Source organism: Paenibacillus sp. J22R3, assembly GCF_056269305.1.
The window spans coordinates 288,358-346,028 of the sequence record NZ_JBWDNS010000001.1 but is presented as its reverse complement, the minus strand read 5'-3'; the positions used below and the strand labels follow the sequence as shown (position 1 = coordinate 346,028).

The 57,671-nt window shown below is 50.2% G+C and carries 54 protein-coding genes and 3 riboswitches (2 of these 57 only partly in view); of the genes, 12 read left to right on the top strand and 42 right to left on the bottom strand.

Annotation, left to right across the window (positions count from 1 at the left end; genetic code table 11):
- From ggt to AC0YN4_RS01570, 5 genes are all read right to left on the bottom strand, one after another.
- Positions 1–576, bottom strand: the start of a protein-coding gene (gene ggt, locus AC0YN4_RS01590) for a gamma-glutamyltransferase (protein ID WP_475835559.1). It extends 1,020 nt beyond the left edge of the window; 576 of the gene's 1,596 nt are visible here — the first part of the coding sequence; its start codon is at positions 574–576; its stop codon lies beyond the left edge, outside the window.
- A gap of 76 nt (positions 577–652) precedes the next feature.
- Positions 653–1,636 (bottom strand): ABC transporter substrate-binding protein, encoded by a 984-nt coding sequence (locus tag AC0YN4_RS01585; RefSeq protein WP_475834938.1) that lies wholly within the window; start codon positions 1,634–1,636, stop codon positions 653–655.
- Between the two features lie 58 nt (positions 1,637–1,694).
- Positions 1,695–2,564 (bottom strand): ABC transporter permease, encoded by an 870-nt coding sequence (locus tag AC0YN4_RS01580; protein ID WP_475834937.1) that lies wholly within the window; start codon positions 2,562–2,564, stop codon positions 1,695–1,697.
- A 2-nt stretch (positions 2,565–2,566) separates the two neighbouring features.
- A complete protein-coding gene (locus AC0YN4_RS01575) occupies positions 2,567–3,331 on the bottom strand; it encodes an ABC transporter ATP-binding protein (RefSeq protein ID WP_475834936.1) in 765 nt (254 codons plus the stop codon).
- A gap of 36 nt (positions 3,332–3,367) precedes the next feature.
- Entirely contained in the window at positions 3,368–4,534 is a 1,167-nt protein-coding gene (locus tag AC0YN4_RS01570) for an amidohydrolase family protein (RefSeq protein WP_475834935.1), read from the bottom strand.
- A gap of 74 nt (positions 4,535–4,608) precedes the next feature.
- A riboswitch (guanidine-I (ykkC/yxkD leader) is annotated at positions 4,609–4,719 on the bottom strand.
- A 220-nt stretch (positions 4,720–4,939) separates the two neighbouring features.
- Between AC0YN4_RS01570 and AC0YN4_RS01565 the strand changes: the two genes are divergently transcribed.
- Positions 4,940–5,422 carry an Lrp/AsnC family transcriptional regulator gene (locus AC0YN4_RS01565; protein WP_475834934.1) on the top strand — a complete coding sequence of 161 codons (483 nt, stop codon included), beginning with the start codon at positions 4,940–4,942 and terminating at the stop codon, positions 5,420–5,422.
- 351 nt (positions 5,423–5,773) lie between these two features.
- Here the strand turns inward: AC0YN4_RS01565 and AC0YN4_RS01560 are convergent, their stop codons facing one another.
- From AC0YN4_RS01560 to AC0YN4_RS01540, 5 genes are all read right to left on the bottom strand, one after another.
- Positions 5,774–6,265 (bottom strand): hypothetical protein, encoded by a 492-nt coding sequence (locus AC0YN4_RS01560; RefSeq protein WP_475834933.1) that lies wholly within the window; start codon positions 6,263–6,265, stop codon positions 5,774–5,776.
- Positions 6,231–7,637, bottom strand: coding sequence for an NAD-dependent malic enzyme (locus tag AC0YN4_RS01555; RefSeq protein WP_475780710.1), 1,407 nt, complete (start codon positions 7,635–7,637; stop codon positions 6,231–6,233). Before AC0YN4_RS01555 ends, AC0YN4_RS01560 begins: the two co-directional genes overlap by 35 nt.
- Before the next feature lies 1 nt (position 7,638).
- Positions 7,639–8,892, bottom strand: a complete 1,254-nt coding sequence (locus AC0YN4_RS01550) for a Glu/Leu/Phe/Val family dehydrogenase (RefSeq protein ID WP_475780709.1) — start codon at positions 8,890–8,892, stop codon at positions 7,639–7,641.
- 116 nt (positions 8,893–9,008) lie between these two features.
- Complete coding sequence (pruA, locus tag AC0YN4_RS01545) at positions 9,009–10,577, bottom strand: L-glutamate gamma-semialdehyde dehydrogenase (protein WP_475835558.1); 1,569 nt, start codon at positions 10,575–10,577, stop codon at positions 9,009–9,011.
- Positions 10,578–10,631: 54 nt separating this feature from the next.
- Positions 10,632–11,546, bottom strand: a complete 915-nt coding sequence (locus AC0YN4_RS01540; RefSeq protein ID WP_475780708.1) for a proline dehydrogenase family protein — start codon at positions 11,544–11,546, stop codon at positions 10,632–10,634.
- Positions 11,547–11,760: 214 nt separating this feature from the next.
- Here AC0YN4_RS01540 and AC0YN4_RS01535 point away from each other — a divergent pair, with 214 nt between their 5' ends.
- Positions 11,761–13,515 (top strand): sigma-54 interaction domain-containing protein, encoded by a 1,755-nt coding sequence (locus AC0YN4_RS01535; protein WP_475834932.1) that lies wholly within the window; start codon positions 11,761–11,763, stop codon positions 13,513–13,515.
- A 61-nt stretch (positions 13,516–13,576) separates the two neighbouring features.
- Here the strand turns inward: AC0YN4_RS01535 and rocF (AC0YN4_RS01530) are convergent, their stop codons facing one another.
- The 6 genes from rocF (AC0YN4_RS01530) to AC0YN4_RS01505 form a co-directional block, all read right to left on the bottom strand.
- Positions 13,577–14,509, bottom strand: a complete 933-nt coding sequence (gene rocF, locus AC0YN4_RS01530; RefSeq protein ID WP_475780706.1) for an arginase — start codon at positions 14,507–14,509, stop codon at positions 13,577–13,579.
- Positions 14,510–14,562: 53 nt separating this feature from the next.
- Entirely contained in the window at positions 14,563–15,753 is a 1,191-nt protein-coding gene (locus AC0YN4_RS01525) for an ornithine--oxo-acid transaminase (RefSeq protein WP_475780705.1), read from the bottom strand.
- A gap of 41 nt (positions 15,754–15,794) precedes the next feature.
- Positions 15,795–16,706: an arginase gene (gene rocF, locus AC0YN4_RS01520; protein WP_475834931.1), complete on the bottom strand. Its 912-nt coding sequence runs from the start codon at positions 16,704–16,706 to the stop codon at positions 15,795–15,797.
- A gap of 358 nt (positions 16,707–17,064) precedes the next feature.
- Complete coding sequence (locus AC0YN4_RS01515) at positions 17,065–17,940, bottom strand: LysR family transcriptional regulator (RefSeq protein ID WP_090983712.1); 876 nt, start codon at positions 17,938–17,940, stop codon at positions 17,065–17,067.
- Positions 17,941–18,045: 105 nt separating this feature from the next.
- Positions 18,046–18,333: a HesB/YadR/YfhF family protein gene (locus tag AC0YN4_RS01510; RefSeq protein WP_090983714.1), complete on the bottom strand. Its 288-nt coding sequence runs from the start codon at positions 18,331–18,333 to the stop codon at positions 18,046–18,048.
- Between the two features lie 104 nt (positions 18,334–18,437).
- Entirely contained in the window at positions 18,438–19,673 is a 1,236-nt protein-coding gene (locus AC0YN4_RS01505) for a D-alanyl-D-alanine carboxypeptidase family protein (RefSeq protein WP_475834930.1), read from the bottom strand.
- A gap of 192 nt (positions 19,674–19,865) precedes the next feature.
- On the opposite strand from AC0YN4_RS01505, the gene AC0YN4_RS01500 reads away from it, so the two are divergent.
- Complete coding sequence (locus AC0YN4_RS01500; RefSeq protein ID WP_475834929.1) at positions 19,866–22,199, top strand: heavy metal translocating P-type ATPase; 2,334 nt, start codon at positions 19,866–19,868, stop codon at positions 22,197–22,199.
- Positions 22,200–22,230: 31 nt separating this feature from the next.
- Here AC0YN4_RS01500 and AC0YN4_RS01495 read toward each other — a convergent pair whose 3' ends face one another.
- The 7 genes from AC0YN4_RS01495 to AC0YN4_RS01465 form a co-directional block, all read right to left on the bottom strand.
- A complete protein-coding gene (locus AC0YN4_RS01495; protein ID WP_475780701.1) occupies positions 22,231–22,737 on the bottom strand; it encodes an NUDIX hydrolase in 507 nt (168 codons plus the stop codon).
- Between the two features lie 699 nt (positions 22,738–23,436).
- The gene (locus AC0YN4_RS01490; RefSeq protein WP_475781011.1) at positions 23,437–24,357 is read right to left on the bottom strand and encodes an aldo/keto reductase; all 921 of its coding nucleotides are present in this window, start codon (positions 24,355–24,357) and stop codon (positions 23,437–23,439) included.
- A gap of 99 nt (positions 24,358–24,456) precedes the next feature.
- Positions 24,457–25,608 carry an MGDG synthase family glycosyltransferase gene (locus AC0YN4_RS01485; RefSeq protein ID WP_475780700.1) on the bottom strand — a complete coding sequence of 384 codons (1,152 nt, stop codon included), beginning with the start codon at positions 25,606–25,608 and terminating at the stop codon, positions 24,457–24,459.
- A gap of 237 nt (positions 25,609–25,845) precedes the next feature.
- The gene (locus tag AC0YN4_RS01480; protein WP_475834928.1) at positions 25,846–26,676 is read right to left on the bottom strand and encodes an MBL fold metallo-hydrolase; all 831 of its coding nucleotides are present in this window, start codon (positions 26,674–26,676) and stop codon (positions 25,846–25,848) included.
- A 132-nt stretch (positions 26,677–26,808) separates the two neighbouring features.
- Positions 26,809–27,129, bottom strand: a complete 321-nt coding sequence (locus AC0YN4_RS01475; protein WP_475834927.1) for an ArsR/SmtB family transcription factor — start codon at positions 27,127–27,129, stop codon at positions 26,809–26,811.
- A 1-nt stretch (position 27,130) separates the two neighbouring features.
- Entirely contained in the window at positions 27,131–27,553 is a 423-nt protein-coding gene (locus AC0YN4_RS01470) for an SRPBCC family protein (RefSeq protein ID WP_475780697.1), read from the bottom strand.
- A gap of 153 nt (positions 27,554–27,706) precedes the next feature.
- Positions 27,707–27,859 carry a hypothetical protein gene (locus tag AC0YN4_RS01465; RefSeq protein ID WP_475834926.1) on the bottom strand — a complete coding sequence of 51 codons (153 nt, stop codon included), beginning with the start codon at positions 27,857–27,859 and terminating at the stop codon, positions 27,707–27,709.
- A gap of 285 nt (positions 27,860–28,144) precedes the next feature.
- Between AC0YN4_RS01465 and AC0YN4_RS01460 the strand changes: the two genes are divergently transcribed.
- Positions 28,145–29,047 (top strand): DMT family transporter, encoded by a 903-nt coding sequence (locus tag AC0YN4_RS01460; RefSeq protein ID WP_475835557.1) that lies wholly within the window; start codon positions 28,145–28,147, stop codon positions 29,045–29,047.
- A gap of 156 nt (positions 29,048–29,203) precedes the next feature.
- On the opposite strand, the gene AC0YN4_RS01455 is transcribed toward AC0YN4_RS01460, so the two are convergent.
- The 4 genes from AC0YN4_RS01455 to AC0YN4_RS01440 form a co-directional block, all read right to left on the bottom strand.
- Complete coding sequence (locus AC0YN4_RS01455) at positions 29,204–29,839, bottom strand: hypothetical protein (RefSeq protein ID WP_475780694.1); 636 nt, start codon at positions 29,837–29,839, stop codon at positions 29,204–29,206.
- Positions 29,840–29,918: 79 nt separating this feature from the next.
- On the bottom strand, positions 29,919–30,983 hold the full coding sequence (locus tag AC0YN4_RS01450) for a M42 family metallopeptidase (RefSeq protein WP_475834925.1): 1,065 nt from the start codon (positions 30,981–30,983) through the stop codon (positions 29,919–29,921).
- A 66-nt stretch (positions 30,984–31,049) separates the two neighbouring features.
- A complete protein-coding gene (locus AC0YN4_RS01445; RefSeq protein ID WP_475780692.1) occupies positions 31,050–32,729 on the bottom strand; it encodes an ATP-binding cassette domain-containing protein in 1,680 nt (559 codons plus the stop codon).
- Positions 32,726–33,586 (bottom strand): energy-coupling factor ABC transporter ATP-binding protein, encoded by an 861-nt coding sequence (locus tag AC0YN4_RS01440; protein WP_475780691.1) that lies wholly within the window; start codon positions 33,584–33,586, stop codon positions 32,726–32,728. Before AC0YN4_RS01440 ends, AC0YN4_RS01445 begins: the two co-directional genes overlap by 4 nt.
- Positions 33,587–33,682: 96 nt before the next feature.
- Between AC0YN4_RS01440 and AC0YN4_RS01435 the strand changes: the two genes are divergently transcribed.
- Positions 33,683–34,330 carry a biotin transporter BioY gene (locus AC0YN4_RS01435; protein WP_475780690.1) on the top strand — a complete coding sequence of 216 codons (648 nt, stop codon included), beginning with the start codon at positions 33,683–33,685 and terminating at the stop codon, positions 34,328–34,330.
- Between the two features lie 23 nt (positions 34,331–34,353).
- On the opposite strand, the gene AC0YN4_RS01430 is transcribed toward AC0YN4_RS01435, so the two are convergent.
- From AC0YN4_RS01430 to AC0YN4_RS01400, 7 genes are all read right to left on the bottom strand, one after another.
- The gene (locus AC0YN4_RS01430; RefSeq protein ID WP_475834924.1) at positions 34,354–34,944 is read right to left on the bottom strand and encodes a hypothetical protein; all 591 of its coding nucleotides are present in this window, start codon (positions 34,942–34,944) and stop codon (positions 34,354–34,356) included.
- Between the two features lie 160 nt (positions 34,945–35,104).
- A complete protein-coding gene (gene atzF / locus AC0YN4_RS01425; protein WP_475834923.1) occupies positions 35,105–36,904 on the bottom strand; it encodes an allophanate hydrolase in 1,800 nt (599 codons plus the stop codon).
- Positions 36,901–40,560, bottom strand: coding sequence for an urea carboxylase (uca, locus tag AC0YN4_RS01420; RefSeq protein WP_475835556.1), 3,660 nt, complete (start codon positions 40,558–40,560; stop codon positions 36,901–36,903). Before uca ends, atzF begins: the two co-directional genes overlap by 4 nt.
- A gap of 39 nt (positions 40,561–40,599) precedes the next feature.
- Positions 40,600–41,256: an urea amidolyase associated protein UAAP2 gene (locus tag AC0YN4_RS01415; protein WP_475834922.1), complete on the bottom strand. Its 657-nt coding sequence runs from the start codon at positions 41,254–41,256 to the stop codon at positions 40,600–40,602.
- 55 nt (positions 41,257–41,311) lie between these two features.
- Positions 41,312–42,037, bottom strand: a complete 726-nt coding sequence (locus tag AC0YN4_RS01410; protein ID WP_475780686.1) for an urea amidolyase associated protein UAAP1 — start codon at positions 42,035–42,037, stop codon at positions 41,312–41,314.
- A gap of 52 nt (positions 42,038–42,089) precedes the next feature.
- A riboswitch (guanidine-I (ykkC/yxkD leader) is annotated at positions 42,090–42,200 on the bottom strand.
- A 199-nt stretch (positions 42,201–42,399) separates the two neighbouring features.
- Positions 42,400–44,352 (bottom strand): LTA synthase family protein, encoded by a 1,953-nt coding sequence (locus AC0YN4_RS01405; RefSeq protein WP_475780685.1) that lies wholly within the window; start codon positions 44,350–44,352, stop codon positions 42,400–42,402.
- Between the two features lie 26 nt (positions 44,353–44,378).
- Positions 44,379–45,254, bottom strand: coding sequence for a radical SAM/SPASM domain-containing protein (locus tag AC0YN4_RS01400; protein WP_475780684.1), 876 nt, complete (start codon positions 45,252–45,254; stop codon positions 44,379–44,381).
- Positions 45,255–45,447: 193 nt separating this feature from the next.
- Here AC0YN4_RS01400 and AC0YN4_RS01395 point away from each other — a divergent pair, with 193 nt between their 5' ends.
- Positions 45,448–46,257 (top strand): hypothetical protein, encoded by an 810-nt coding sequence (locus tag AC0YN4_RS01395; RefSeq protein ID WP_475834921.1) that lies wholly within the window; start codon positions 45,448–45,450, stop codon positions 46,255–46,257.
- A 140-nt stretch (positions 46,258–46,397) separates the two neighbouring features.
- Here AC0YN4_RS01395 and AC0YN4_RS01390 read toward each other — a convergent pair whose 3' ends face one another.
- The 4 genes from AC0YN4_RS01390 to AC0YN4_RS01375 form a co-directional block, all read right to left on the bottom strand.
- The gene (locus AC0YN4_RS01390; RefSeq protein ID WP_475780682.1) at positions 46,398–46,724 is read right to left on the bottom strand and encodes a hypothetical protein; all 327 of its coding nucleotides are present in this window, start codon (positions 46,722–46,724) and stop codon (positions 46,398–46,400) included.
- Between the two features lie 95 nt (positions 46,725–46,819).
- Positions 46,820–47,116 (bottom strand): DUF6509 family protein, encoded by a 297-nt coding sequence (locus tag AC0YN4_RS01385; RefSeq protein WP_475834920.1) that lies wholly within the window; start codon positions 47,114–47,116, stop codon positions 46,820–46,822.
- 26 nt (positions 47,117–47,142) lie between these two features.
- Positions 47,143–47,661 (bottom strand): methylated-DNA--[protein]-cysteine S-methyltransferase, encoded by a 519-nt coding sequence (locus AC0YN4_RS01380; protein ID WP_475780680.1) that lies wholly within the window; start codon positions 47,659–47,661, stop codon positions 47,143–47,145.
- A 15-nt stretch (positions 47,662–47,676) separates the two neighbouring features.
- The gene (locus tag AC0YN4_RS01375; RefSeq protein WP_475834919.1) at positions 47,677–48,252 is read right to left on the bottom strand and encodes a bifunctional transcriptional activator/DNA repair enzyme AdaA; all 576 of its coding nucleotides are present in this window, start codon (positions 48,250–48,252) and stop codon (positions 47,677–47,679) included.
- Positions 48,253–48,404: 152 nt separating this feature from the next.
- Here AC0YN4_RS01375 and AC0YN4_RS01370 point away from each other — a divergent pair, with 152 nt between their 5' ends.
- On the top strand, positions 48,405–49,301 hold the full coding sequence (locus AC0YN4_RS01370) for a DNA-3-methyladenine glycosylase family protein (protein WP_475834918.1): 897 nt from the start codon (positions 48,405–48,407) through the stop codon (positions 49,299–49,301).
- 49 nt (positions 49,302–49,350) lie between these two features.
- Here AC0YN4_RS01370 and AC0YN4_RS01365 read toward each other — a convergent pair whose 3' ends face one another.
- Positions 49,351–49,569 (bottom strand): cold-inducible protein YdjO-related protein, encoded by a 219-nt coding sequence (locus AC0YN4_RS01365; protein ID WP_475781009.1) that lies wholly within the window; start codon positions 49,567–49,569, stop codon positions 49,351–49,353.
- A 125-nt stretch (positions 49,570–49,694) separates the two neighbouring features.
- Positions 49,695–49,802, top strand: a riboswitch (guanidine-I (ykkC/yxkD leader).
- A 96-nt stretch (positions 49,803–49,898) separates the two neighbouring features.
- Between AC0YN4_RS01365 and AC0YN4_RS01360 the strand changes: the two genes are divergently transcribed.
- Complete coding sequence (locus AC0YN4_RS01360; RefSeq protein ID WP_475834917.1) at positions 49,899–51,245, top strand: APC family permease; 1,347 nt, start codon at positions 49,899–49,901, stop codon at positions 51,243–51,245.
- Positions 51,246–51,300: 55 nt separating this feature from the next.
- Here AC0YN4_RS01360 and AC0YN4_RS01355 read toward each other — a convergent pair whose 3' ends face one another.
- The 3 genes from AC0YN4_RS01355 to AC0YN4_RS01345 form a co-directional block, all read right to left on the bottom strand.
- Positions 51,301–51,819, bottom strand: a complete 519-nt coding sequence (locus AC0YN4_RS01355) for a glutathione peroxidase (RefSeq protein WP_475780676.1) — start codon at positions 51,817–51,819, stop codon at positions 51,301–51,303.
- A 106-nt stretch (positions 51,820–51,925) separates the two neighbouring features.
- Positions 51,926–52,834, bottom strand: a complete 909-nt coding sequence (locus AC0YN4_RS01350) for a hypothetical protein (protein ID WP_475834916.1) — start codon at positions 52,832–52,834, stop codon at positions 51,926–51,928.
- Between the two features lie 63 nt (positions 52,835–52,897).
- Entirely contained in the window at positions 52,898–53,131 is a 234-nt protein-coding gene (locus AC0YN4_RS01345) for a hypothetical protein (protein ID WP_475834915.1), read from the bottom strand.
- 190 nt (positions 53,132–53,321) lie between these two features.
- Here AC0YN4_RS01345 and AC0YN4_RS01340 point away from each other — a divergent pair, with 190 nt between their 5' ends.
- The 4 genes from AC0YN4_RS01340 to AC0YN4_RS01325 all read left to right on the top strand — a co-directional run.
- On the top strand, positions 53,322–54,404 hold the full coding sequence (locus AC0YN4_RS01340) for a GerAB/ArcD/ProY family transporter (protein WP_475780673.1): 1,083 nt from the start codon (positions 53,322–53,324) through the stop codon (positions 54,402–54,404).
- Complete coding sequence (locus AC0YN4_RS01335) at positions 54,397–55,782, top strand: spore germination protein (RefSeq protein ID WP_475780672.1); 1,386 nt, start codon at positions 54,397–54,399, stop codon at positions 55,780–55,782. Before AC0YN4_RS01340 ends, AC0YN4_RS01335 begins: the two co-directional genes overlap by 8 nt.
- Positions 55,779–56,891, top strand: coding sequence for a Ger(x)C family spore germination protein (locus AC0YN4_RS01330; RefSeq protein ID WP_475834914.1), 1,113 nt, complete (start codon positions 55,779–55,781; stop codon positions 56,889–56,891). Before AC0YN4_RS01335 ends, AC0YN4_RS01330 begins: the two co-directional genes overlap by 4 nt.
- 186 nt (positions 56,892–57,077) lie before the next feature.
- Positions 57,078–57,671, top strand: the 5' portion of a protein-coding gene (locus AC0YN4_RS01325) for a C40 family peptidase (RefSeq protein ID WP_475834913.1). The gene runs 60 nt beyond the window's last position; only the first 594 of its 654 coding nucleotides appear in the window; the start codon lies at positions 57,078–57,080; its stop codon lies beyond the right edge, outside the window.

Here is a 57,671-nt window from a genome sequence, read left to right as displayed (position 1 = left end):
TCCTTCCAACTGAAGTGCTTTTAAACTAGCCGCTAAAGCTGGCTGAACAAGACGATCTCCAAGTCCCAGCAGCTTCCCATCCTTCAGGAACACCTCTGACATGGGTTCACTTGCTCGAATGAGCTGTTCATCTGTTACCATCCAATGATGCAAATCCCTTGATATAGGGAAGCCATCTTCCGCATACTCAATAGCAGGCTGGATTAATTCCGCCCACGGCAGCCGTCCGTAACGCGACCATACTTCCCACCATGTATCGACCATACCCGGAACCGTAATTGCACTCTCGACTCCCCGACTGGGAATCGTATTCAAGCCCTTATTCAAGTAATATTCTCTGGTGGCCAGTCCACCTGATCTGCCGCTGCCGTTAAATCCCATGACGGTCCCATTGTGATGAATCATGAAGAAAGCATCGCCGCCAATTCCCGTCATATGGGGATAAACGACGCCAAGAGCGGCGCTGACCGCAACCGATGCATCCATGGCAGTGCCGCCGCGACATAAGATCTGATTTCCCACCTGCGAGGCCAAGTAATGCGGTGTTGCAATCATATTCTTGTAGGACATCGGCATGATGTTTGTCACCGCGTTACCTCCTTTGTTTGATATAAAGGGACCCCCTAGGGGATCCCTGACCTACACAATCCTTCTATTTCTCCGGAAGAAAATCATTCGTATACAGCTCGCTCGTTGGGATATCTTTCTTGATCATGCCGGCTTCCTTCATCTCATCCACAAGCGTCTTCCAACGCTCCTCCGACATGTAGCCAAGTCCGTGCGAAGCCGCGTCTCCGCCGAAAACAAAGTCCTTCGTAATTTCTTGTGAGCTCTTAAGATGATCGAGGGAATAATCCTTGTTGGTTTCGTTAATCAGTTTATTAACTTCATCGCCATGCGCGTAATAATAATCCCAACCTTCTATGGTTGCTTTTAAGTATTTTTTGACGGTATCGGGATGATTTTTAATCATGTCTTCCGTTGTGATTACGACATTTCCGTACGGGTTGTAGCCCAGATCCGCATTCAAGAACCAATCCACATCTATGCCTTCTCCTTTGAGCACGTATGGTTCGTTGGTTGCAAAACCTTGCGTGACCGAATCCTTATCCGCGGAGAAGCCCGCCAATGAACCCGTGTAATTCTGAACCTGCACGTTATCCAATTTATATTTGTAGCTAAGGTACTGCCAGAAAGGGAATCCGGTCGCTGTGTACACCTTACGTCCGTTCAAATCTTCAATCTTCGTAATCCCGGAGTCTTTGTGAAAAATCAGGTTTTGCGGATTGGTTTGGAGGTTAGCGAAAATGGTCACGATTGGGATACCTTCATTGCGAGCAAGCACGACCTCATCCGCATTAGCCATGGCGAATTGCACTTTGCCGGAAGCAAGCAGCTGCACGTTGGACACTTGCGGTCCGCCTTGCTGTAACGTAACGTCCAGTCCGGCATCCTCGTAAATCTTGCCAGCTACCGCGCCATAGTGTCCACCCATTTCGGGTTGAGCGAACCAGCTCATCGTTTGCGTGATTTTCACAGGCTCGTCAGATGATCCCGAATTGGATCCGCAACCTGCCAATACCGCAGCCAAAATCGTTGTACATGCAGCCAATTTCGTTTTCTCCATCATCTTCATCCTCAATCTCCCCATCCATCATCTATATTTGGTGAAGCGTTGAAACCACCAGTATCGGTCAGTTCTCCGTTTGAGAAGCTGATTCATGCCAATTTCTGAGGACGTAATAGGATAAAATAGAGATTCCCGCGAAGAAGATCATGCCGAGCAAGGAGGCGGTTATCGCGCAAGCAAACAAGTAAGGGGTCTGCATTTGCACGGCTGCCGAAGTAATTGCAATTCCAAGCCCTCCTTTTGCTCCACCAATACCGGCTACAAATTCACCAATAATGGCACCGATGACGGCGAGGCCGCATGAGATCTTCATCCCGCCTAATATGTAGGGCATCGCATAAGGAATACGCAGTTTCCACATCATTTTCCAGCCGGTTCCGTTATACATGCGCATGAGGTTCACTAGGTTGTGGTCCGTCGCATTTAAGCCGAGATTGCTGTTAGAGATAATCGGAAATACCGCTACGATAAAGGAAATGATGATGATCGAATTCATGCCGGTCCCAAACCAGATGACGATTAGAGGCGCAACAGCTACTACGGGAATCGTCTGAAGGACGATGGCGTAAGGGGACAAGCTTCGCTGTACCCATTTGGATGCCGTCATTAGCAGCGCTGTTAGATTCCCAATCACGATACTGAGCAGGAAACCGAAGAATGCGGATAACGAAGTATTAAATGCGGAGCGAAGCAGGTCACCGCCCCTCTCCGATGCTGCTTTCGCAATTGCCGTCGGCGAAGGAAGAATGTATCTTGGAAGATCAAATATTACGGTAATGAGCTGCCATATCGCCAGAACGGCCAGCATGAGAATGATCGGCGGTGCAGCGATTGGAATAATACGCTTCGCGTTACTAGGCTTGTGAGTGGCAGATTGATCCTTCACAGGTTTCGCCGGCGCTGCGCTTACTTCGATGTTCAAAATATCATTCATCTCTAGCCCCCCTTTAAAGCTTTCGATACTTGATCCACCAACTGTCCGAAGGTTGCTGAAGCTTGAAACTCATCGTCCCTCGGGTAAGGGGCAGAGATATCAATCGTGCTGCTAATTTGACCCGGATAAGACTTCATAATGACGACCTTGCTGGAAAGGTAGACTGCCTCAAATACGTTATGAGTTACGAATACAACTGTAAGCTTCGATTGGCGCCAAATTTCAAGCAGTTCCTGGTGTAGATGATGCCGAGTCATCTCGTCCAGTGCGCCGAAAGGTTCATCCATGAATAGGATTTTGGGATTCGAGACGAGTGAGCGAGCAATTGACACCCGCATCTTCATGCCGCCTGACAGTGCCTTGGGATATGAATCTCTGAAGCTCTCTAATCTCACGAGTCGCAATACGCGATCTACCTCTTCGCGCCGCTCCTTCTTCCCTACTCCACGAAGCTCTAACGGTAATTCAACATTTTCGACTACCGTGCGCCAAGGCATTAGGTTGGCTTCTTGAAAAACAAAGCCCAGCTGACCGCTCGTTTTCATCAATTGCTGTGAAGGCTGACCGAGGACGGACACATCGCCTTCGGTTGCTTCGCCCAGTCCGGCCATGATCCGCAGCAGTGTTGATTTGCCGCAACCCGACGGACCCACCAGAGAAACAAACTCACCTTCTCCGATATCCAAGTCGACTTCCCGCAGCGCCAGCGTACCTGTTCCATATCGCTTCGAGACATTGCTAATGTGTATAGCCTTCTCTGCAATCATCGCCATTCCCCTCTCGTTTCTCGTCATCTCAGCTTTTTATTGCCATGCACGGTCGATTTGCCTACCGGCGACAGCCTTACCCTGGACAGCAACGATTTCCCTTTGAGGCGCTGCAGCGATCGCATGCTCAGCATTTAGCGCTTGAACTAAAATGAAATCTGCTTGATCTCCGATATGAACTTCCAGCGGATCCGAAGTCAGATAAGGATATACAGCACGAAGCCGCTCATCATCATTCCACATGTATTTCTCAGCAAGCCTTCTGCCTCGTGCTAACAAATCCGGGCTTCCGAAAGGGGTCCATGCATCCAGTCCTGTATGGTCTGTGCCTAGCTTGACGTTAACGCCGAGCGCTGTAAGCTGATCCACTCTTGGCATCGCGGAATCGATAGGCGCACTCGTGATGATCATGACATTCTGCTCCGCAAGGCGATACGCGATTTCTTCAGAAGCTCGCTCATCGATTTCTCCTAAGCAATAGGCGTGGCTGACGGCTACTTTTCCTTGCTTACTTGTTTGTTGTGTGTAGTCTGTAATGCGTTCAATGGTATAAAGGCCGAGATGACCCGGATCATGCAAATGAATGTCAACGCCTGCGCCATATTCCACACTCATCTCAAACACGGCATCCAAGCAAGCTTCGATCTGACGATCAACGCCGGCTGGATCGACACAACCGACTATGGTCGCTCCTTCACGGAGGGCTTGCTTCAGAAGCGGTACTGACGAGGAGCGAAGCAGACCTTGCTGCGGGAAAGCAGCGATTTCAATATCTACCAAACCTCTGTACAGCTCTTGTACTTGAACAATCGTTTCCAACTGACGTAATCCGATTTCGGGATCGATATCGACATGAACTCTGGCGCGAGTCGTACCGCACGCCAGCATGTGATCCAGCGTTTGCTTAGCACGATCTATTAAGCCTGCTCTGTGCGGTGCAAGCAGCTCCTTCTCCAGTTGAAACTGATCGAGTATGGTGGCAGCTCTTCTTCGAGATAACCATCGGTCTGCAGGAAACTGCTTATCCAGATGTACGTGATAATCTTCCAGCGTCGGAAGCAAGAGCAAGTTCTCGGCATTCCAACTCTTCGCGTAATGTGGAATCAAGTCTTGCTTCGATAAGATGTCAGCTATTCTTCCTTGATCGATGTAAATGTGGTGTATCCCCTCATTCACGATTACATTGCGTAGCCATTGCCCCACTGTTATCCCCTCCAGCCAATATTGATCTCTTGTTATAGGACAACATAAAAAGCCCGAAAAATATCTGCTAAGATATCTCCCGGGCTTTTATCCCTCCGTGTGCACGGCAACTTTGCCATGTGACAACTCTCGGACCGAACCAATGAAGTAATTATCGACATTGTGGAACCCTAGATGTCATTCTTATTCAATTGTTTGGTGGTGATTTCTCGTTTATGTTATGTTTATTAACATGCATATAACATAACAAACAAATTTCGTTTGTGCAACAACAATATTTTCATTACGATATGAAAATATCAATTGAAAATTCTATTGGTTAGTATATGATGAATTTATACTTACGTTTCGTAAAATAAATTGGGTTTTTATCGCTGTTTGTATATTTAATTCAGGAGGACGAGCATGGAAAATTACGAAAAGAATGAATGTGCAGAATACCCTTTAGATGAGATTGATCGTAAAATCATTCAGTTTCTTCATGACAATGCGAGGATATCTTACACGGATATCGGCAAGGAGATTGGTTTATCGCGTGTAGCCGTGCAATCGAGGATAAGCGCTTTGCTGGAGAACGGAGTCATTGAACGTTTCACTGCCGTTATAAATCCCGCTAAGATCGGCATCCACGTGTCCGCTTTCTTTAATGTGGATGTTGAGCCTTCACACCTGCAGGAAATATCAGAAAAACTCGCAACCGTTGACGAGGTCACGAGCTTATATCACATGACAGGACCGAGCAAGCTGCATATGCATGCGATCTTCCCGAACATTCAATTCATGGAATCATTTCTGGTGGAGAAGCTGTACGCCATGAAAGGTGTCGTAAGCGTAGATTGCCAATTGCTCATGAAGCGGTATAAGAGTCGATTTGGGATGAAATTATAGCAAGGGGGTTGGAGCGTGGAGAGGCAGTCTCTCACTGTTAGCAAGTTTCTCGCGGGAAACGCTAACGAATCCTAGAGGTCTTATTTCGCCAAAATAACGAGTTTTGAAATTCTAACGAATCGTAGAAGCCTTATTCCGCCGAAACAGGCAGTTTGACACGGAATTTGGTCTAGATAAGACCGTTAGAATTTCAAATTCCCCCATTCCGGGCAAATAAGACTTCCTTGATTCGTTAGAAAAATAACCGCAAGATCGTCGTTTGCTACTTTATGATTCGTCACCTTCAACTAAAGCTACGACGGACCTTCAACTAAAGCTTCGATTATTTTAATGCCCTTGTGCAACCAAGCACTAAATCGTGACAAGATCAGCAGCTACCCAGCTCTTGCTTTCCGTATCTGTAATCCGTTCCACATAATCATTCGCTTGCGCTAACGCCTCATCCTTTTGCGACGAATCGCCGAGTACCGAGTAAGCCCGCGCAGCCGCTTCATAACCATAGGCCATATAGAAAGCGTTCAGCTCAGCATCGGCGCTGACTTTCAGGCATTTGTTAGCGTAATCCAGCGCCTGACTACCCTGTCCGATAACCGCGTAAACGCGAGCCAGCTGCCAGTAGCCGACAGATAGATTCGTTGGTGTATGCTCCTCAACCTGCGTCCAATGCCAGAATGAGCTGTGGCACAGATGCACCATCTCTTCGCTCTCCCGCTCCGTTCGTTCTTCCTTACTAAGCAGATCCCAAACTTTGTTGAAGCATGATGAAGCTAACTGTTTATGAGTCAGAACGTCCCTCTCCCTCTCCCGTTTACCGATATTCCGGCGGCGTTCGTCTTGCGACATTCGTCAGAATGGCCGCTTCGATGACCGCTTTGCGAACCTGGATCACGACCTGCTCGTTGAAAATACTCGGAATTATGTAGTGCTCATTGAGCTCGCTGCTCGAAACGACCGATGCGATCGCTCTTGCCGCCGCCAGCTTCATCGGTTCATTGATTCTTCTTGCCCTGCAATCGAGCGCTCCGCGGAACAATCCGGGGAATACGAGCACATTGTTGATTTGATTCGGATAATCACTTCGGCCCGTTGCAAATACCGCCACATGCGGAAGCGCCTCTTCCGGCGTGATCTCCGGCTCCGGATTAGCCATCGCGAACACGATGCTCCCCGGCGCCATTCGTTTCACATCTTCCTCACCAAGCACGCGCGCACGTGATACCCCGATGAATACGTCGGCACCAGCGATGACTTCCTTCAACGGGCCGCTATTGGTTTCCACCTGCGGCTGCTCCGAGAGCCATTGCCACATCGGGTGATGCTCGTATGATCCGCCGCGAATAATGGCACCGTCACGGTCAACCGGGACGAGCCGCTTCACACCGGCTTGCAGCAGCATTTTGCAGATCGAAACGCCTGCCGCGCCAATGCCGTTCACGACAACGCGAATATTCTCGATCCGTTTGCCTACTACCTTAAGCGCGTTCAGCAATCCTGCAATGACGACAACGGCTGTACCGTGCTGATCGTCATGGAAGACCGGAATATCCAGCTCATCGGCGAGCCTGTTTTCGATTTCGAAGCAGCGCGGAGAACTGATATCCTCCAGATTGATGCCCCCGAAGATGGGACTCATCACTTTAATTGTCCGAATGAGCTCCTCCGTATCCTTCGTATCCAGACAGATCGGGAACGCATCAACGCCTGCGAGCTGCTTGAACAGCATCGCTTTCCCTTCCATTACAGGTGCCGCGGCATAGGGGCCGATATCACCAAGACCTAGTACGGCAGTTCCGTCCGTGACGACAGCTACCGTATTTCGTTTGATCGTAAGCGAATAGGCTTTCTGCGGATTCTCGGCAATTGCCGTACAAACACGCGCCACTCCCGGCGTATATACCTTCGATAGATCATCGCGATTCTTGATGGGCAGCGTCGGTTGAATGGTGATTTTCCCGCCCAAGTGAACTAAGAACGTACGGTCCGACACGTTGATAACGGTGATGCCGTCCAGTCCACGCAGCGCATCCACCATAACCGATTCATTTTTATCCGAGAGATCGACCGTAATATCGCGCGTTGACGTGTCATGACCCGGGCGGATAACGTCAATCGACGTAATATCCCCGCCCGCCTTGCTGATGGTTGCGGCTACATCGCCGAAGGTAACTTTCTTATGATCGAGCTCCAACCTGAAAATAATGCTAGTTTGTGCCATCTTAGACCCAACCTCTCCATCTTACGGCTTCAGCTACTCGCTTTAATCCTACCATATAGGCGGACAGCCTCATATCTGTCTTCTTCTCTTGGGAAGTGCGGTACACATTGTTGAACGCATCCACAAGAATCTTCTTCAGACGATCGTTAACTTCTTCCTCTGTCCAATAGTATCCCTGATTATTTTGTACCCATTCGAAATACGATACAACCACGCCGCCTGCGCTTGCCAATACGTCAGGAACAATCATGATGCCGCGTTCGGTTAAAATCTGAGTAGCCATATGGGTCGTTGGCCCATTTGCCGCTTCTACAAGCAGTTTCGCTTTAATGAGATGTGCATTGTCTTCCGTAATTTGATTCTCGATTGCCGCCGGAATTAGGATATCGCAATCTTGAATCAATAATTCCTGATTCGTAATGCGATTCGGGAATAGATTGGTGACACAGCCGAATGAATCGCGGCGGTCCATCAGATGGTCGATATCAAGGCCCTCCGGATTGTAGAGCGCACCGGCCGCATCCGAGATACCGACGATCGTTGCCCCGGCATCATGCAGAAATTTCGCCAAATAGCTTCCGGCATTTCCGAAGCCTTGGATGATGACGCGAGCCTTCCGGATCTCGATTCCAAGCACTTTAGCCGCTTCATACATGACGATGCTCACGCCAAGCGCTGTGGACGACTCACGGCCGATCGAGCCGCCAAGGACAAGCGGTTTCCCGGTAATGAATCCCGGGGAATCAAACTCACGGATGCGGCTGTACTCGTCCATCATCCACGCCATAATCTGCGAATTCGTAAATACATCCGGCGCAGGGATATCCTTCGTCGGTCCAACAACCTGACTGATCGCTCTAACATAACCCCGACTAAGTCGTTCCAATTCACCGAAGGACATCGTACGCGGATCACATTGAATGCCGCCTTTGCCGCCGCCATACGGCAAATTCGTAATGCCGCACTTGATGCTCATCCACATCGACAGCGCTTTCACTTCCTCCTGCGTAACATCCGGGTGGAAACGAACACCGCCCTTAGTCGGACCAACCGCATCATTATGCTGCGCCCGGTAGCCAGTAAACACTTTCACCTTGCCATCATCCATCTTCACCGGGATGCGAACGGTTAGCTGACGCAGCGGCTCCTTAAGCAGTTCGTAGAAAGCGCTCTCATATCCAAGCTTAGTTAAAGCCGTTTCAATGACTTGCTGCGTTCTTGCAAGTACGTCTACATTTTCTTTGACCTTATTCATTTGTATAGGGCCCCCTCAGGTGGATGTGAAGATAGATGGAATGATGGCTTGGCGTTGGCGCGAATAAATAGAGAACGGCCCTCCAAGCCATTCGCAATAGAGGGCCGCAAAGTTCATTAGATTTTGCGGGAAGTCAGTTTAGCTTGTGTGAAGAGCAGCAGATAATCATAGCCGCCTGCTTTGGAATCCGTACCGGACATATTGAAACCGCCGAATGGATGAACACCTACAAGCGCGCCCGTGCACTTGCGGTTAATATAGAGGTTACCGCAATGTACCGTTTCCAGAGCTTCAGCAATTCGATCTTCGTCTGTCGAGAAGTAAGAACCTGTCAAACCAAACTCCGTATCGTTGTACATCGCGATCGCTTGCTGCCAGTCTTTCGCTTTAGCAAGCGCAAGTACCGGTCCGAAGATCTCTTCTTGCATGATCCGCGCTTTGCCGCCTACATCGCCGAACACAGTTGGTTGGATGTAGTAGCCGTTGCCTTCTGCTTTATCGCCGCCAACAAGCAGCGTGCCTTCTTGTTTACCCACTTCGATATAATCAAGAATGCGGTCGTAGGACGTTTGATCAATGACCGGACCTGCTGCAAAATCATGCTCTTGCAGACCCCACTTCAGCTTCTTCGTCAATTCAACAACTCGTTCAGCGACTTGATCGTAAACCGATTCCACGATAACCGCACGCGAGCCGGCCGAACACTTCTGTCCTTGGAAACCAAATGCAGACGCAACGATTGCTGCTGCCGCTGCTTCCAGATCTGCAGTTTCGTCGACCACGATACCGTCTTTGCCGCCCATTTCAGCGATGACGCGTTTGATCCAGATTTGACCCGGAACGGTATCAGCTGCCAGCTTATTGATCCGAAGACCGACTTCTTTGGAGCCTGTGAAGCTGATGAAACGCGTTTTCGGATGCGTCGTCAAGTAGTCGCCCACTTCAGCGCCGCTGCCCGGAATGAAGTTGATTACGCCTGCCGGCAATCCTACTTCTTCCATAAGAGCAAAGAATTTATGCGCGATAACCGGAGTTGTGGATGCCGGTTTAAGCAGCACTGTGTTACCAGAAACAACAGCTGCTGTCGTCATACCCGCGCAAATCGCAAGCGGGAAGTTCCATGGTGGAATAACAACACCAACGCCAAGCGGAATGTATGTGATTTGGTTATCTTCGCCCGGAATCTTCGTAAGCGGCTGCGTTTCGTTCGTGTTGCTCAAGCGAATCATCTCGCGTCCGTAGAACTCCAGGAAGTCGATTGCTTCTGCTGTATCCACATCAGCTTCTACATAGTTTTTGCCGGACTCAAGAATCATCGTTGCAGAGAATTCATGCTTGCGCTCACGCATCAGATGCGCTGCTTTGAATAAGTACTCGGCGCGTTCGCGGGCAGGTACTTTCTTCCATGTTTCGAATGTAGTCAATGCGGCTTGCATCGCTTGTTCAGCAAGCTTCTGATTCGCTTTGCTCACATAACCGATTACTTCGTCTATATTACCGGGGTTGATCGACGTGATTTTAGCTTCCGTCTCGATCTTCTCGCCGCCGATCGTAAGCGGATAATGACGACCCAATTCAGATTTCACCTTGGCAATTGCCGTTTGCATGGCTTGCTTATTCTCTTCAAGTGCAAAGTTCGTAAACGGCTCGTTCGCATATGGTTTCACTTCTGTAAATGTCTTCATCATGGTCAGGCTCCTCTCCCGGATACGGGTCTAATGTAGTCGTAAGGCTATTATTTACTTAAACATGTTCTTGAGAACGAACCAAACATTGGCCGGACGCTCAGCCAGGCGGCGCATGAAATAACCGAACCAATCGACGCCATAAGGCACATACACACGAACACGGTAGCCTTCTTGCACGAGCTGCTTCTGAAGATCCTCGCAGATCCCATACAGCATCTGGAACTCGAAGCGCTCCTTCGAGATGCCTTCCACTTGAACGAATGCTTTCGTAAAATCAATAATGGCCGGATCATGGCTGGCAACTGCGGTGTAATTGCCGTTCTTCATATGCTGCTGGATAATCCGTTTCAGGTTATCATCCACATCTTTCTTCTCTGGGAACGCCACATCAGGCGATTCCTTGTATGCACCCTTCACGAGACGCAAATTCGCGCCAAGCGCATTCAGATTCTGAATATCTTGCTCGGTCCGGTACAAATACGCTTGAATAACAATGCCGACATTGTCGAATTCCTTGCGAAGCTCCTCATAAATATCGAGCGAAACTTGGCAATGCGCGTAATCTTCCATGTCAATGCGGACAAAATTATTATGCATCCGAGCACGAGTCAAAATCCGTCTCATGTTGCTCGTGCAAAGCTCGCGGCTGATATCCAGACCTAGCGAGGTCATCTTCAGCGACAGATTGGAAGTAACACCGGAGCTTGCGATCGCATCAAGTGTCTGAATACACATATCAGCGGACTCACGTGCCTCTTCTTCGCTAAACACAAATTCACCCAAATGATCCAGCGTCGCAATACGACCATCATCATTGAGTTTACGTACGGCATCGATCGACTGTTTAATCGTCTCGCCTGCAACGAAACGGGCTGCGCCAAAGCGAAGACCATATTTCTTAGCTAAACGGTTGGCAGATCGGCTCTTGCCCAATGCTTGAAACATATTTCGAAGCATCATTTCCATGCGATCAAGTCCCCCCTGTTGAGTTGCACAAAGTTGTTCATTTCACTACAGAGAATTATACACTCGAATTTATGTTTTGAACAGTATTTGTTCAATAAAAGTGTTCATCCAATGTTTTGAACAACTGTACAACCTTCTCTGAGGGCAAATCGGTTGAATAAGTTCGACAAAGTATGGTAAATTTGAGTCATCTTACGCCATAGCGAGGGCTGTTATGTTCAAAATTGAACAACTACCATTGAACAATCAAGTGATGTTTCTGTCTGGCGCAGCGACAGTGGAACAACTGCTGCAACCCCTAAGAGAAAACAAAGCCGTCATTCTTGCTATTAAGGAAGACATTAAACAAGCTGTCCTGGTCATTCCCGAAGACCTGGCTCTCTTGGAGAGTGGACTTCTCAGCAATCACGCTTCAGCACCGGAGCTGTTCGGCGAAAACCCGTGGTTCCGTTCTGCCCTCTGCGACGTAGCGAATGACAACTTTAACTTATTCCCCTTGTCGACGAATCGTCCGGTTCTTCTACGTGAAACAAACGGTACAATTCTGGGCTATATTCATTTGCCTGATTTAATCCGTCATCTCCACTCCGAGCAGCAGCGCTGGGAAGCTTATTTCAATACGCTCTCAGAGACGGTTACGGAAGCCGTTACGGTCGTCGATCGAAGCGGCGAGGTCATCTGCTGGAACCCGGTCGCCGAAGAAATCTATAACTTACCCAAAGCCGACATTCTCGGAAGGCGCATCGGCGAACATTTCGAAACCGAAACCCTTATGGTATTGAAAATACTCGACGAAGGCAGAATGATTCGCAACACCTATCATCGGCCGCGCGAAGATACACATGTTCTAATTAATGCCGCTCCCATTCGCGATTCTCAAGGCGTGATTATTGGCGGCATCGCAGCCGAGCAGGAAATTACGCAGCTCGTTAGACTTAATGAACAATTGAGCTCCGCGCATACCTTCTCGCATCTGCAGAAATCAGCGGATACGGAACTGTACTCCCTCATGAAAGGCAAAGGGCCTGCCATCGGCAAAGTCATGCAGTGGGCGAATAAGGTCGCAGCTACTGACACCCCTGTTCTGTTGATCGGTGAAAGCGGCGTAGGTAAGGAACAGCTTGCTCAAATTATTCATAATTCCGGGCCGCGTGCCGATCACGCGTTTCTGTCCGTGAATTGCGGCATCGTCCCGATGGGCCTGCTCGAAACCGAGCTCTTCGGTTTCCAAGGCGGGGCTTTCAGCGGTGCGGAAGCCGGGGAAGCCGGCAAACTGGAGCAAGCTAAGGACGGAACCTTATTCATTAATGAAATCGACCGTCTATCCCTAGAGCTGCAAGCAAAGCTGTACCATTACATTTCGCAGCAAACGATTACCCGCACCGGAGGCAGCAAACCGATTGCCCTGCGAACGCGAATTATTGCGGCATCGACGACTGATTTGGCGGCTAAAGTAGCGGAGCAGCTTTTCCGGTCCGATTTGTATTATGCGCTGAATGTCGTCTCTCTCTCCATCCCGCCGCTGCGGGAGCGGCCGGAAGATATTCCGGCGATGCTGCAGATGTACTTGAAGCAGTTCTCCCTGCATTATCAGAAGCCGCTGCCTACGCTGTCACCGGAAGTGATGCTCGCTTTTGCTAACTATGACTGGCCGGGCAACATCCTTGAGCTGCGCAATGTCATTGAACGCTGCATCATACTAAGCGATGAAGACACCCTTACATTAGAGCACTTGCCCGCAGCACTCCAAGCAAGACAGCCAAGTTTGGCTCATACCCGCAAGGAAACCGACTCCGTTACTACCGATGGCGAGAAACGATTAAAGGCGGGCAGCACCAACGAAGAAGAACAGCTGCTCATTCACGATGCGCTGGCCAAGACCGCCGGCAATAAGAGCGCCGCGGCTAAGCTGCTCGGCGTATCCCGCGGGACGCTGTACAACAAGATGAAGGAATTCGGTCTGGAATAATGAGAAAAGCCGTTGCGAGCGATCCGGGGATCGTTGTCGTAACGGCTTTTCTTCGCTTGCATCAAATAATTCGTTTACCGAGTAAGGAAGCGATAAGTCCAATAGCAAGGCGAGCTGTGCGGCGGCTTTCATCCATCATGCCGTTCACTTCAACGACGTCAATGGAGATAATGCGATTCGATTCTGCAAGCAGCTCACAGGCAAAATGAGCTTCACGATAAGTCAATCCACCCGGAACTTGCATGCCGACTCCAGGTGCTTCCATCGGATCGAGGCAGTCTGCGGAGAAGCTTACATGGATGCCGTCCGTGCCTTGTCCCGCAATTTCAACTGCCTTAGCAATCACCTTCTCAATGCCCATCCGATCAATCTCATGCATCGTGAACACTGTGATCCCTTCGGACAGAATGAGTGCGCGCTCTTCCGGTTCTACTTCACGGACTCCGATGAGGACTACATTTTGTTTCTTAATCGCAGTCGCGGATACGCCGCTCGTAATGTCGGCAAGTGTAAGCTTAGCTTTGCCAAGCGCGACGGCAAGTGACATCCCGCCCATCTTGCCTGTCGGCGTGTTCTCTTCCGTGTTGAGTCCTGCATGCGCATCGAAGTAGATGACACCAACGCTTGCGATTTCCTTCGCAAGACCTGCCAATGCTCCAATCGTTACGCTGTGGTCTCCGCCAAGCACGAGCGGAATGCTGCCTTTGCTCACTTCCTGAGCGACGATATCTGCTACTTGCCTGCTCATTTCCTTCACTTCATGCAGATGCTTGAGGCTTGAGTCCTTGGCTGACGCCGCTGTCGGCTTCTGTGGACACTTCACTTTGTAATCGCCCGTGATTTCGTAGGCTGTTTTGCGAAGCTGACGCAATAATCCGACCTGCATCATGCTTTCCGGTCCTTCTTCAGTACCCGGACGTCCCGCTCCGAGTCCGAAAGGCACCGCAATCAGACTCAGTTTCTTCTTGTTCCCTGCTTGGTTCAGTTCTGCCATCGTGGCCACCATCCTACTCGTCGTTTACGTGCTAATTGCCGGCATCCGCCGGTTTAGAAAAGCTGTTTGATGCGCGTGATCGCCCAATCCAGCTGATCTTTCGTAATCGTAAGCGGAGGCGCGAAGCGAATGGTCGTTTCATGCGTTTCTTTGCACAATAGACCCAGCTCCTTCAGCTTCTCGCAATAAGGCCGAGCTTCACCGTGCAGCTCCAGACCGATAAACAGACCGCGTCCGCGTACTTCTTTAATAACCGGATTCGCAATCTGACGAAGCTGCTCCAGGAAATAAGCACCCAGCTCATTCGAGCGTTTCACCAGCTCTTCATCCTGGAGCACGTCCAGCGCAGCGATCGCTACCGCGCAGCCGAGCGGGTTTCCGCCGAAGGTCGAGCCGTGAGAACCTGGGCTGAATACTCCGAGAATTTCTTCGTTTGCTGCAACCGCCGAGATCGGGAACACTCCACCGCCAAGCGCTTTACCCATAATGTACATATCAGGGATAACGGATTCCCAGTCGCATGCAAACAACTCGCCGGTACGGCCAAATCCCGTCTGGATTTCGTCCGCCACGAGGAGCACATTGTTCTCCTTGCAAAGATCTGCAGCAGCCTTTAGGAAACCTTCCGAAGGTATTATAATACCGGCCTCACCTTGAATCGGCTCAACCAGAAACGCTGCCGTATTCGGTGTAATTGCTGCTCGCAGTGCATCGAGATCGCCGTAAGGAATGATTGTAAAGCCCGGTGTAAAAGGTCCGAACCCTTCCTTATATTCCTCCGAGGAAGAGAATGACGTGACCGTAATGGTCCGTCCGTGGAAATTGCCTTCACACACGATAATTTCCGCTTGATCTGCAGGTACCTTTTTCACGCTGTACGCCCAGCGCCGAACCGCTTTAAGCGCTGTCTCAACTGCTTCCGCGCCTGTATTCATCGGCAGAATCATGCTCTTGCCGGTTAGCGCAGTCAGCTTCTCGTAGAACTCGCCAAGCTGGTCATTATGGAACGCGCGCGAAGTAAGCGTCACTTTGTCTGCTTGTTCCTTGAGCGCCGCAATGATGCGGGGATGACGGTGTCCATGATTCAGTGCCGAATACGCGCTCAGCATATCCATAAACTTATTGCCTTCCGGATCTTCCACCCATACGCCCTCTGCCTTCGAAATCACAATCGGCAGCGGATGATAGTTCGGGGCGCCGAAGCGCTCCGTTTGTTCGATAATGCGATTAGTCACGGTACCCATACTGGCACTCTCCCTTACGATGTCTCTTACAGCATATGCGGTTATAGAATACGTTCGCCAAACACCGATCCGATCAATTCCACTGCAGCCATTGCCGTCTTATTATGCTGATCCAGCATCGGATTCACTTCAACGAATTCCGCAGACACCAGAATATTCCGTTCGAAGAGCAGCTCCATCGCAAAATGGCTCTCTCTATACGACATCCCGCCTGACACCGGCGTACCAACGCCAGGAGCTTCAAACGGATCCATGCCGTCAAGGTCCAAACTTAGGTGGACGCCGTCTGTGCCGTTCGTCACGATCTCCATAGCCTCTTCCATGACCTGCTTCATCCCATTGCGGTCAATGTCGTGCATCGTGAAGACGCGAATTCCTTTCTCCTTCAGAAAAGCACGCTCACCCGGATCGATCGACCGCGCACCGATAATGACAACGTTCTCCGGACGGAGCTTCGTCTCGATACCGCCAATGCTTACAAGATCAGGATGCCCGTAACCGAGTACGGCTGCCAAGGACATGCCATGGATATTACCGGAACTCGTCGTTTCTTGTGTATTCACGTCCGTATGGGCATCAAACCAAATGACGCCTAGCCGTTTCACATGCTGCAGGACGCCTTTAATGGTTCCAATTGCGATGCTATGATCACCGCCAAGAACGAGCGGGAATTGGCCTTTCCCCATTTCAGCGGTAACTTGCTCGCACAGCTCCGTGTTGACGCGTACGATTTCGCTCAAGTGCTTCAATTTCTCCCCTTGTTTAGGTGCTTCAAGCTTGCGTTGTACGCTAAGATCGCCGAGATCCTCAATGTTAAAGCCCAGCGCTTTCAACCGTTCATGAAGATTCGCGCCTCGAATCGCATCCGGGCCCAAGTCGACGCCTTTGCGATCTGCACCATATTGCAGCGGCACACCGATAATGGAAATGTTGTTGTTTTTCACCGCGTTCATCTGCTGCACTCCTTCCATATCTTCAAGTATGTCCATTGTAGCATAGCGATTTTTATTGAAAAAATTGAAATCCTTAATGATTACAATTGAGAAAACCTATGTATTATTATGCACGGGGTTGCTTCGGCGCGTTGGAGGGGACTTGGCGTGGGGGGTTCCGACCGTTTCTTGTACTCGAATTAATTTGAACCATACCCTGCGGATATTATTCGAGTACAAATACGGACGCTGGCGCTTCTCCACTCCCCCACACCCATCCCCTCTTCTGTGCGACTTCGTCTCGTCCGTGCAACTTTTTGAAGCGAAAAACCTTCAATCCATTTATGACTTTGGATTGAAGGTTTTGGGGTAAGATCTATTAGTCCCACTCTTTCCAGATTCGCTGAACGATTTCGGAGAAGGATTGGATGTTTTGTTCGGTGATCCGTTTCTTGAGGATGACCATGGAGGTTTCGATTTTGCCGGGAAAGCGGTGGATTTCGGCTAGCGTGCCTTTGCGCAGTTCGTCTTCGACGAGTGCAGAGCCGAGTAATGCGGTACCGGTATGATAAAGCACGGTGCGTTTGATCGTTTCGTCGGTGACGCATTCGATATATTTATCAGGGGTGAAGCCGTACTCCTGCAAGCATTCGTTCACGAGCCGCTGAATATTAGATCCGGATTTGTATGTAATAAACGGATACGTTTCGAGCAGTGTGCGCGTATCGTGTTTCTCGAACAGTTCTTTGGTCGTGACGAGTACGAGATCTTCTTTACCCAGCGGCATAAGCTCCATCTGCTGGGAATCGCAGGGACCGGCGATAATGGCAAGATCCGCTTCGTTCGTGGCAACCTTCTTCATGGCATCATTGCTGTCGCACGAGAACAGCTGCAGCTTCACCTTCGGATTTTGCGAAATATAGGAATGGATGATAAGCGATAGATACTGCGTACAATAAAATTCAGGCGCTGCTACGGTTAGTAAGCCGTGCGGGTTATCCAGTTTGCGAAGCTCCGCTTCCATCTCGTCCATCAGCGCGAACGTCTGATCGACGTAATGCTTAACAAGCTTACCTGAAGGGGTAAGATACGTCTTCTTCCCGACACGATTCAGCAGAGTTACGCCAAGCTCGCTCTCGAGCGATTGCAGCTGCAACGTAATGGTCGGCTGTGTGTAGCCGAGCAGCTGGGCTGCTTTTGTAAGATTAAGGGTATCCGCAACTACTTGGAAGGTCTTATATTTCTTAAAATCCATGCGATAATCCGCCTTTGTCAAGCCATAATGACTCATTATAGAGGGGAACGCAAAGAAGGGCAAGCACGGAGGCAAGCCCTTCTACTCTACGGTATTGTTCAACTATTACACGAGGTCCATCCAGATGTCATCCTCTTGCTCGTTAAACCGAATCTGCAACTCACGATCCTCCAGATACCACAAATTATCCGATTCCATAAAGAACGTAATGCCTTCCACAACCTGATGAAGCCCCGGTTCTCTTGGTTCATCCTTCATAATGCCGAGTGAATAGCCTGGTTGAACACTGCCGCTGCCACCTAAACGAACGAAAATACGCAATTGATCGCCATCCGACAATTCCATTTCTCTGATATACCAGCGTGCGGCCGATTGTTCTACCATTATCCTCATCGCTTCCATCTCCTCATTTTGGATACGGTTACATGTTATATATACGCCGTCCGGCCCGCTTTTACCTCTTTGTTCAATAAGAATCAATTCATGCCTATTTCTACCTACAACCCTCTTGATCGCTCCTGTTTCTGACGTTTAAGCCGCAGATAGGCAAGCACCGCCAGGTACACAAGCAATGACAGCCATATGACAAGAATCGTCAGCTTCGTACTTCCGGGTGGCTCGCCGCTTTGTACGTCTGCCGCTATCTTCACATCTTCTTCCGGGCTAGGCGTAACAGAAGCAACGGACACTGGAAGTTCAGGCTTGACTGGTTCCATTGTACCAGCATCTACCGTCCCAATCGAGCTTTGTACCAAAACATTTCCTTGGGAGGTTACGGTAATTGCAGGTGTTTCTCCTTTGGGGAGAACTGCCCACATCGGTTCAGCAGCTACGAATTCGGCGGGTGAGCTGCTTGTGAACGGATAGGATTCATTGGCTGTAATCAGCTGCCTCAGTTCAAAATGCGCAAAGCCATAATCGAGCAAACTGGTCATATCTTTATAGACGGCTGTTTTGGAAGGGGATTTCAGAATAACGCCGATCAGCTCCATACCGTTACGTTTCGCCGAAGTGACAAGCGTGAAGCCGGATGCTTCGGTATACCCGTTCTTGATTCCCGTCGTACCTTCATAATCTTTGAGCATTTGGTTGTGGTTAATGAGCGATGAGGTCCACTCTTTACCTGCCCAAGGCATTCGTTTTGTCGCGACGATTGTGCGGAACATCTCGTTCTGCATCGCATATCTGCTGATTCGAGCCATATCAAGGGCTGTTGTAACCTGCGCTTCGTCCGGCAGGCCGCTCGGATTGACGAAATTGGTGTGCTCCGCGCCGGCTTTTTCTTTGACAAATGCATTCATGCGTTCTGCGAATTTGGCCTTGGACCCATCTATATATTCAGCAATCGCCGTAGCCGCATCATTGCCGGAATTCATGAGCATGCCATAGAGCAGCCTTTCCAGAGATACCTGCTCGCCTTCGGCCAGATAAATGCGCGTTCCCTCTTCGCCCCGAGCTTCCTTCGACACGGTCACCAAGTTTGATAAAACGCTTTCATACTCTAAAGCGACAATGCCTGTTACGATCTTCGTAATACTTGCCGGAAACTGCTGTTTCTCGGCGTTCTTGCTAAACAACACGGTTCCGGTTTGAGCGTCCATAAGAATAGCCGATTCAGAGGCTAAGTTGGGCTCAGCCTGTACAGCCTCTTCTGCATAGACTGGAACAGCAAAACAGAAAACTTGTATGAGAAGAAGCAATGCGCTAATGCGCTTAATGCTGTTGTGTGCCATGTCAGCAAATGACCTCCCGTTACGCTCGAAGCCTACATCTGCTACTAACGTACCATCTGGAAAGGCTCCACTTCAATTATTATTTTGTGGGATCTGACAAAAGCTACGGATGATCGGTTTGACAGCCCGTCAGGTTCAACCTATTCTAAAGGCAAGATCCCATAAATCGACGGTGCAGAGAGGGTTGACTCCATGAATGAATATCGTGTAAAAGGACTCTCATGTGTTAGTTGTACATTAGAGCTCGAACGACAGATTCGTAAGCTTGAGCATGGTAATGAAGCCTCTCTGAGCTATACATCGGGCAAACTCAAACTCCCTCCTCTCGTTTCTCTTCAAGCTGTGGAGAAGCTGCTTAAGGAAGAGCGAGCTTTTATCGTGCAAGAGGTTGGCGAGAAGCATGCGGAGCATAGGCATGAGCATGAGCACGAGCATAAGCACGAGCATAAGCACAGGCACGAACATGGGCATGAGCACGAGCACGAACATGGGCATGAACCTGCAGCTGGCCATGAGCACCATCCTGATCATGATCGCGGCGAATCACAAGAGCACAAAGGTCATCATCACGCCCATAGTCACGGACCTGATAGTCACCACAATCACGATCACGACCACGACCACGATCACTCTCACGCTCATGGTGGCAGTTTACTTGAAAACAAAGGCCTCCTTGCAGCGGCGGTGCTGTATGGCGTAGCATTTTTTGCACAGGAGCATTGGATTTCCGGACTCATCGTTGCGATTTATCTCATATCGATTGTTTTGAGCGGCTACACCACGTTCATGCGAGGTCTCCGTAACTTACTCAAACTTAGGTTCAATATTGACACGTTAATGACCATAGCGCTGATTGGCGCGATTGGCATCCAAGAATGGAAAGAAGCTGCCTTCGTTTCACTGTTATTTGGTATCAATGAATGGCTGGAAGGGATCGGCATGGAGAAGGCGCGCCGGTCGATGTCCGCATTGCTTGATTCGGCTCCTAAGGAAGCTTTGATGCTGGTCAATGGCACCGAGAAGCTTGTACCTATCGCTTCCCTTCGTCCGGGTGATCTCGTCATTGTGAAACCGGGCTCTCAAATCCCATCCGACGGTAAAGTTGCCAGCGGCCGAAGCTCTGTCAGTGAGGCGGCCATTACCGGTGAATCCCTTCCTGTAGATAAAACAATCGGGGATCAGGTTTTCGGCGGCAGCCTAAATAACGAAGGTGTGCTTCATATCGAAATCGAGAAAGCATACAATGACTCGTCGCTTGCGAAGATTTTGCATTTGGTCGCCGAAGCGCAAGAAACCAAAACACCGACGGAGCTGTTCATCAACCGCTTCTCTCGCATCTATACGCCGATCATTATGATCATTGCTGCTATTGTCATATTGCTGCCGCCCCTCTTCTTGGATGGCTCCTGGAGCAAATGGCTATATCAAGGTTTGGCCGTACTAATCGTCGGTTGTCCGTGCGCGCTGATACTCTCCTCGCCCATTGCGATCATCTCGGGTATAACCAGAAATGCTCGTAACGGGATACTCGTAAAAGGAGGCGTATACCTAGAGCAGCTCGGCAAAATCACCATCCTAGCGTTCGATAAGACCGGTACACTCACCAAAGGATTTCCTGTCGTTGAGGAAACAATCGTCTATGACGAGGAACGTTTCTTAACGATTGCCGGAACGATTGAACGCAGCTCATCACATCCGTTAGCCAAAGCAATTATGAAAGCTGTCACCGATCTTGAAGCTGAACTGTTAAGCGCTGAAGAGATCGAGACATTACCTGGTCGTGGGGTAAAAGCTGTTATCGCGGGCCAAACCTACTGGCTCGGCAATGAACATACGCTCGCACATCTGTTTATCCAACAGGAAGTACGTGAACAATTAACAGAGCTCAAAGATCGCGGACTGACGGTCGTGCTCGTTGCAGATGCTTCGAGCGTGCTCGGTATATTCGGGATTGCCGATGAGATACGCGAAGAGAGCGCCGCAGTCATTAATGCGCTGCATCGCCTTGGGATTAAACGCACCGTGATGCTGACCGGCGATCACGCCATCTCCGCTAAGAAAGTAGCACAGCACATCGGAGTAACGGAGTACCGCGCAGAACTGCTGCCAGAGGATAAAGTAACCCAAATCAAAGAGCTCGCTGGAGATGGCCATGTCGCGATGATTGGAGATGGCATTAATGATGCACCTGCATTAGCCTTCGCTACTCTAGGCATCGCGATGGGCAAAGGGACGGACAGCGCCGTTGAGACCGCAGACATTGTACTGATGCAGGATCACCTTGGAAAACTGCCTGATGCGATAAGAGTTGCCAAACGAATGAACCGTGTCATTTACTTCAACATTTCATTCGCGCTTGGCCTGAAGTTAATCGCGTTGCTGCTAACCATTCCGGGTTGGCTGACCTTATGGATCGCCATCTTATCCGATATGGGCGCTACAATCTTCGTTACGCTTGTCAGCTTAACGATCCTGATTGGCGCTGATAAGCCAATAGAACCATCAAAAAAGCTGAGACACGGTTAGCCGTATCTCAGCTTTTTTGATGGTTGTGAGCTTAGTGCATAGCCTGAAGCGCATCGTCGACTTTTGAAGATATCTGTACAGCTTCATAGGCGGTTAATTGATTATTGTCGATGACGCATCGATGCTCGAAGCATGTTGCTTCAGTCAAGACTGCTGGTAAGTATTTAGGTATGATGACGCCTACGCCGGGATTACCTTTGTTCAGCACCCACGACTTTTCCTTCCACTCCAACAAACCTTCATCAATTCGAAGCGGAGTGCTAAGTTTGATATGCTCCGGTACCGATACACGGAACACATACATTCCACCGAAATCTACGTGATCCACGTGCCATGTCACGATTCCGCAATACCGGAAGTTCGTGAGATGCAATCCCGTCTCTTCAATAACTTCCCGTTCCACACCTGCAAGCGGCGCCTCCCCCGCTTCAAGCTTCCCGCCTACGCCGTTCCACAGCCCCATCGCAGGAGGTCGATCCCGATTCAACAGAAGCAGCTTATCTCCTTGTTCGATAAAACAAATCGTATACTTGTACATCCCAAGCCTCCATATGATTGAGCTAATCGTTATGACTAGTTTAGCATGGGAAAGCAATACTGTGGCAGAGTTTTCAGCACTCTAACCATCCTGATTCCGCAGCAGCATCCTACCACCATCAGCTGGCATTCTCGGCTATCCGCTTATCACTCCTAACTAGCCACTTCTTGACCGCTTAAGCGGATATGTGGCTTAAATCACGCAAAATTCGTACAATCCGCGCCAAACTAGCACTTTCCTCTGACTTTAATCGGATATACCGCTCAAACCTCCTAAACCAGCCACTTCCAACCGCCGTAAGCGAAAATGCCGCTTATCGCACTTAAACTAACCATTTCATTCCTACGACATTGCACGCTTAAATGTATAAAAGATCCTTTAGGCCGCTGAGAGGCGGATTTTCCGACTCTCAGCATCATTTTTCAGTGATTTTACGACCGAGAGTCGGGTTTTCCGACTCTCGAGGCTTGGCAGTGGTTATGGTTGCGATCAGAGCGAGGCGAGGCCACCACTGAGAGTTCATTTTCGGAACGCTCAGCGCCGATATGAACTGTTTTTCTTGCCGAGAGTCCGAACTTCGAACTCTCAGACGCCCTCTTGCTAAACAGCGATCACGCTGCCGGCTTTCCAGCCCCACGCAAAAAAAGGCTGAACAGGAACCCCTTGTTCAGCCCCTGTTCAGCCCTAACGCTACAAACTCTACACCCGTACATCCTGCGGATGGCCGGACTCCAACAGCGCGACGACGCTTGCGTTGGAATCGACCTGCGCCGGGCTCTTGCAGCCTGGAATTACGGCAGTCACTGCCGGGTTCTTCAGGCACCATGCGAGCGCCCATGCCGCCATATCGACGCCTGCCGGCACTTCTTCAGTCGCAATGCGCTGCACTTCCTGCAGCTTCTGCACCGTACTCTCGCGGTCGTGGCGATGACGCACATCCGTGACATCGAAGACGGCATCCGGCTTGTACTTGCCGCTGAGATATCCGCTCGCAAGTGGTACGCGTGCCAGAACGCCGAGGTCCTGTCTCAAGCAGGATGGGAATACTTCCTCTTCCGGCGCTTGGTCAAGGCGATTATAAACCACTTGTATTACCTTAGAGCCGACCTGAGTGGACGCATCTACCTGATGCACGTTACGGTTGCTGCCGATCGACGTGCCGAGGTGTCTGATTTTGCCGGCTTGCACCTGCTTGTCCAACACGGTCCACAGCTCGTCATTATCGAAGACGACATCCGGACCGGAATGGAATTGGTACAAATCTACGTAATCTGTCTGCAATGCGGACAGTGATGCATCAAGCTGTCTAATGACGTCTGCCGCCGAGAAATCATCTGTACGCGTGAAACGTTCATGGAAATGATGACCGAATTTCGTCGCAACAATCCAATCTTCCCGTTTGCGGCGGGATAAATAATCACCGATAAGGGATTCGGACAAATGATCGCCATAACATTCCGCTGTATCGATGAGGTTGATCCCAAGCTCTGCGCCGCGATCCAGAATCGCGTCCGCTTCAGCTTGTGTAAACGACTGTCCCCATTCACCGCCAAATTGCCACGTGCCGATTCCGATAACCGATACGTTCAAATCGGTTTTACCAAGTCTGCGATATTGCATGCTCATGTTACGTTTCGCCTCCAGTTTCCTTTTCTACTCCAACATTACTGTTCTAACATACGGAGCGGCATGAATCAAATCGCGCCACTCCCATTCAAGTTACACCGTTTGTTTATTCGATTGTGCAATAAGCTCCGCGACCAGCCCTGCAGCCGCTTCAGCGGAATATGGCTTGCTCGCTTTCTTCGCCTGCATCCTCATCGTAGCTAAACGAGCCGGTGATTTCAGCAGCATACGCATGGTAGCCAGTAGATCTGCCTCATCCTCGATGTGTATCGCCGCGCCGCAGCTGCGCAAGAAGTTCGCATTATCGATCTCTTGCCCGGGAAGCGGCTTAAAGATCAGCATGGGCAAGCCGACTGCGAGCGCCTCAGAAGATGTAAGTCCCCCGGATTTGGTAAGAAGCAGATCAGAGGCTGCCATCAGCTCCGGTACCCGGTCCGTAAAGCCCGTAACGACGATCGGCAGCTTATGCGCGAATTTCAGCCTTGTCAGCTGAAGTCTGAGTTTGTCATTATGCCCGCAAACAAAGATCATTTGAGCGTTGAGTTCATTGCGAGCCAGAGACAAGCATAACGCTTCCCCAATCTCCTGCCCCATCAAACCATTGCCGCCGCCCATAACAAGGACCGTCGGGCGCGCTGGTTCAAGCCCGATTTCCGCCAAAATAGCTGTTTTATCATAAGCCCCGTTATACTCAGGACGAATCGGAATGCCCGTCACTGAAATTCGCTCCGGTTCAACGCCAACTTTGGACAAGCTATGCGCAACCTCAATGGAGCCCACGACGTAATAGTCCGTCTCCGGATATAACCAATAGCTGTGATCTGTAAAATCCGTAATTACCGTGACCGTCGGAACAGCGTAAAGCCCGTTATCTTTCATAAAAGACATCGCGCCGGCAGCAAGCGGAAAGGTAGATACCACGACTGAAGGCTTGACCGTTTGCAGCATCGTCAGAAATTTCCCAAGTCCCAGTGCCTGCATGAACTTCAAGCTGCTCGTCAACCGATTATGATGACGTGTTTTGCCATAGAAGTAACCGTAGGTCTTGGGAAACGTTTGCACACCATTCAAATAAACATATTTGCTGATCGGATGAACCCTAGGATGAGCCTCCGCCATGTAATCCATAATCTCTACTTTAATTTCAGGATGAAGTGCAGCCAGTGCTCTGCGGAGCGCATGTGCTGCCTGAATATGCCCGGAACCATAATCGCCGGTCAGAATCAGAATCGGTCCTTTCTCCATCAACGTCTCCCCCTCAAGTCGTTTCGAAGGCAAATGGATGCTTTGCACCGAATGAACAAACTACCCCAAATTAATTTGGCTAGTACCACCAATATACGTTATAACTAGCAGGCTGATGCTCTTTTTGACCCAATCTTTACTTTGGTATTTTTGTAAACCTATCTGTCCTCTTCATTCGGTATTCGGCTTCCGATTTCCTTCACGACTTGTAAACGGATTCATCCCGAACTGAAGCTGTTAAAAGAATCGCGTTTCCCCCGGCTGAAACAGCTGAAACTTCTGCCCGCGATACTTACCGAGCAGCGCATCCACAAAACCCGCAATGCCTTCGCTATTATTGGGATAGAGGTCGTAGTGGAGCGGGATAACGACGTTCATCCGCAATTCTGCTGCGAAAGCCGCTGCCTCAAACGCATTCATATTGCCGACAACGCCTAACCGATTACGGAACATATCCCGACCGTTAATTGGCAGCATGCCAATGTCGATCCGATACGGATGCAGCATCTCGATCAACTCTTCTTGCACCACTGTGTCTCCGGCGTGATAGATGGTCAAATCACCCCATTGCAGAATGTATCCTAAATAACGGTCCCAACCGTCCGCATCCACTTCTCGCTCTTCATGCCAAGCGGCAATTGGATGAATGTTAAGCTCTGGTTCAGCTTGCAAAGGTGTACCGTATTTCATAGCGACAAGTCGATCCGGAGCAATTCCGATATCGGCTAATAGGGTCTGGCAAGCAAGCGGTCCTGCAAACTTGCAAGTAGGCGAAGCATCTGCAATGATCGCCAATGTTTCCGGATCAAGATGGTCCTGATGCTCATGAGTGAGGAGAACAAGATCGAGATCGTTCAGGTCAGAAGGATGCACAGGCGGTGCATAGCTGCGTGTCCAATAGCCTGCCGGAAAGTCGGTTAAACGGTCGACAGAGTCCGTTAAATACGGATCAATAGCCACATGAAACCCGTTGCGACGAATGATGACACCGACTTGTCCAATGTACTGGATGGAAGCAGATGCGCTACCTTGTGCTATGTCCTTTGCGGTCGATGGATGATGGATCAATTTGGATAGACCCCCTTTCCAATTTAGCGTATCAGAAAAAGCGCTTTCTCGGAAGCGGGTACGCCGACATGGATGAAACAAAAAAGTGACTGCACCGGTTTTCGCCGGTTCAGCCACTCTTGATGTACAAATTCAGTCAGACTCAACAAAACGCTGAAGGGCTGACATTTTATTCTCCCAGAAGCGTTCATAATAATTGAGCCAATTCTTGAGTTCCTGCAGCGGCTGCATTTCCAGTCGGTAACGCGTTTCACGTCCGACTTTACGCTCCTTAACAAGGCCGGCCTCTGCAAGAATTCGGAGATGCTTCGATACCGCAGTACGTGTCATCGGAAAATGTCCCGTAATCGCAGTCACCGGCATTTCCCGATCGACCAGCAGCTTCAATACCTCACGCCTTGTTGGATCGGCAATGGCCTGAAACACATCATGCTTCGCTGATGGAAGTGCCATATTAAGCCTCTACATACTTGCCGAGAGCTTGATGGATACCCACCCAGCCACCTTGCATCTGCGTGCGTACGACCGCGTGAGGCATTCCCAATTCGTTGACATAATCGGCTTTCCAACCGGAGTGAATAAGTGTACACTCGGTTTGATTGTCGCCTACAGTTTGAAGTGTGATCGTAAGAACCCAATCCTTGCCCCATGCAAAAGAAATACGGTTCGGCTCGTCCACTTCCTTCACAACGCAAGGCTGCATCCCGAACGGACCGGCATCGATCGTGAATTCTTGCCCGACAACCGCTTGCAAATTGTTTGGCATGAACCAAACCGAAAGACCTTCAGCTGTTGAAATTGCCGCCCACACCTTCTCGATTGGCGCTTTGAAAATCCCTGTTTGAACAATATCCGGCAATGCTTCGTGTGTCTCCATCTACTCATTCTCCTCTTGAAGTAAGATCATTATCCGAATGGCGGAACCGATTCGATACAAGTTCATCTGCTTCCATGCTTTCGCACCTGTTAGCATCAAAAAAGCGAAACCAAATGGTTTCGCTTTAATTATAGAATGGTCATTGTTCTCATGTCAAATCTTGTTGTTTTTCTTCCCTTGTTCATTCTCTACATTGTGATCTTCCCAGCGTCTGGAGTAGGCTTTATTGGTCACCCATATTGTCATCCACGTCACAATGATCGCGATAATTGCAGCTGAAATCCATACTCCTGTCGGAACACCCATTTCCAGTCTCCCCTTTATGTTCTATCCTATACTGCCGATTCTTATCCAAATCATATCATCTACACATGCCTTGCGACGCTCGGATAAATGAACACATTTTGACGAATTCCGAATACGCTGTTGTTCCTTACGATGTCCAGGCAGCACCCGATATACAGATGCCAAATAGTCTCTTTCCCTTGCGAGGACAAGCCTTTGTGTGCATAATGAGAATGGTCGCTTCGCGCATAATTACGGAGCCGGAAAGAAGGAAACCGCACTGTGAAAATTTCGCTATCCTCCAAAATGTCTATTTCTCCCGTGTTCCCCCTGATTGTCGGAATGCTGGCCATCTCGTTTGCACCTATCTTCGTGAGGTACTCCAATGCGCCTGTTTCCGTTCAAGGCATGTACCGGATGCTCTTCACGTTTATCCTTATGCTGCCGTTCGGGATGAAGCAGCTTCCCGGCATGAAGGCGATCTCGCGAAGAGATTGGCTATTGCTCTTGGCAGCGGGCTTCTTCCTCGCCCTCCACTTCCTGCTCTGGATGGCATCGCTGACGTATACCTCTATTGCAAGCTCCACCATTATATTGGCACTCGAGCCTGTGTTCGTCATGGTCGGCGCCTTTCTATTGTTCAAGGATAGACCGCGTAAGTTCGCGGTAATCGGCATGATGGTCGCTTTGATTGGGGCGATTAGCATCGGTTCAGGCGATATCACACTATCTCAACGCGCGTTCTTCGGGGACAGCTTGTCTTTCTTCGGGGCACTAGCCGTTGCCGTAAACATGCTGATCGCCAAACAAATTTTGAAACGTGTCTCTTCGTTCCTCTATAGCTTCATCGTATTTGGCGTCACAACGGCGTGCTTCGCCATCTATAATGTGGCAACCAGCACGCCGATGTCAGGTTACGCAGACCGAGAATGGATTGTATTCCTGCTGCTTGCGATCGTCCCGACCGTCTTTGGTCACATGATCTTTAACTGGCTGCTGAAATACGTGAAGCCGACCACGATTTCCATGTCCGTGCTCGCAGAGCCGGTTGGTGCCAGCTTGCTCGGCATGCTGCTCTTCCGTGAGATGGTCACCGGTTTCCAGCTCATCGGAGGCGCCTTTGTCATCGCCGGACTCATCCTATATATGCGAGCCGAGAAACAAACCCACGCAGTCGACGAAGTCAAGAACGAAGCGCTCAGCGCTTAAATAAGGCCTGCTTTGCCGTCATCCATGTTGACGGAAAGGCAGGCCTTATTTATTGATGTCATCCAAAGCATACCAACTATCTCAAACCCAAACAAAAAGCTGCCTCAACAGCGCATAAATGCACGATTGAGACAGCCTTGTGATTACAATCAACAACTACTCCAAGCCGTGTTCTTCGCGAATACGGTACAAGCCTTGGATAATCGGTTCAGCCGGATCACGATTCAGCAAGTGATGCGCAATCAGCATGTGCAGCGGCAATGCACAAACGTTGTTGCCATCGGAGATGGACGTAAAGCCTGCTTCAAGCACCGCACCATGCTGTTCGTTCAAGTCCAGATCCACGTGAACCTGCTCGTCCGGGAATTCTTCGCGAATGGCCTTCGCGCAGTAAGGCACGATAATGTTGTCGATCAGCGCTTTCGCCTCATCCTCGGATTGCGGAGGCATTGGAAGCAATCGCTCGCCGCCCGCATCCATCAGGTCCAGGAAGAACGACGACATCCAGAGCGCCGGATCTTCATTGTTCTGGAACGTGTGCAGCAGCTCGCGCATGAAGAAGCCGCATGCATACTTGTCTCCGTCTTTCACTTCGATTTTGTATGTGAAGATCGGCCCATACACTTCATGGTTCAATACTTGTCCGTCAACCTGATCTTCTTCGAACTTAAACCGAAGCGCTCTAAGCGCGTTCTCGTGAAGCGCTTGAATCAAACGTTGAACCTCTTCTTCAGGAATACCTGCAGCTTGCTCTTGCGTATCGTTTTGATTGGATACATCATTCGTTGTCATTGTCAATTCACCCATCATTCATCATATAATGTTCGTTTCCGAATTGTCTACTCGTAATTTTTCCTATTGCATCCTCTAATTATGAGCGAGGCTCCAATAAATAAGCTAACAGCAGTGCCGCAGTGTTCAGTACTGCATCGCTATGCGTTCGTTCCATACTATGTGAGGCATGTACGCCTGGCCCGATTAAAGCTGCTTTAATATTGCTTCCGCCGCGCAGCGCAGCCGAAGCATCGGAGCCATAATGCGGATAAATATCGATTGCATATGGGATGTTCTCACGACTGGCAAGCTCGATGAGCTTCGAAGTCATGAGATAATCATACGGTCCGGAAGAATCCTTCGCGCAGATGGACACATCGCGCTCTGTCGTCGAGAGATCATCGCCGATCGCACCCATATCAACGGCGATCATTTCCGTAATGTCCGCCGGAATATTCGAGCTGCCGTGACCTACTTCTTCATAAGTCGAAATGATGATCTTGACCGTGCGAAGCGGCGATTTGCCTTCGCACTTCAGCCATTCCAGCAGACCGAATACGGCGGCTACGCTCGCTTTGTCATCCAAGTGTCGTGACTTAATCAGACCGTTAGGGAAGAATCGCGTGCGCGCATCCCAGCTAATGAAATCACCGGGGGCGATGCCCAGCTTCTGTACATCTTCCTTATTCTTCACAAGTTCGTCGATTCGAATTTCCATGTTGGCTTCATCGCGTTTCAAATCACGAACATCGGAAAACACGTGAACAGATGGTTTCGTCGTCAGCACCGTGCCATCGTACGTGCGGCCATCCCGCGTGTGAATGAGACAGTATTCGCTCTCTACCGTATGCATGGAATAGCCGCCGATTGGTGTAAATCGGAGCGTACCGGACGGTTTAATGGACCTTACCATTGCACCTAATGTATCGACATGGGCTGTAATGGCGATAACCTCGTTATCTTGCGGGTCGGAACCTGGTATCGTAATAATGCCGTTGCCTTTAGGGGTCAGCTCTAGCGCGTAACCCAATTTGGCTGCTTCTTCTTGAATAATGCGCATGATCGTCATGCAAAATCCGCTAGGGCTCGGTGTTGTCAGCAGTAGCTCTAGCAGGCGGTGAATGTAAGCTCGATCGAGCTGAGGATGAAGCGGTTCAGTCATAGCTTGCCAGACACTCCTTTCAAAAGTTAACACTTGTTCTATCATAGCCGATTCGGAGCCAAATGCCTATTGCCACATCCAGAAAATGACCAGAATGGCGGCACCTGCCGCTGCCAGAACCGTGTCACGACCCTTCCAGTGCTCGGTTATGAGCAGCGTCGGCTGCCGCTCTTTGCCAACGCCTCTGCTCTCGAGCGCATCGGAAACCTGTTCACCCAGTCGGAACAAAGCCAGCATGAAAGGGATCGACGTTTCCTTCAGCCGCTTAAGCGATCCCCGCGCAGCGCGTTCCGTTTGTTTCCCTCTTGCCGTTGCGATACGCGCGAAACGCTCCCATTCTGATAATAGAACCGGTATGAATCGAAGGAGCAGCGTAATCGTTAAGATCAGCTTCGTCCCCCAAAGCGGTACTTTCCCGATTGCTGAGAATAGTTGTTCCAATGATCTGCGAAGCCGCAGCGGGGTAACCGCTAGCGGCAACCCGAAACCAAGCAGCATCGCAAGCAGCGGCCGAAGAAGGGATTGCAGCGATACGAGCGCTGCGTCCGTGCTCCAGAAGCCGCCTCCTTCCTGCGGTCCGAGTCCGGCGATGAGCGCGACTGAGAACGTGAAGACAGTTAATGCCATAATCGCGCTTCGCCAGCGTCGCAGAGGAATTTTACCGAGATGTATGGCGGCAGCAACGACAAGTGCCATGGCCCCTAGACCAGACCAGGTAGATTGGAATAGGATCGCGGCAGAAATAAGAATATAAGTAAGCCAAACCGATCTGGGATCGAATAAGGATAATGGCGATGGATGTCGGTCCGAATCTCGCAACAAGAACGGCGCTCGGTTGTCACGCACAGTCAACGGCTTGCTTGGCCGAAGTATCTTGACGTTCGACTTCACGATTTGAGCTGCTTCTTGCGCCAATGCGGCAGGCTGCCAAACTTGCTTATGCGGCACACCTAAGCATGCTAATTGATGGGCTACACGCAGCCACGCCGGAATTTCCATGCCGGCATGCTCCAGCCAATGGGGATTGACGAGCAGCTCATCCCTGCTGCAATGCTGCACACTCCCATTCGTGTGCATAATGATTACTGCAGTAGCGAGCTGCAGCGCCCAGTCACTTTCATGTGAGATGAGGAGCACGCCTTTGCCCTCTGCTGCTTGCTGTTTGAGCTGCTCACCTAGCTGCTCATGTCCGGCAGCATCCAGCCCGGCGGTCGGTTCATCAAGCAGCAGCCACGAAGACGGAGGCGCGAATAAACAGGCTAATGCCGTCCGCCTCCGCTCGCCTCCGCTCATAAAGTATGGATCACGATCCAGCCACGTCTCATCCCATCCTACAGCCGTAAGCGCCTCACTCGCTCTGCGTTTGCGCTCTTCGTCATCGAGGTGATAAGGACGCATCACATAGTGCAACTCTTCGCGGACCGTTCTTGCAAACAATTGTTCTTCCGGCGATTGGCAAGAATAACTATAACAGAGCATCGCTTGAGGATTGCGTACCGCGCTCTTCCGTCCTAAGCGCGAACGCCGCTCCGTCCACAACGAATTCATGCCATATGAAACCGTGACGCCCTCCGACTTCGTAAGTCCGGCGATCGTTTCCATGAATCTGGTTTTGCCGACGCCATTGGCGCCAATGAGGATCGTGATCGATCCTTGTTCCAGTCGCAATTCCTGCTCTTGAACGACGGCCATCTCATTATGTACCCCTGAAGACACCTGCTTCAAACCGACAATATGTAAGGTCATCGTGGCACCGCCCCGATTCGTGCAAGCGCCTGATTCCATTCTTCCATCGTTTCCGGATAGGGAGGCGCAAGCTTCCCGAGTCTTCCGAGCTCAAGCGCTAAAGCAGATAAGTAGGGTAAACGAAGTCCGCAGATTTGGCATGGCGTCGGACCGAACTCGACATGGTCAGCTGCCCCATACAAGAACTCCCCGCCCTTTCCGTCAAAAACAATGCTGCCATCCATCATAGCCACGATTCGCGCAGCGGATTCAATCTCCTGCAAACGCTGAGTAACCCAGACAATAGCAGTGCCGCGCTGATGAAGCTTCTTCGCTAAATCATGGACCAGTACCATGGATTGCTCATCCAGCATAGATGTCGCTTCATCGAATACGAGTAGCGACGTCTCGCCGGCTGAAGCGGCGGCAACGGCAGCCAGCTGTCTCTGACCGCCGGACAGACGGCTCCAAGGAGCATCCCCTACTGCTGAAAGTCCGGTAAAGGTGAGTATTTCTTCTGTTTGCCGCATAATTTCATGGGGAGGCATGCCGCGCCATTCCAGCGCAAATCGAATTTCCTCACGCGGAGTTTCGGCGAATAGCTGTGCATCCGGCTGCTGCATCACATAAGGCGAAGGCTTATTTCCGGCGAATCCACGGCTCCATGACCCTTGCACGCCTTCAATTGTTAACCCTGCCAGCAACCTTGCCAGCGAGGATTTCCCGCTCCCATTCACTCCGGCTACATTCAACCATTCTCCGGGAGAGAGCGCCAGATTAATTTGGTGTAAACGCGGGCTGCTATCCCCATTATCGAGCAGCCGATCTATAGAAACATCCTTCAAGATCAAACGATCATCGTTAATAGAATGACTCATGAAAATCCCTCTTCCCAAACGGATTAACCCATGTTATGATTTCAATTGTTAACCATTACTCGATAACAAGGTTAACATTAGAGAGGAGCATTTTCAATGGAAACGACTTCAAGTTCCAATTCAAACGCAAACAACTCATCTTCTGCTGTACTCGCTCCTATTTCGGACAGCGGGCAATCCGGAGCGACCTATTGGATTCGAGGTATCGTATTTACGGCCCTATTCGCCGCACTCTTCATCGCTTTTGGTTACGTAAGCATTCCGCTCGGCTTTACAACGGTTCCGATCACACTGCAAACCTTCGCCATCATGTTAGCCGGCGGTCTGCTTGGAGCCCGATTCGGTTTTTGGAGTATCGCCATCGTCGTCATCCTTACCGCGTGCGGTCTACCGCTTCTCCACGGAAACGGCGGCTTAGGCGTAGTATTCGGTGCAACAGGCGGATACATATGGATGTTCCCGCTATCGGCCTTATTAATTGGTCTGGCAAGCGACCGTATCTTCGCACGAACGAAGAAACTTAATCGCAGCCAATATGTGATGCTGTTCATCAGCCTAGTGCTGTTTAGCGTAGTGCTTGCTTATGTCGGCGGCGTGCCTTGGCTTGCCTATAAGGCCAATTACTCGTTCGCCAAAGCGATGGTAAACGGCTGCTATCCATTCTTATTCGGCGACATGGTCAAAGCCATTGCCGCAACTTTCTTGATCGCCATCCTACGTCCGCTTCTTCCGAAACTCCGCTAATGCCGCACGAATAAGCTCTTCCATCAGCCGGCCTGCCGCTTCACCTTCTGTTCAATCAGAACGCGAAGCTCGCGCAGCGTCGGCTTTCTTATGCTCACGACCACATTTCCCTTGTCGATCGCAATGCCTTTAATGTGCAGGAGCTCCGGCAGCTCTGACCCTAGCGGAATGACGATATCGTCAAAATACCCCGTAGACAACGTAATCCCGCGCAGCTTCGCTTCATCAACCTTCGCAACCAGATTCGGATTGTTCCACTCCAGCTTGTAGTAGATCACGATCCCAACCGGCAATCGATCCTTCAGCTTCAGGTTTAAATGCGCAACCAAACGCTCCCCCTCCAAAGTAAATCTGGCCCCGGTAATAAGGACACCGGGCTGGTACTCCGGTTTCAGCCGAATCGCCGCTTTACCGATATTATCAATGTCCGCCTCCGAAAGCACGAACGACGTCCTCAGATTCTTAATCATCGTTAACGCCCGTTCCATGAGCGGTACTTCATTGAATTTCAGATCCAATTTCTCTGATGGCTTCACATACATAACCGCACCGACTCCGGAAGCAATAACGAGTACAAGCAGTACGATTAGTGTAATTCCTATTTTCTTAAACACATGTCTTCACTCCGATCTCATTCCTCCTATTATACTCCCCCTTCTGATTACCCTTCTACTGCCGCTTTGAGCATCAAGACAAAAAAATACAAGCCGGTCCCCTTATCAGGAAAACTCGGCTTGTATAAGGAGCAGTTATCGTGGGGATCGGGGCAGACTGCTATTGCAGCACGGCGTTGCGCCATGAGCCATACGCAGTAATATCTTCTGCGCCTAGCTCTGCATAGGCTTCGCAAATAAACCCGGGTACTTCGGTTCCATCGCTCAGCTCAACCTTGCCGATGCCAAGCGGTGCTGGAATAGACGCTGTGAAGCCTCCGAAGGAAGCTACCGGCATCTCCCAGATTTCGAGCGAAACGGATGAACCGCCGTGCTTCTGCTTAATCATTCCCGGCTTCGCGGGAGTAGTCGGCAGTTTCACAAGGCGATATTTCGACGCACTTTCGGCCTCTCGAACAAATGTGGCGCCGCAAGCAATCATCTGCTTCTCTAGCGGGAATCCTCGCATATGCAGACCACATACCGCGACCAGTGTCGTTGCCGGAGCTTCAACCGGTACTTGTGGAGCAGATGGTTGAGCATCAACTGCAGGCTCTTCGCCGCTAAACGCGGAGATAAACCGTTTTGCTGTACTGCATATCAGCGATTCATTCTCCGCAGTGGCGAACAAGGTCACGCCGAACGGCAAATACGTATCCGCTTCTCCGGCCTGAACCGCAACGGCGCACAGATCAAGTAAATTGCAATGATTCGTATAACGTCCCATATCGCTGTTCGTGCTGATCGGATTCGCTCGCACCTCATCGCGCGTCCATGTCCCGCCGCATGTCGGCAAGAACAGAACCGCGTCCTTCAACAGCTGCTTCGCTTCCAGCTTGAAAGCTTGCAGCTTATGCGCAGCTTGGAAAACCGCTGCCGCGGTATAATCCGTCGATGCGCCGGTACGAAGCACCTGCTCCGTTACAGGAAACGCTGTTCCGGGATGGCTTTCGATGAATGGACCCAGATCCGCCCATCGCTCCGCTACCCAAGGTCCGCCGTATAGAATAGCCGCAGCTTCCGCGAACAGGTCGAGCTCTACATAGACAACAGGCAAGCCCATCGCTTCAATTACATCTACCGACTTCATCCATGCACGCTCATATTGATCCGCGAACGGTCCGTAAAAGGTCGGCGTCTCAGAAGGTAAACATGCAGCGGCCGGAAGCAAATCGCTCGCCGATGGATGCGCAATCGAGCGCGACCACGGGTCTGTTTCTTCCAAGCCGCGGGCAAACAAGTCAACTGCCAGCGCATCGTCAAGGTTATGCGCGAAGACAGTAACGCAGTCCAGGCTCGCACAGGCCGGAACAACACCTTTCGTTGGCCAAGCGCCCAAGCTCGGTTTAAAGCCGACCAAACCATTCAGCGCAGCCGGAACGCGCCCGGAGCCGGCTGTATCCGTACCAAGTGCGAACACGGCTTGCCCGCGCGCTACTGACACTGCAGAGCCGGAGCTGGAACCGCCGCTGATCAGCTCGCTTCGCAGCGCATTTTGCGTTTCCCCATAAGGGCTTCGCGTCCCGACAAGGCCGGTTGCGAACTGATCCAGATTGGTTTTGCCAATAGGAATGGCCCCGGCATTGATGAGTCGCTGTACAACCACTGCGCTGGCTGTAGGTGTATAGCTAAATTCCGCACAAGCGGCTGTTGTCGGTATACCGGCTACATCAATATTGTCTTTGACAGCAAAGGGGATCCCCCAGAGAGGCGAGCTCCCCGGAGTAAGTGTCTTCAACCGCTCCAGATAAGGCTGTATGACCGCCATGGACGGCGGTGTAATCCATATGTTCATCTCCGCATCCGCTTCAGCTCGGCGGATGATCTCCGCAATCACATCAACAGGCTGCAGAAGCTTGGCGGTATATTGTTCTCTGAGCCATTGCAAGGTCAGTTCATTTGGCCATTCGATCGTGGTCATATGCTCAGCGCCTCTCTTTCCCTCTCCTTCACGAGCCCGACAATCAGTTGACCCGTGTGCACTTCATCACCCGGTTTCACGAAGATCGAGGAGACAAACCCGTCGCAGGGTGCGGTTTGGGTAAATTCCATCTTCATGCTCTCCTCGATGATCAGCGTTTCGCCTTTCTTCACCTCTTGACCGGGGGTCACAAGCACCTTCCATACACTTCCCGGCATCGTGCAGCGAACCGCGATCGTACCCTCAGGCAGCTCATCCTCAGGCGATTCTTTACCACCATCCTGCTCCGAAATAAATTCGGCGAGTCCAAGTGCTTTCCAGTTTTCACGCTCCGCTTGAAAGGCTGCTTGCTGCATCGATTGGAATGCTTCCGTGCTCTCCTTGATTTCACCCAGGAATGCCAGGTAATCGCTAAGCTTGAACGTCGTTTCCGTAATATCCGCCTCGAACCTTCCGCGCGTGAAGTCTTCACGAAGACGCAGAAGCTCATCCGCCGTTACAGGGTAGAACTGGATTTGGTCAAAGAAGCGAAGCAGCCACGGTTTACCCGCCTGGAAACTCTCGGTTTGGCGGTTCAAGTTCCACATTTGAATCGTACGGCCTACGAACTGATAGCCGCCCGGACCTTCCATGCCGTATACACACATGTAGGCGCCGCCGATACCGACCGCATTCTCCGGTGTCCATGTACGAGCCGGATTGTATTTGGTAGTGACGAGACGATGGCGCGGATCGATCGGTGTCGCAACCGGCGCACCAAGATAAACATCGCCAAGGCCCAGCACCAGATAATTAGCCTCATGTACGACTTTAAACACTTCATCCAAATCGCCGAGGCCATTAATACGACGAATAAATTCCAAGTTGCTCGGACACCAAGGTGCATCCGGACGTACATTTTGTTGGTATCGCTCAATAGCCAGCTGCGTTGCCGGATCATCCCACGAGAGCGGCAAACGTACAATTCGCGAAGGAACCTCAATCGTTTCAAGCGGCGGCAGGCCGGAATCCAATTCAAGAATGCGTTCAGCCGCTTCTCTCACGTTCGTCTGCTTCGGATCAATATGAACTTGAAGCGAGCGAATGCCCGGCGTCAAATCCTGCACCGGAATCACGCCTGTTTCCCGAATGGCCTGCATTAGCGCATGGACTTGGAAACGAAGCAGCAAGTCCAGCTCCATCTCACCGTACTCCACCAGAATATTCTCATCCCCGCTGCAGCGAATCGTAATCGGGAATCTGCGATTGGCCGATTCTTGCTTCAATAACGGATATTCCGGCTTCTCAGTCAACTCGTAATCGGCTTGCGGTAAGCCAAGCGGTACGAGCTGATCCCAGTCCCCCTGCTCGATCGCTTCCAGATTTCCTTCTTGTTCCTTGCGCAGCCGGTCCGCCTCATCCAGCGACAGCAATTGGAATCGAACTCGGTCACCGGGATGCAGTTGGCCCAGCTTCCAGAATTCCGCGGACGCTGTCGTCACCGGACAGACGAATCCGCCCAAGCTGGGACCGTCCGGCCCAAGCAGAATCGGCATATCCCCCGTCAAATCCAGTGTACCAACCGCATACGCGTTGTCATGGATATTGGATGGATGCAGGCCGGCTTGACCGCCATCCTCCCTTGCCCAATGCGGCGCAGGCCCAATAAGTCTTACGCCCGTCCGCGAGCTGTTAAAATGCACTTCGAAGCTTGTTTCCGCAAGCTCCTTAAGGTAAGTAGGCAGTAAATATTCCGGTGTACAATGCGGCCCGGGGATAACGCCGATCGTCCAAGTGCGACTCATCGTCGGCAGATCCCACTCTTGCAGCTGCACGACTGCTCCAGACGGCGGAACCTGCTGCCCAACGCTCCGATTGACACCAAGCACATCCCCTGCGCGAAGTGCCCGCCCGCCATGTCCGCCGAAATTGCCAAGCGTGAATGTAGCGGAGCTGCCGAGGATGCGCGGCATATCGAACCCGCCGGCAACCAGCAAATAACCTCTCATGCCTGTTTTGGCTTCGCCGTAGCTGAGCACTTGACCTTTGCGAGCATGAATCGGCTGATACAAAGGCACAGCCACCTCATCCAGCACCGCTTCCATATCGGCACCGGTCAAACAAATCCACATCTCATCACGGAACTTATAAGCACCGCCGCGAAGTGTCAGCTCAAGGCCTGCTGCGTCATCCGCATTGCCAAGCAGCTTGTTTCCCATGCGGAACGACAGCGGATCCATCGGACCGCATGGTGGAACGCCGACATCCCAGTACCCTGTTCTACCCGGCCAATCCTGCACGGTCGTTTGAACGCCTCCATCTAGGACTTCAATAGCCAGCTCAGCAGGCTCAAACGTATTCAGTAGTTGGGTGTACACGTTGCCGCTCAAGCAATCTTCATGACTAAGCAGCGCTTTGACATACTGTAAATTCGTCGTGACCCCATAGAGACGCGTCTCATCGATGGCTTGAATCAGCTTCGCAATGGCATCCATCCGATTGTCGCCGTGAACGATGATCTTGGCCAGCATCGGATCGTATAGCGTGGTTACCGTTATGCCGTCACGTACCCAGGACTCAATGCGTGCATGTTCTGTGAATTTCACTTGATCCAGCTTACCGGCGCTCGGACGGAATTGCTGCAGGCAATCCTCTGCATAGATGCGCGCCTGTATGCTATGGCCGACAGCCGGTTTGATCATAGACTCCAGTCCGGTCAGTTCATTCGCGGCTTCACGTACCATCCATTCCACGAGATCAAGGCCAAGCACTTCTTCGGTTACACCATGCTCCACTTGCAGCCGGGTATTCACTTCCAGGAAATAAAAGGCGCATGATTCCGGATCGTACAAATATTCAATCGTTCCCGCACTGCGGTAGCCTACTTCTGCTGCAAGTCGCTTCGAGGAAGCGAACATTTCTTGACGTACATGCTCTGGCAAATTCGGTGCCGGACTTTCTTCGATCACCTTCTGATTACGACGCTGAATCGAGCAGTCGCGTTCGCCCAAGGTCACGACTTCACCAAAGCCGTTGCCGAAGATTTGAACTTCAACGTGGCGGGCTCTTGCGATATATTTCTCTAGAAAAATGCCGCCGTTCTTAAAGTTCGTCTCCGCCAAGTATCGGACACCGTCGAAAGCAGCAGCAAGCGCACTCTCGTCCGCGCAAACCCGCATGCCGATTCCGCCGCCGCCTGCCGTGCTCTTCAGAATGACGGGATACCCGATCACTTCCGCCTGCGCCAGCGCTTCGTTCAGCTCCGAGATGAGCGACGTTCCGGGCAGCATCGGTACACCTGCGCGCTCCGCGATTTCACGAGCGGAATGTTTCAGACCGAACATCTCCATCTGCTCCGGAGTAGGTCCGATGAATACGATGCCGCGTTCGCGGCAGGCACGTGCGAATGCAGCATTTTCGCTCAAGAAACCATATCCCGGATGAATCGCCTGCGCACCTGTATCGATAGCGGTTTGGAGAATCCGATCCACATCCAGGTAGCTTTCTTTTGCAGGACCCGTTCCGATCAGTACCGCTTCATCTGCGCCATCGACATGAAGGCTGTCTTGATCTGCTTGTGTATAGACGGCAACGGATTGAATGCCTAGCTTGCGAAGCGTGCGCTCGATTCGAACGGCAATTGCACCGCGATTCGCGATGAGAACTTTAGTGAACATGGCCATGGTGTTTCCCTCCCTGAATGACTCTATTTCTCTCTATGGATTCCAGATCAACACCCGAATCGGAGTTGGGTTATAAGCATTACACGGATTGTTTAATTGCGGGCAATTGCTGATTAACACCATCGTGCGGCAGATCGATTCGAGCTCTACATAACAACCGGGTGCAGATACCCCATCCGCAAATCGCAGCCCGCCATCCTCTGACACGGGTACATTCATGAAGAAGTTCACATTAGGGGCCAAATCTCGTTTCGTATAGCCGCCTTCATGTCGGGCCAGCTGCAGCATGAACGTATCGCGGCAGTTGTGCATGTGAAGCTTCTCGTGCGCATAACGCACGGTATTACTCTGAGCGGAACAGGAGCCGCCGACCGTATCATGTCTGCCGCAAGTATCTGCGACGATCTTGAGCAGTTCCTTACCGGATTCGGCACGAAGCACCGAGCCTGTAGTTAAGTAAATGTTTCCTTGCCCCGTAATGGTCGCAACCGCACTATAATGATCTTCCGGATTATCAGCATCGTAGAACAACGTATCCGCCGCTTGGTTCCCTTCCAAATCCACGATCCGCAGGACTTGACCCGGCTGTAGCTCTTTCATCCAGCCATCCCCTGCCAATACAATTTCATCTATAATCGCCGATTCCGGTTGCAGCATGCTTTCGTATCGGTTAAAAGCAGTAGTAGTCATCGTAGTTCCCCCTCAAATGTAGTCATTGCGTATATCCATCAAGCGTTTCTTGTCATTAACGACCTGCGAGCAAGTAGTACTCCGCCGTATTCTCGAATGCTCGCCGATTCTCGGATCTAAAGTTGCAGCAATAGTCCGTTTCCAGATCGACAGCCGGAGCTGCGAATACCTCAAGCTGAACTGCGGCTGTCGGATAATTGGCACTCGGATTCAGCGGGTTCGGCGTATTCGAGATAACGAGGAGAATATCCATCTCAGTGCGCAGCGTTACCGCTGCGCCTTTTTTGCAATGTGCGGCATCGTAAGTTAATTGGCCTACGCTATCGCAGCTCACTTTCGAGAACAAATTAACGACCGGTCCCATATCCCGTACACCTAAACCGTTGCGAACGAGCTCAACCGCAAAATTCTCATAGCCGCTGCGGAGCCACTCATTCCGAAGCAGCTGGTATTGCGTCAGTCCAAACTTGCTGTCTGTGGATGTGCGAGTCGTAAAGCCGGTTATCGTATCATGCCAGCCAAGCTCATCATCGACGAAGCTTGCCATTGCGCGGCCATTATCACTCATCAGAATATTTCCATGAGTCAGGTGTGCCGTATATTGGGCTTTCAGCGTATCCGGCATATTGTAGCGCTCTGTCAAATCATCAGCGTGGAACATCATTACCGACAAATTAGCGTTATCCTGCAAGGCCGTAAAACGAAGCAACCTCCCTTTGCTAATTCTCCCTGACCATTTATCGCCTGCCCCAAAGGTTGTGGTCCATAAGCCTGTCGTCATTGAATAGTCCCCCTCCAAAATGATTTAAATATAAAAAGCCCGAGAGATTGGTTTCTCCCAGGCTTTTATCCTTCCGTGTTATGCAGCGCTGCTGCACACCATCTCTCGGACCAGACCTACATGAACGAATCAATCATGCAACGGAACCCTAGATGGTTAGTTGTTCCCAATAGCTAACATGAGAACCGATATTCAATTGTTAAAACCTGCTATTGATTCGTATTATAGGGGCGATTTCTGCAAAGTGTCAATCCTTATGTAAGGTATTATTACATTAACGTTCGTTAGGCAATACAAACAACGACAAAAAAACCTCCCCTACATACATTAGACGCACATAGGAGAGGCTTATTTTCAACGTATTAATGACGCTGAGGAAGCGATTTAACATAACGATCGGATACATCCATGAGCTGCATCACATAGTCATAGTCACTTCGGTAAGGAGCAAGATTCGTCACCGGCTCAAGCGTTCGAATGTTTACCGCTTTGCCATCCTCGAAGCCTTTGCCCGGCACGAACAAGATGTCATTGTTGTAGAATGAGCCTGTCGGGAGGTAGTACCGCGTTCCAAACACATTCCGGTCCACATTGAGCAGATCATGGCCGAAAGCCGTAAACTGTTCATTCTTCAGCGACACGCCGAGCAAATTGGCGACTGTCGGCAGAATATCCAGCTGACCGCCTACATGATCGACAACTTTACCTTGCTGGCCCGGCGCGTGGATGATAAGCGGGATATTAAACCGACTGACCTGCGGGTCGTATTTGATTCCAAGCGCTTGGTTCACAAACGCAGGATCGTTCTCGTCCGGCTGGAGCCCAAAGTGGTCTCCGTACAGCACCAGAACGGTATTATCCCATTGCCCTGCTGCTTTGAGCTTATCGATCAACGTTCCGATTGCATAATCCGTGTAGTTCACACCCAGCAAATAATTGCCCAGCTGTGTGCCTTTCAGCTTCTCCGGCAGCTGCATTTTCATGCGATCCAGCGGAACTTCGAACGGGAAGTGATTCGAAACGGTAATAAACTGTCCATAATACGGCTTGCTGCCGCCGCTCACTTCTTGCAGCTTCTCTACTCCAACGCGGTATAGCTCCTCATCCGAGGCTCCGAAGCTGTTGTAATGATCATTCTTGTAATAAGGCTTGTCAAAATAATGATCAAATCCAAGCGCCGCATACAGTTTATTGCGGTCCCAGAACGTCACATCATTGACATGAAACGTACTTGAGACATAGCCGTTCTTGTCCAGCAATTTCGGCAGGCTGGGAATGTCCCGATCCCCATACCCGGTTGACATCGCAATCTTCGCGGTCGGATAGATGGACGTGTTGGACATGAACTCGGCATCTGAGGTGTTCCCCTGCCCGATCTGTTGGAACACATGCGGGAAATAGAAGCTTTCATCTGCCAGCTTGTTCAGCACAGGCGTCAGCTCTTGACCGCCTACGGAGAGATGAATCGGAAAGTTCTGAAAGGCCTCCATCTGGATGATGATCAGATTCTTGCCTTTCTCGGAGCCGAAATATGCCGCCGGAACGCCGCTAGCCACATCTTTGTAAGGATAGCTTGCTTGAAGTTCGCTTGCTTCCTTCGTAATTTCGTCGATATTCCCAACAGCCGCCACACTGTTATCTTGCGCCGCTTTAATCGCTGCTGATATTTGATAATTCAAGAAACCTTCCTGCTCTGCCTCGACCAGCTCGTTATCGATTGGCATGCCGACTTGAATAACGCGCGCCGAAAGCGCGAAACTAACGATTAGAATAGCCGTCATCACGACACGGTAAATTGGCGTTACCACCGGTCTGCCATATCTGCCGTAACCGCTCCACGAACGGCGTCGGAGGCGCGAACCTCTCACTGCCGCGATGATCCAAAGCGCCAAACCAATCACCAAATCGGCAAAAAACAAGAAATGGTTCAATTGGATCGTCGATTCAACGCTTGATCCGATCTTCGTCACCTGATGCAACTCGTATAGCGCCGTGTAGGTTGGAACGTTCCCGAAATGCTCGAAATAAACAGCAGACGAGAACAGAGCGAAGGAATAAATGAGATTCACCGCGCCATAAACGGCAGTCCGGAGCTTGCTTGGCGTAACCAATTCCACGACGCTAAGAATAACCAAGATAGCGCCGATGTCTGCGATAATATGTGACAAATCAATATTGTCAAATAAGAAATAGCGCAGCAGCAGCATTTTGGCAAGGAATAGTGCAATAGCCATATAGAATAACGGAATTCTCGCATTCTTCTCCCGATTCAGAGAATGCAGCGAGCTCCGTTGACGAATTGGAAAATGATTCATATCGACTTTCTGTACCTTCTTTCTTATTAGCTGAACCGCTGCCTAAAGCCGCACTTCCGGCAAAGCTCTTCAACGGCTTCCCTGCGCGAAAAACCGTCATATAGCCGGTTCGCACGATCGCCTTCAATAATTTCTGAGAATGCTGTCTGATGAATGTTGCCAAGATTGATAACACCCTCGCCGTCTAAGCAGCAAGGCACTACTGTACCGTCAACCAGAATGCCTGCTTGATTGCGAAGCGCATGGCAGAAGCCTTTGCCATCGTCTTCCGGCTCCTTCAGATCCGGCCACTTGAACTCCACCTCGTGATTCAAATAAACACGGTCCGCGATCTTAATCCCGTTCCCGCGCGTGAATTTCTCTTGAATGCGGAAATCCAACGCAAACGCCTCTTCAATCTGCTCTAAAATCTCATGATTACGGTTTACCTCGACATTGACCTCATTGTCTTCAGCCAAATTCCACAATCGAAGCGAAACCAGCATGTCCGATGTCGCAACAGCCTCTTTCACGAACGACAGCACGCTGCCGATATAACCTTCTTTATCAACCGAACCTTCATGTCCGTCAAAGCTGTGCAGCGAGAAGTTCATTTGACGAAGTGCTGGTTTGCCCATGATCTTGTGTTTGGCTTTGTGCAGCAGCGTTCCGTTCGATGTAATATTCACCTTGAAGCCGCGCTCATGACTGATGTCGAGCAGCTGATCGATTTTCGGATGCAGCAGCGGTTCGCCCTTTAGATGGAAGTAGATATAGTCCGTATGCGGTTTAATTTCATCTAATATTTTCGTGAAGTCTTCGACCTTAATGAAATTTGCCTGACGTTTCGTCTGCGGACAGAACGAGCAGGCCAGATTGCAAACACTCGTAATTTCGATATAGAATTTCTTGAACTTTTTCATCCCGATTTGGCCCCGTTCATACGATCAATATAGGTTGCGGTGCAAGAACATACCCTCCATTATAAATCGCCGATGCAAAAGCTGTCCACTTAAGGACATTGGAAACGCCGTATTGTCATTGACACATCGGGCAAGCACAACTTATAATTGCTAATCATGCCATTGAGAAATATTATCAAAGGAGCGCGCGCCAATGATGATGAACAAACCCGTCATCGATTTCTCCCCATTCGATAAGTACTACTTGCGCGTGTCGCCAACAGGCGCTGCAAACCCGTCCTTCGAGATGCCTGCGACCGATTTTCTACGGGGAGCTGATGCGATTCAACGGGCGATCGAGATCGCAAGTTTGACAGCACGCGCTACCGGCTCAGAGCTGGCAGCTTCTTATATCGGCGGCTCTTTATTCCATCTATGGGCAGCAAGACTGCTCTTGTTGTCTCACTATAACGTGCTGATTGACTTAGCGATTGATAAACTTACGTTTCAAATGGAAGATTTCGGAACTTATCATTTGTTCGGCTATAAGCTGCATGAACTCAGCTACACGGAGATACCGGATAACGCCGACCGCGAAACGTTCGTCCGAGATGCACTTGAGGTGGATTTTCGAACCGCAGTGGAACCGATGCTAAGTGCCGTCGCTTCTGCCGGCAACCTTAAGCCTGCGGCTATATGGACGCAATTCGGCAGCATGCTGGCTAACATGATAACCACTTTCGAGGCAAAAGAAACCTCTGAAGAAGTTCGAAAGCGCTTCGCTCATGATTGCAAGGTGCTGACGGAACAGCTCGATCCCAGTCTGTTCGGCAGCAAACGCAATCCCTTCGCGCATACGCCTAGGTATGTCGACAGCCCCTACCAGCTCGGCAGCAAAATCATGATTCGTTCCGGCTGCTGCATGTACTACTGCCGCGAAGACGGCGTCATGTGCTACAGTTGCCCGAAACTCACAGCCCCCCAGCGCGAAGAGCGCTATGCGCGCATCGTTAATAAGAGCTGAACGAGCAAGATCCCGTTCGGCTTTTTTGTTTGTCTGTCGGCATGCAGACAAGTCACTCGTCCCCATCTTCTTTCTCCCTCAAGAGGACGTGCAGCTGCAACAAAAAAGGCAGCCAATCGGCCGCCTTCAGTCATCCACGATCACTCACTCGTCAGCATGGCGTGCATTTCGTCCTTCGTCCGCTCCTGCCGGAGTACGTGCTCCGCGGAGATGTCGGACTTGTTCTCGCTGCGGAACCACTTGCCATCCAGATAGTAGCCGTTGACTCGCGCCATGGAGTAGAACGCGCACAGCTGATTGGCAATTCGAATGGCATGTTCTTTGGTTTGGGCTGAATATAACGTATTACCGAAACTGAGTGGATTGTTGTTGCTCTGAATGTTGACATTAAATAGCTCTTCATCACCTTCTACTTGCTTCACCAAAATTTGATTGTTGTAGCAATTGAGCAGATAATGAACTGTCATGTCATACACCGCCTTAATCACTTGTTTCGGCCCGCTAGTGCTTGCCGTACAAACTATTACACATGCTCGCTGAATTCTAAGCAGTTTCCCTTATTCTATTCTTCGGCTTCCGAGAAATGCGCTTTACAAAAACTATCAATAAGCTGCTCTTCCTCGTCTTCCAGCTCCGCATCCATATACCGATCGTTAATGCTCTCGTACAGCTCATACTTCACAATGCTCGAAGTTTCGCCATCCACTTTATAAATGACGCGGATATAAACGCCATTCTGGGCGAACAGCTCGTCATCCTCTGGCAAGTCCACATCCAATCTAAATTCGTACCGATCCCCCGTAAGAATGCCGAACGGGTCTTTAATTTTGTCCACCGAAAATTCTGTAATCGAAATCATTGCCTCATCCCTTCAATTTCCTCAAGTTATGCCTCATGTGTTAGTATAACACCTTCCAGACGGAGCAGCTTCTCCTTCGCATCCATCCCGCCACGGAAACCGGTTAACGCACCGTTCTTCCCGATAACGCGGTGACAGGGCACAACAATAAGCACAGGATTCGCTCCGATTGCAGTACCAACCGCTCGAACCGCACTCGCTTTGCCTATCCGCTCTGCGATATCGGAATAGGAGCAGGTCTGCCCATGGGGGATTTGCTCCAACGCTTGCCAGACCATCTGCTGAAAAGCTGTCCCTTTCACATGCAAGGGCAGTCGAAAACTTGTCAGCTCCCCATTCAAATAATCAAGAAGCTGCCCTCTATATTCCCCTAATCGCCGATCATCTCTCGTTAACGTATAGCCGGGATAATGTTTCGCGCACCATTCAGCAACCTCATCCAATGAAGCAGCAGGCGAGCTGACATAACTTAACCCTTCATCGGTCGCAACCAGAATTAACTGCCATGACGCATCGTCAGTCTCCGTCCAATACAAAGCTTTCATGTTCCCCATCCTCCCTTAATCCTTCCCACTCTCATTCGCAGCAGCAGCCAGCATCCGATAGGCCGACGGCGAGCTGCCTGTTTCCTTCTGAAAGACAGTTGCAAAATGCGCCGCATTCGGAAAGCCCGCTCGCGCTCCAATTTCACTAATCGTACACTCGGACGCGGACAACAGCAGCTCCTTCGCCGCTTCCACTCGAACCTGCAGCAAATACGAAGCAGGAGACATCCCTATTATTCGCTTAAACGTTCGCTGTATATGATAAGGACTGACATGCGCCAGCTCCGCTAGTTTGGACAAAGTAAGCGGCTCTTCATAACGCTCATGGATCACCACTGCAATCGACTCCACCCATTCTTCCTCCGGAAGCCGCCTTCCTTCCGGCTTGCACCGCTTACACGGCCGATAATCACTCGCAAGCGCAGCTTCGGCATGCAAGAAGATGTGCACATGCTTCGGATTCGGCGTTCTCGATTTGCAGGAGGGCCTGCAGAAAATTCCGGTCGAACTCACACCGTAGTAAAACTGACCATCGTAGGAAGCATCGCAGCTTGCAATCGCCAGCCACATTTCACTCGTCATCATTGGCATGCACCTTCACCTCCATGAGAAGAAGTATAACCTCTTTATGGGGCCGATGTAAGCTTTGCCGCATGAGAACGCAAGATTACGAAAGCGAACAACCACCCAAGTATGATACAACTAGTAATGTACCTGAAATCAAAGGAGGCCTCAGACGAGACATGCATGCCATTACGATTCATCCCCCTGCCCCGTTCAGCAGTGCCCATATCATTGATTATTTGAAACGATCCAGTAACGAATGCTTATTCTATGTTGAGGATCATGCTGTTCTGCGGCTTATTCCAACTGCGAGCAATCCCGTACTTATAAGAATCACACCGGAGATGAACGATACACTAAGCATCGCGTTTCCCGCATTGGACGAAGAGCCTTCCCAGGAGCTGCGAGAATCAGCTGCCCGCTATGTATGGGAATGGTTCGATTGCGAACGCGATTTGCTGCCTTTCTATGAACTGGCTGAGCAGGACGATCTGCTTCGGGGCACCGTTAATCAGTTCCATGGACTGCGAGTTGTCGGCATCGACGACTTGTTCGAAGCGCTCAGCTGGGGGATCATGGGCCAGCAAATTAATTTAACCTTTGCCTATACGCTCAAGAGACGATTCGTGGAGCGTTTCGGTTCATCACTGGAATGGAATGGCCGATGTTACTTTACCTTCCCTACACCTGAGACGATCGCCGCTCTGCAGGTTTCCGATCTGACGGACATGCAGTTCACGGGCCGCAAATCCGAGTACCTAATCGGAACCGCCACAGAAATTGTCGAAGGCCGATTGTCCAAAGAACAACTCCTGGCACTTGAAGACTGGTCCGCCATCGAGAAAGCACTAACCCGCATCCGCGGTATCGGACCCTGGACGGCTAACTATGTGCTCATGCGCTGTTTACGCATGCCCGGAGCTTTCCCGATCGAGGATGCAGGGCTTCACAACGCGCTGAAACATCTTATGCAGCGGCCGGACAAACCTTCCATTGCGGAAATCAAACAGCTCTCCTCAACCTGGGGCGACTGGAAAGCTTATGCTACCTTCTACCTCTGGCGGACCCTTTACTAACGCCGCCGCTCCTCCTTCAAGAACATATAAAAAAGCCGCCAATTGGCGGCTACAAGTCAAATTCGTTCTTCTTCTTTCGCGGTTGGGATTTGACTTTATTTTGAACTTTAGGCAAATGCCTCATACTGCGATGCATCGGTCCTTTGCAGATCGGACATGCCTGATCACCGGCCTCGGCAAACTCCTCGCGAACCCACGCTTTACAATCCGCGTTCTTACACTTCCAAATCTTCGTTGGGATTAACTTCGGCTTTTCCTCTTCATTCATAGACAATTTAAAAGCATCCTTTCTCTTGCTGCCTGAACGAAGCTAGTTCGCACGCCATTAAATTTTCAATTGACGACCAGGTAGGTTATGTTATATTATCTAACAAAACAACGTAACTAAATATGCCATACGTTCTCTAGGGTTCCGCAGCAGACATTCCGGCATGCTGGACTGGACCGAGAGAGAACGCACAGCCGTTGCTGTGTTCACGGAGGGATAAAAGCCCGGGAGGATCTCATTTAGGGATACCTTCCGCGTTTTTTTTATTTTCAGCCATCCATCCTGAGAGATGAGATGGTTACACGAGGGATGACGGAAGGGTGCTGCACATGAACGTACAAGTCAAACTAACGCCAACATTATCGTTATTTCAAATCGTGTTCCTCGGCCTCGCTTGGATGACACCGATGATCTATTTCTCGATTTATGGCATTGCTTACGAATCCTCTGCCGGGATGTTAACCCAAGCGTATTTGACCGCTTTTGTCGCCATCATGTTTACCGCTTATAGCTACGGTCATATGTCCAAGGCACATTCGAGCTCCGGTTCTGCCTACTCCTATGTGAAGAAATCTATCCATCCCTATCTCGGTTTCCTTGTCGGGTGGGCATTGCTGCTGGATTACCTCTTCTCACCTATTATCGCATGCTTAACGTTCGGAATCTATATGCATGCACAATTCCCGGCTATTCCATCCTACTTATGGATGATCGGCATCAATTTGTTAATTACACTAGTGAACCTGCGCGGCGCATCATTCTCAGCCAATCTGAGTAAATGGTTCGTCCTCATTCAAATGGGCTTCATCGCCTTGTTTTGCATCTTACTCTACCGCAACTTATCTTCCATAAGCGATCCGCTTGCGCCACTCCTCCAACACGAGATTCCTTTCACCACAATACTGACAGGCGCTTCGATGATCTGCTTCTCCTTTCTCGGATTCGATTCCATTACGACAATGTCGGAAGAAACGAAGAACGCAAGCAAAACCATCCCCAGAGCCATCGCCATTATTATTGGGATCGCGATCGTTTTATATGTTGTACCGTCTTATTTGACTCAGCTGACGTTCCCAAATCCAATCCCTTTCGCTGACATCGATTCGGCCGGGCTCGAAATTGTGAAGATGGTCGGCGGAGCCATGCTTGGATCGGTATTCATCATTGTGCTCTTATTTGCAATCTTTACGCAAGGAATCTCTTCCGTTTCAAGCGTGTCACGGCTGCTGCTCGCAATGGGACGTGAATCGATCCTTCCGGAGCGCATATTCGCCTATGTACACCCCAAGCTTAAGACGCCTGCGGTCAATATTCTAATTGTCGGCATGGTCTCTATGTTAGCTTTAGTCATTCGGCTGGATACGGCGATCAAATTCGTGAATTTCGGTGCACTGACCGCCTTCTTCTTTGTCAACATAGCTGTCATCTGCCACTACTACGTGAAGGAACGTAAGCGTTCTGTCTCAGGAACGTTAGCTTACTTGGTTCTGCCGGCTACAGGCGCATGTGTCATCGGCTACCTATTCCTCCTGCTGAGCAAGGATGCGCTGATAATGGGACTGATCTGGCTTATCATCGGAGTCCTGTATCAAGCCTATCGCAAACAAGACGCCTTCAAGCTAATCCTGCAGAGAAACAAATCCTTCTCGATCGAGAAATCAAAAAACACCCCTTAAGGGGTGCTTTCAGCGAAATAGAAGCGCATATACACGTCTCTAAAATAAGATACAGTTAATCGTTAACCGTATTTGGCGCCGCTCCCAGGCTGCCATTATTGATCAAGCTGCGAAGATCAGGCTCAATTGCTGCCGGATCCGTCGATGCCGGATATTGCTTCACAACGTTACCCTCTTGATCAATCAGGAATTTCACGAAATTCCACTCGATTGTACCGGTATGGTATGGGGCAGGCGCTGCATCCACAAGATATTTATATAACGGATGAGCATCTTCGCCAATCACGTTAATTTTCGCAAACATCGGGAAAGTTACGCCGTAATTGAGCTCGCAGAAGCTTGCGATCTCCTCGTCCGACCCTGGCTCTTGACCTGCAAATTGATTACACGGGAAACCAAGTACGACCAAATTCTCGTCCTTATGAGCTTCATAGATCTGCTGCAGCCCTTTATAATGAGGGGTAAGTCCACAGGCGCTTGCCGTGTTGACGATGAGAAGCGTCTTGCCTCTATATGCGGACAGCGACTGCTCTTCGCCTGTAATGGTATTGACGGTGAAATCATAAATGCTCATTGGTAGGTCCCTCCTGAATTGAGTTCACAGTATATTGCATTTAATTAAATTGTATAAAATGATTATAGCCTATGAACACCGCTCCGAGCAACCCCTAAATAAGCCATTATTCCTTCGTCAATACCTTCTGCAGCACTCTGACCAACTCCTCCGCATCTTGCCAAACGAGTGGTCTGACTCCTTGCGGCAGCGTTTGATCGGCCACTTGACTTGTCCAAATAATCTGGATCTCATTGCCTATCGCATAGCCCGCACGAAGCCACAGCTCCGCGGTCGGTTCCGTCACATCCACCACCAGCAGCTTGCAGTTGCTCACCTCTTGCAGCATCGTTTCAATCGGTTTAGGATCCAATCTCAGCGAGAGATCCTCTTCCAGAAACTTCGGTGCATACCCAAGCTGAATCAACCTCGGGAATACCGCCTCCAGCCAATCTCTGCTTATGCTCTCATCATTGCGGCTAAGCTGAACGTAACAAGGCTTCAAGGCTTTGCCGCTCGCGGTGTTAGCCGCCTCCACCCAGCCTTTCTCCGTCAGCTTGAACGTTGAGCCGATGCGCTCAATATAGCCGTCTTCTTTCAGCTTCTCCGTAATAAACACAAGCTCTTGCAGATTCAAGGAATATGTCAAATTATAGCTTTGCGAGAACTGATTAATAACAACCGCTTCACCGGGACCCTTGGTATGTCGGTGCAAATATCGGAGAAGTCGATTCCCCTTCTCTTCCGTTGTAATCGGAATTTGCGGAGATTGCAGGATGGTTTCCCGAGCCTCATACGTGAGAATGACCTTCTCATCACAATCCGTCTGTTCCCGAATATAAGCCGATAGGATCGGGAACAAATTCCGTTTCTCCGAGTAGGTCAATAGTCGATATGGCTCGTAGCTGTCTTCCCGCAGCCCGTAAGATCCGCCCGGCGCGCACATACAGTCAATGTACCATTCATTGCCGCCTTTTCGTTTCACTTTCACAAGCTCATCACAGAACAAACAGCGTTTCGATTCTAAAACTTCCATAAATCTAATCACCCCTTACTTAACGATTCGCAGCAGCCCCCTCCGATTAGGGTGCAAAGGGGATTAAGCTTCTCTCATTATTGTCTCCGCGGCTTCTTCATCCCGCTGCGCTCGCACCCATTTCACTCCGTCCCAGCGCAGCACATCACCTGCCCCGACAGCCGAGTCCGCCTTCTCGCGCGGCAGCTGCAGTACCTTACCGTTCACCTCGATGGCAAGAACCTTCTCATCTACGGCAACCACTTTCCCGAGCCGCTCAATGGCGCACTTAACGTTAGTATTCGCTTCGTTTTCCATCCCTATAGCCCCCTGGGTCAAAAGTAATCCGCCCTATTTAATCACCCGTCTTTCATTATACGCTTCCACAGTATAAGGACAACATTCTTCAGGCCAAACCTGATCCATCATGCTTGAGAATGCCGTAAATACATAAAATTTGCCAAATTGGTAACTTTAACTACATGCCAATGAAAGGAGGAGCATGGAATTGAACGATAAAATTACCCCTTTCCAATTGTCCACCTTGCTGGTTACATTTATCGGAATCTCCAACCACGTCATCTTGATCCCCATCTTGCTGGATACGGCGAATCGCGATGCATGGATCTCTGTCTTGGCGGCCATCATCCCCTCCTTACTTCTTGGCTTGCTGTATGTCTATATCTACAGAAAGATCCCTGCTTCGTTATCCACCTGGATGCTGGAGAAAGCGCCTACGTTTGTATGGCTTATGTTCACCCTGCTGTTCACTGTATATTTCCTGACACAAGCAAGCATCAGTATACGGGATACGATCATGTGGTCCAACTCGTCTTACTTAACCTATACGCCGCAATGGGTCGTCGGCCTTTGTCTCATTGGTATCAGTTACTTCACGGCAAGAAAAGGGCTGGCGGCCATCGCCATTACAAACGGTATCCTGCTCCCATGGATCATTGCCGCCGGTTTCTACGTCATGACGGTCAACTTTCAATATAAGGACTACAATTATTTATTTCCCATCCTCAAAAATTCGGCACAATCAATCACGAAAGGCGCTTGGTATACGACTTCCGGTGTAACAGAGATCTTCCTCGTGCTATTCCTGAAAGACGAAGTAAAAGGAAAGCTGTCGCGCCTGAATATCAGTCTCGTCGTTCTCATGTTAATTGAACTGACATTCGGGCCATTGACTGGCGTAATCGCCATGTTCGGGCCATTCGAAGCTACACTGCTGCGATACCCGGCCTACGAGCAGTGGCGGATGGCAGCCATTGGAAGCATGCTGAGCCAGACGGACTTTTTGTCCATTTATCAATGGCTGGCCGGCGCGTTTATCCGCATTTCATTGGGAATTTACATCATTCACTCGCTGTGGGTGAAGAAGTGGAAGCATCCCGAGATTCTGCTCCTTCTGATCTCGGCAGTTCTCCTTGTAGTCAATCTAACTAGACTCTCGGATGTGAATTTCCACGCTCAAGTGAGACATTATTATTCAAGCTCCATCTTATTTTGCGGTGTCGTGAGCATCGTGGTCTTAATTTGCATCCGGGTCGGAAAGAACAAGAAGGAGGTGCAGCGTAATGGCTAACCTAAGCGAAAGCGATATCCGGCTCTTATTCGAGGGGTGCGGCGATATTACTTTCGAAATGAACGACTCCTTTCTATTCGTATTCTGCAAAGGGCTGTCGAACCGTGAACAAATCAACGAAATCAGTACCTATAGCGAAGAACTTTGGCGGCAGCATCCCGTTACACTAACATCACAATGGAAGACCGAGCTCTCCTCTTATGTATTTAACGGGGAATTGTTCCTGTTCGACTTGAAAACCGCTCGTTGTTATGTGCAATACGTCGCTGATCCTCCTCAAAGAACGACGGAAGAGTCCGTCACGGAGACGTCTACGAAAGGCGCACGCGACGGATTTACCGAGAGTATCCAGACGAATTTGGCATTAATCCGCAAACGTTTGGCTACGCCGACACTCAAAGTCGAAGCCTTTGCAATCGGTGTTCGAAGCCAGACCGCAATAAATCTTCTCTACATCCAGGATATCGCGAATAAAGGGGCTGTTAATGAAGCAAGACGCAGATTGCAGAAAATCCAAATCGACGCGCTTGTCACAAGCTCACAGCTCGAGGAAGCGATTTCGGACCGTTCGTACTCGGTTATCCCCTTAATCGATAACACCGGACGCCCCGATTTTGCCGCGGAATGCCTCATGAGCGGCCGTTTCGTGATCCTGCTGGACAATTCGCCGCTGGCCATTATCGCCCCCATTACGCTTACATCGCTCATAAACTCTCCGGAAGATGGCTATTTCCGGGCGGTAATCAGTTCTTTTCAGCGGTTAATCCGGTTTTGCGGCTGGTACTTGGCACTGTTTCTGCCCGCTTTCTACATTGCGCTGATCGGCTTTAATTTCGAGCAGGTGCCATTGCCCTTATTAGCGACAATCGCCTCGAATCGGATCGGCCTTCCGCTTACCGTTCCATTCGAGGCGATCGTCGTGCTCGTATTGTTTGAATTGTTCAAAGAAGCCGGACAACGGCTGCCCAAATCGGTAGGGCCAACCGTTACCGTCGTAGGCGGCATCATCGTGGGTGATGCCGCTATTCGCGCCGGAATCACGTCTCCGACGGTAACCGTCGTGGCAGCAACTACCGTGATTGCCGGCTACACGCTCGTAAACCCGACGCTTAGCGGCATCGTATCCATTGTTCGCATCGTCATCATGATTATTTCCTCTATTCTTGGCATGTTCGGGTTCTTCATGTCGATTTTCTTCGTCGTCGCCTATCTGTCCGATCTCAAATCGTTCGGGATTCCGTACCTTTCTCCGATTTCACCGCCATCATGGCCGGATCTTGTAGGAGCCATACTGAAGAAACCGGCCAAACTCATGAATAAACGGCCGCAGAACCTCCATTTGCAGGACGATACAAGGATGAAGGACGATAGCCCATGAAACGAACCGTAAAGGCCATCGTGATTAGCTGCATCTTGTCATCGCTGTGCGGCTGCTGGGATGTGAAGAACATTCAATATTTCAACTTCGTTACCGTAATAGGGGTTGATTACGTCGACGGCAAATATAAGATTTATGCGCAAATCAATGACCTCAGCACAATGGCCAAGCAAGAAGGCGGCGGCCAAAGCGCTAAACCCGTCGTGATCGGCAAAGGCGAAGGCGAGAGCATCGGGATGGCGATATTCGATCTGCAGAAAGAAAGTCAAATGCGAATGGATTGGACGCAGAATAAAGCGTTCATCTTCAGCGATCGAATTCTTGCCAGGGGAATATTCGATATTCATGATGAATTGATGCGAACTCGCGATCAACGTTATACACCTTGGGTGTTCGCGACGAATGAGGATCTTGCAGAGATTCTGAGCACCATGCCCATCACCGGCAGCTCCTATGTTGCCACGCTGTACTATCAGCCGAATCTGTTATTTAAGCAGCTTCAGTCTTCTTTTGAACCCATCCAGTATCAGAAGTTGATCCGGTCTACAAGAGAACCGTACGAGATAACTTTGGTTGACCATGTAAAGCTCTCGAACAATTGGAAGAAAGGAGGAAAAGGATTCTCATTGCCAATCGTGGATGGGCTTGTCGCGCTCAAGAACGGAAAGAGCGAAGCTCGATTCAGCCGCGAAGAGGCTACAGGTGTGAAATGGTTACGGAAGAACACCAAGCGCGGTATGCTTCCCATCAAGGACGATCAAGGTGCTTTCATTGGAACGGCTACGCTCAAGAGCCTTAAGGTGAAGAAACGAGCCGCATATAAGGATGGTAAACGAATCGTCAAAGTAACCATTAATATGGACGCCGGTCTTCGGGAGCAGCAGAAGGCTTTCTCACTACATGAGATGAATAAAATGCTCGAGAAGAGCTTATACGACGAAATCATGAAAACCTATGAAGTAGGCAAGAAAAGATCGACGGATATCTACTCCTTAAACGAAGTCTGGTATCGCAAGGGACTTGCCGTAAACGAGGAAGTACCGGGGATTGAGCTTGATGTCAAAGTGAAACTAATGGCTACCGGCATGCTGGAGCTTCGGAAGAAATAATGCTGTAAGTCAAGGTGTATCACATTAGAATTTTCTAATCATTTTCTCATAATCGGGTTCACTCTATATACGCCATAGTTTCTTCGACTCATTGGAAAGTAGTGGTTCGAAATGCTGTGTTATAGTGTTTTTAGGCAATCACAGCGGCCTGTATCCTACTACATTTCAGTGCAGGAGGAATTCATCATGACTAACACAATAACTCGTAAACGCTTTATTAAAAAACTACTGAACCTTACATTAGTGTTATCTATCGCAATTGGCGGCGGAAGCATGCTTCTCACACCAACTACTACGCATGCAGCGACGAGCACGACTACGAAAACGAGCGCAAGCGCAAATGCTTCTATTGTGGATGACATCATTGCAACAGGCAAACAATATCTAGGCGTCGATTACAAATACGCTGCCAAAACGACAACTACTTCTGTATTCGACTGCTCCTCTTTTGTTCAATATATTTTTAAACAGCATGGCATCGATTTGCCGCGTACGTCTAGACAACAGGCTAAAGTCGGCACGAAAGTAACGAAGGATCAACTGCAGCCAGGGGATCTTGTGTTCTCCGATACCAATCGAGATGGCGTCATTAATCACGTAAGCCTTTACATTGGTGATGACAAACTGCTCCAAACCTACCGTGTCGGTGTCGGGGTAACGGTATCTAAATTCTCCGGCAGCTCTTGGGACAAGACATTCGTAACAGCTCGTCATGTCATTGCTAATGACAATTCCGGTAATACGGATAATGGCGGCGATAATACAGACGGCGGCAACACA

Excerpts from the sequence above, each read along its gene's own strand:
- AC0YN4_RS01355 (WP_475780676.1), bottom strand. The coding sequence starts at position 51,819 with ATGAGCATTTATGATTTCACCGTCAATACCATTACAGGCGAAGAGCAG.
- rocF (WP_475780706.1), bottom strand. The coding sequence starts at position 14,509 with ATGGCAGAACTGAACCAAGCAGGGAACAAGAAGAAACTGAGTCTGATT.
- AC0YN4_RS01540 (WP_475780708.1), bottom strand. The coding sequence starts at position 11,546 with ATGGAAATGATGCTTCGAAATATGTTTCAAGCATTGGGCAAGAGCCGA.
- AC0YN4_RS01385 (WP_475834920.1), bottom strand. The coding sequence starts at position 47,116 with ATGATTTCGATTACAGAATTTTCGGTGGACAAAATTAAAGACCCGTTC.
- AC0YN4_RS01555 (WP_475780710.1), bottom strand. The coding sequence starts at position 7,637 with ATGGCACAAACTAGCATTATTTTCAGGTTGGAGCTCGATCATAAGAAA.
- AC0YN4_RS01505 (WP_475834930.1), bottom strand. The coding sequence starts at position 19,673 with ATGGCACACAACAGCATTAAGCGCATTAGCGCATTGCTTCTTCTCATA.
- AC0YN4_RS01440 (WP_475780691.1), bottom strand. The coding sequence starts at position 33,586 with ATGAGTCATTCTATTAACGATGATCGTTTGATCTTGAAGGATGTTTCT.
- AC0YN4_RS01525 (WP_475780705.1), bottom strand. The coding sequence starts at position 15,753 with ATGGGTACCGTGACTAATCGCATTATCGAACAAACGGAGCGCTTCGGC.
- AC0YN4_RS01535 (WP_475834932.1), top strand. The coding sequence starts at position 11,761 with ATGTTCAAAATTGAACAACTACCATTGAACAATCAAGTGATGTTTCTG.
- AC0YN4_RS01465 (WP_475834926.1), bottom strand. The coding sequence starts at position 27,859 with ATGGGTGTTCCGACAGGAGTATGGATTTCAGCTGCAATTATCGCGATC.
- AC0YN4_RS01460 (WP_475835557.1), top strand. The coding sequence starts at position 28,145 with ATGTCTATTTCTCCCGTGTTCCCCCTGATTGTCGGAATGCTGGCCATC.
- AC0YN4_RS01400 (WP_475780684.1), bottom strand. The coding sequence starts at position 45,254 with ATGAAAAAGTTCAAGAAATTCTATATCGAAATTACGAGTGTTTGCAAT.
- AC0YN4_RS01455 (WP_475780694.1), bottom strand. The coding sequence starts at position 29,839 with ATGACAACGAATGATGTATCCAATCAAAACGATACGCAAGAGCAAGCT.
- AC0YN4_RS01475 (WP_475834927.1), bottom strand. The coding sequence starts at position 27,129 with ATGGCACTTCCATCAGCGAAGCATGATGTGTTTCAGGCCATTGCCGAT.
- AC0YN4_RS01390 (WP_475780682.1), bottom strand. The coding sequence starts at position 46,724 with ATGACAGTTCATTATCTGCTCAATTGCTACAACAATCAAATTTTGGTG.
- AC0YN4_RS01410 (WP_475780686.1), bottom strand. The coding sequence starts at position 42,037 with ATGACGACAGGCTTATGGACCACAACCTTTGGGGCAGGCGATAAATGG.
- uca (WP_475835556.1), bottom strand. The coding sequence starts at position 40,560 with ATGTTCACTAAAGTTCTCATCGCGAATCGCGGTGCAATTGCCGTTCGA.
- atzF (WP_475834923.1), bottom strand. The coding sequence starts at position 36,904 with ATGACCACGATCGAATGGCCAAATGAACTGACCTTGCAATGGCTCAGA.
- AC0YN4_RS01450 (WP_475834925.1), bottom strand. The coding sequence starts at position 30,983 with ATGACTGAACCGCTTCATCCTCAGCTCGATCGAGCTTACATTCACCGC.
- AC0YN4_RS01585 (WP_475834938.1), bottom strand. The coding sequence starts at position 1,636 with ATGAAGATGATGGAGAAAACGAAATTGGCTGCATGTACAACGATTTTG.
- AC0YN4_RS01495 (WP_475780701.1), bottom strand. The coding sequence starts at position 22,737 with ATGTACAAGTATACGATTTGTTTTATCGAACAAGGAGATAAGCTGCTT.
- AC0YN4_RS01350 (WP_475834916.1), bottom strand. The coding sequence starts at position 52,834 with ATGGAAGTTTTAGAATCGAAACGCTGTTTGTTCTGTGATGAGCTTGTG.
- AC0YN4_RS01515 (WP_090983712.1), bottom strand. The coding sequence starts at position 17,940 with ATGGATTTTAAGAAATATAAGACCTTCCAAGTAGTTGCGGATACCCTT.
- AC0YN4_RS01445 (WP_475780692.1), bottom strand. The coding sequence starts at position 32,729 with ATGACCTTACATATTGTCGGTTTGAAGCAGGTGTCTTCAGGGGTACAT.
- AC0YN4_RS01435 (WP_475780690.1), top strand. The coding sequence starts at position 33,683 with ATGGAAACGACTTCAAGTTCCAATTCAAACGCAAACAACTCATCTTCT.
- AC0YN4_RS01415 (WP_475834922.1), bottom strand. The coding sequence starts at position 41,256 with ATGACTACTACTGCTTTTAACCGATACGAAAGCATGCTGCAACCGGAA.
- AC0YN4_RS01365 (WP_475781009.1), bottom strand. The coding sequence starts at position 49,569 with ATGAATGAAGAGGAAAAGCCGAAGTTAATCCCAACGAAGATTTGGAAG.
- AC0YN4_RS01345 (WP_475834915.1), bottom strand. The coding sequence starts at position 53,131 with ATGGAAAACGAAGCGAATACTAACGTTAAGTGCGCCATTGAGCGGCTC.
- AC0YN4_RS01380 (WP_475780680.1), bottom strand. The coding sequence starts at position 47,661 with ATGAAAGCTTTGTATTGGACGGAGACTGACGATGCGTCATGGCAGTTA.
- AC0YN4_RS01375 (WP_475834919.1), bottom strand. The coding sequence starts at position 48,252 with ATGCCAATGATGACGAGTGAAATGTGGCTGGCGATTGCAAGCTGCGAT.
- AC0YN4_RS01550 (WP_475780709.1), bottom strand. The coding sequence starts at position 8,892 with ATGAATAAGGTCAAAGAAAATGTAGACGTACTTGCAAGAACGCAGCAA.
- AC0YN4_RS01470 (WP_475780697.1), bottom strand. The coding sequence starts at position 27,553 with ATGGAGACACACGAAGCATTGCCGGATATTGTTCAAACAGGGATTTTC.
- AC0YN4_RS01510 (WP_090983714.1), bottom strand. The coding sequence starts at position 18,333 with ATGAGGATAATGGTAGAACAATCGGCCGCACGCTGGTATATCAGAGAA.
- AC0YN4_RS01580 (WP_475834937.1), bottom strand. The coding sequence starts at position 2,564 with ATGAATGATATTTTGAACATCGAAGTAAGCGCAGCGCCGGCGAAACCT.
- AC0YN4_RS01485 (WP_475780700.1), bottom strand. The coding sequence starts at position 25,608 with ATGGAGAAAGGACCGATTCTGATTCTGACCGGCGATTATGGTTCCGGG.
- AC0YN4_RS01565 (WP_475834934.1), top strand. The coding sequence starts at position 4,940 with ATGGAAAATTACGAAAAGAATGAATGTGCAGAATACCCTTTAGATGAG.
- AC0YN4_RS01575 (WP_475834936.1), bottom strand. The coding sequence starts at position 3,331 with ATGATTGCAGAGAAGGCTATACACATTAGCAATGTCTCGAAGCGATAT.
- pruA (WP_475835558.1), bottom strand. The coding sequence starts at position 10,577 with ATGAAGACATTTACAGAAGTGAAACCATATGCGAACGAGCCGTTTACG.
- AC0YN4_RS01395 (WP_475834921.1), top strand. The coding sequence starts at position 45,448 with ATGATGATGAACAAACCCGTCATCGATTTCTCCCCATTCGATAAGTAC.
- AC0YN4_RS01560 (WP_475834933.1), bottom strand. The coding sequence starts at position 6,265 with ATGTCGCAAGACGAACGCCGCCGGAATATCGGTAAACGGGAGAGGGAG.
- AC0YN4_RS01370 (WP_475834918.1), top strand. The coding sequence starts at position 48,405 with ATGCATGCCATTACGATTCATCCCCCTGCCCCGTTCAGCAGTGCCCAT.
- AC0YN4_RS01360 (WP_475834917.1), top strand. The coding sequence starts at position 49,899 with ATGAACGTACAAGTCAAACTAACGCCAACATTATCGTTATTTCAAATC.
- AC0YN4_RS01335 (WP_475780672.1), top strand. The coding sequence starts at position 54,397 with ATGGCTAACCTAAGCGAAAGCGATATCCGGCTCTTATTCGAGGGGTGC.
- rocF (WP_475834931.1), bottom strand. The coding sequence starts at position 16,706 with ATGAACGCGGTGAAAAACAACAACATTTCCATTATCGGTGTGCCGCTG.
- AC0YN4_RS01405 (WP_475780685.1), bottom strand. The coding sequence starts at position 44,352 with ATGAATCATTTTCCAATTCGTCAACGGAGCTCGCTGCATTCTCTGAAT.
- AC0YN4_RS01330 (WP_475834914.1), top strand. The coding sequence starts at position 55,779 with ATGAAACGAACCGTAAAGGCCATCGTGATTAGCTGCATCTTGTCATCG.
- AC0YN4_RS01490 (WP_475781011.1), bottom strand. The coding sequence starts at position 24,357 with ATGCAATATCGCAGACTTGGTAAAACCGATTTGAACGTATCGGTTATC.
- AC0YN4_RS01500 (WP_475834929.1), top strand. The coding sequence starts at position 19,866 with ATGAATGAATATCGTGTAAAAGGACTCTCATGTGTTAGTTGTACATTA.